Below are 57,084 nucleotides of genomic sequence, written 5' to 3'. Positions count from 1 at the left end.
TCAAAACCTGCCTGAATGGCGCGCCGGACACCTTCACCAAACTTCAGCACCATGCCTGCCACCTCTTCCGTGGTTAGCGCAATGGGTGTCACCGCGCCCTCTCGCGGCGCCGCTAAAGCACTGGGTGCCACGGGCGTGCGACCACCGATAAATGTCGGGTCGACCATGCGGCCACCGTGGTAAATTTGCAAAATCGCTTTGGAACCTTCGCCATGGATTGCCGCCGCGATCTTTGCCAGACCCGCGATTTTTTCATCGTTATCGATGCCAATCGCCCCCGGAAAAGCCAGTCCCAGATCATCAATAAAGCAGCATTCCACGACAACAGTACCGATACTGCCCGCACGCGCCCGGTAATACTCAACAAGTTCACCGGTGACGGTTCCATCAAAATAACCGGTACAGGTGGTCATCGGCGCCATCAGCAGGCGGTTTTTCAGTTCAATACCATTAGGTAATGTAAATGGGCTGAAGATAAGCGATTCATTGCTCATAATTGTCAACTCCGGGATTTTTAAAATAGAAAATTAAATTCGGCTGCCGACGCTATTTTTAGTTCTGATTATTTATCGGGATCGTGCCGCCAATATAATCCTATTTTTAATTACTAAAGCAGTTACATTAGTTATAAAACTATTGAAGCAATATAAACAGTAAAAAACACATAAGATAATTCTCTTTAAAATAAAAAAATTACATTTAACGCAGGAAATATAACGTTTCTTTTACCTTTGCCGCCTGCCACAGAAAGCCTTACGCAGTGCGGGATGCTGCCAGAATGCATTTACCTGAAATCGTTAGTGGATTTTAGCAAGAACAATCTTAAGTTTTTTTAATTCAATCAGGTAAAAAACAAACCTTACAGATAAGTAAGATATTTATTATATTAAATCCGAAATAAACAAAGGTGATTTCTTGATCCTGATCAAATATCCCACCATCAAAAGGCGCAAAATATAAATATCCAGTTAATTTAATTCGCCGAAATTCACTTATTCCACTTTACGAAAAAAAAGTAAAGTAAGTCACTTCGTTCACTAATAAAAGTTATAAAGCCTGAATAATTTAAGTTACCGCAAACGGTCAAATAAATGACAGGACGGACGCACTCACCTGGTTTGAACGGTAAGCGTGACAGGCCAAAGCGAAAAAAGTGACCGGCGGTGCAATCGCTGAACCGAATCTTAATCTACCAGGCCTGTACTATGACTGATAAATCACTCTCTGTGCCGCTGAAAAAGGCGGGCAATACAAAGGATGGCAGCAAAAACCGCATGGTGATGCTGGCACTTCCCATTGTTGTCACACTGTTACTCATGCTCTTACCCGTCCCGGAGGGACTTGAGCCTCACGCATGGCATTTCTTCGCCGTCTTTGTTGGCGTTATCATTGGCCTGATTTTCGAACCCCTGCCGGGCGCGGTTATTGGCCTGACCGGCGTGGTGGCCATCGCGCTGTGCAGCCAGTGGCTGTTATTCAGTCCTGAACAGCTGGCGGAGCCAAAATTTAAGCTGGCGAGCCAGTCGTTTAAATGGGCGGTGAGCGGCTTCGGGAACGCAACCGTATGGTTAATTTTCGGCGCCTTTATGTTCGCAGCGGGTTACGACAAAACCCAGTTTGGTCGACGTCTGGCGCTGATTCTGGTCAAGCATCTTGGCCATCGCAGTCTGACGCTGGGCTATGCCATAACCCTGGCCGATCTGTTGCTGGCGCCTTTTACCCCATCCAACACGGCGCGAAGCGGGGGAACCATCTTCCCGATTATCTCCAACCTGCCGCCGCTTTATGGCTCCAAACCCAACGATCCCAGCGCCCGCAAAATCGGCTCTTATTTGATGTGGGTTGCCATCACTGCAACCTGTATCACCAGCTCAATGTTTCTTTCAGCGCTGGCGCCCAACCTGCTCGCTCTGGCCCTGGTTAAAAGTATCACGGGAATAACTATCTCCTGGGGCAGCTGGTTTATCGCTTTTCTGCCGCTGGGCGTGCTGTTGATTCTGACCATGCCGCTGCTGGCCTACTGGTTATATCCACCAGAGGTAAAAATCAATGATGAAGTGCCGCGGTGGGCCAGCCGTGAGCTGGAAAAACTCGGCAGCATGTCACGTAATGAAATCCTGCTGCTGGTGTTTGTCTGTTGTGCGCTGACGATGTGGATTTTTGCCACAGGCTTTATCGAACCTGCGCTGGCTGCACTGTTGGTTATTGTGCTGATGCTGTGGACCGGCGTACTGGAATGGAATGACATCACCAGCAATAAAGCAGCGTGGAATACCTTCGCCTGGTTTGCCACCCTGGTGGCATTGGCAGATGGCCTCTCCACCACCGGTTTTATCGCCTGGCTGGGTAAGGAAGGCGGTGTGATGATGGCAGGTATTTCTCCCGGCATGGCCACCATTGTGCTGCTGCTGGCGTTTTATCTGCTGCACTACCTGTTCGCCAGCACCACGGCGCACACTACCGCGCTCCTGCCTGCTATGCTAACCATCGCGTCAACCATTCCCGGTATGAATATGGAAGTATTCTGCCTGCTGATGGTGACCTCGCTGGGTATTATGGGGATCATTACACCATACGGGACCGGCCCAAGCCCTATATACTATGGCAGCGGCTATCTGCCGACCAAAGACTACTGGCGGCTGGGAACCATCTTCGGGGGCATTTTCCTTCTCGCCCTGCTGGTGATTGGTTATCCCTGGATGGCAATGATGTTCTGATTAACCACCGCCGGAGAGAGCCCTCCGGCGGTGACATTTTAGGAGTAAGCGAGCGATGTCGAATAAACCTTTTTATTACCAGAATCCTTTTCCTCTGACGCACGACGATACCGATTACTACCTACTGACCCGCGATCATGTTTCGATGGCTGAGTTTGATGGTCAGCCGGTGCTGAAAGTGGAGCCAGAAGCGCTGACGCTGTTGGCGAAACAGGCCTTTCACGACGCGTCATTTATGTTGCGCCCGGATCATCAGCAGCAGGTGGCTGATATTCTTGATGATCCGCAGGCCAGTGAAAACGATAAATATGTCGCACTGCAATTTCTGCGCAACTCCGAAATCGCCGCCAAAGGCATTCTGCCAACCTGTCAGGATACCGGCACCGCGATCATCATGGGTAAGAAAGGTCAGCGCGTCTGGACCGGTGGCGGTGATGAGGCGGCCCTGTCGCAGGGCGTTTATAACACCTATATCGAGGATAACCTGCGCTATTCACAAAACGCCGCGCTGGATATGTACAAAGAGGTGAACACCGGTACCAATTTGCCTGCACAGATTGACCTTTATAGCGTCGACGGTGAAGAGTACAAGTTTCTCTGCGTCGCCAAGGGAGGCGGTTCAGCCAATAAAACCTACCTCTATCAGGAAACCAAAGCACTGCTGTCTCCTGGCAAGCTGAAGGCTTATCTGGTTGATAAGATGCGTACCCTCGGCACCGCAGCCTGTCCCCCTTACCACGTTGCCTTTGTTATCGGCGGTACTTCAGCAGAGGCCACGCTGAAAACCGTCAAGCTTGCCTCCACGCACTACTATGACAGTCTGCCTACGGAGGGTAATGAACACGGCCAGGCATTTCGTGATGTTCAGCTGGAGCAGGAATTGCTACAGGAGGCGCAAAAGCTGGGGCTGGGCGCACAGTTTGGTGGCAAATATTTCGCCCACGACATTCGGGTAGTTCGTCTGCCACGTCATGGAGCGTCCTGCCCGGTCGGCATGGGAGTGTCCTGCTCTGCCGATCGTAATATCAAGGCTAAGATTAACCGTGACGGCATCTGGATTGAAAAACTGGAAGACAACCCAGGCAAATTTATTCCTGAAAGCCTTCGTCAGGCCGGTGAAGGCGAAGCGGTGAAGATTGACCTGAATCGCCCAATGAAAGAGATCCTTGCCCAGCTTTCCGACTTCCCGGTATCCACCCGCCTGTCACTGAGCGGCACCATTATCGTGGCGCGTGATATTGCGCACGCCAAACTGAAAGAGCGCATTGATAACGGTGAAGGTCTGCCACAGTACGTGAAGGATCACCCGGTTTACTACGCAGGCCCGGCGAAAACCCCGGAAGGCTATGCTTCCGGCTCTCTCGGTCCGACTACCGCGGGACGAATGGATTCTTATGTCGATCTGTTGCAGTCACACGGTGGCAGCATGATTATGCTGGCGAAAGGCAATCGCAGTCAGCAGGTGACCGATGCCTGCCATAAACACGGCGGTTTCTATCTCGGCAGTATCGGCGGACCGGCAGCGGTGCTGGCGCAGCAGAGTATCAGAAGCCTCGAATGCGTTGAGTACGCGGAACTGGGAATGGAAGCCATCTGGAAAATTGACGTGGAAAACTTCCCGGCGTTTATTCTGGTGGATGACAAAGGGAATGATTTTTTCCAGCAGATTAAAAGCGGGCAATGCAGCAGCTGTGTCAGTTAAGCTGTTCGGGTGAAATCAACGGGCGCTCAGTGCGCCCGTTTTTATTGCTCACCGAAAACCCTGTCCTGTACGCATGCCAGTCACCGGTTCAAGCCCGGACGTATTATTTCCGTATTTAAATCCTTGCGGACCGGGCGATCGCTCTTTTTTTTTGTCACCGTTTTGGCAGCATCAAAGCTGTTTGCCAAAAGGCGGTTTCACGCAAATGAGGGGGCAAATCAGGGATTAATCAGTTCAACACCCAGTCCGTCAAAATCCTGAGTGTGACGGGTGACCACGATCATGTCATGCCAGAAAGCGGTTGAGGCTATCAGAGCATCCGTTGCAGAACGTTTGTCCGCTATAGGCAATCTGGCACAATGCAGGGCAATATCGGCATCAACAGGCAGGCAGCGATGCGCGAATTCAGGCTGCACCTGGCACTCAAACCATTTTCGCAATACCGATGCCTGTGCTAAATCCCTGCGGGCCAGGCTTAAGATCCCTCTCTCAATCTCCATCAGGGTGATGGCAGAGATAAACAGATCGCCCGCATCGACCGTCGCTGCCCAGCGGGCAACGTTATCATCAATTTTCGGCGTCCCAGGCCTTGCGCAGTTCCGAAACCACACGGGTATCCAGTAAATAACGCATCAGAAATCCATTTCCCTGCTGATAATGTTTTCGCGTTCAGGTTCAAACGCAATGTCAGCCGACTCCGGCATAGCAAGCACATCAAGAATATTTCTGCGTGAACCGGTTATCCGCTTGAACTGTTCATAAGTCAGAAGAACATGCGCCGGTTTCCCACGATCCGTAATATAAACCGGTCCGGTTTCCGCTGCCTTTTTGGCTTTGGACCGTTCCTGGTTGAATAAACGGCTGCTTATGGTAGTGATTTTCATCAGTACCTTCTGACACAGTAGCAACGTAGCTACAAATTACCTCAAACCAAATCTGAAAAACCAGCACCTGATGAATAATCAGCCCTACCTCTTATTTACGTCCATCAAATACCATTCTTATTGCCAGTCCGGTCAGGACGGTTCCCATCAGCCAGCGCTGCATCGTTTGCCAACCGGAACGTGCAGCTAACCACCCGGCAATGGTCCCGGCAGCAAAAACGATCGACGCATTGACCAACACACTGATAGCAATTTGCGTCACGCCCAGCGTTAACGATTGCGCCAGTAAGCCGCCCTGGCCCGGCCTGATAAACTGTGGCAGCAGGGTAAGGTAAATCAGTGCTGCTTTCGGATTGAGAAGATTAGTCAGCAGTCCCATAGTGAACAACTTGCGGGCGCTGTGAGCAGGAAAATCGCGAAGCTGAAAAGGTGATTTTCCCCCGAAGACAGCTTGCCAGGCCATATACAACAGATAAAGTGCACCCGCTATGCGCAGCGCTTCGTAAGCAACAGGCACGGCCATAATCAGCGCGGTGATGCCCATTGCCGCACAGCACATATAGAAAATAAATCCCAGCGCCACCCCCGCCAGCGACAGGTAACCCGCCTTCCGACCCTGACATATTGAGCGTGAGATTAGGTAGATCATGTTGGGCCCAGGCGTAAGGACCAGGCCTAACGAGATTGCAGCAAAGGGCAACAGCTGGGAGAGTGTGACCATCAGCAAGCTCCGCAGATTACAGGAAGAAGCTACCGCAGCAGCTTCCTGGTTTATGTAAAAGCCGCCCGCCGTGGCTTTTTCAACCGCCTTTAACGGCGGGCGGTATCGTTACCAAAAGCCACCCATTTATAGGTGGTCAACGCTTCCAGTCCCATTGGGCCACGGGCATGCAGTTTTTGCGTACTGACCGCAACTTCCGCCCCAAGACCAAACTGAGCACCATCAGTAAAGCGGGTACTGGCGTTAACGTAAACCGCTGAAGAATCCACCTCGTTCACAAAGCGATCGGCGTTGTGGATACTGCGGGTCAGGATAGCATCAGAATGCTGTGTACCATATTCACGGATATGCGCGATGCCTTCATCAAGCGAGTCCACCAGCCGGACGTTCAGATCCAGCGACAGCCATTCATCGCGATACTGTTCATCCGTTACCGCACTCACCTCTGCCGGGCCATCCTGTAACAGTGGCATCGCACGGGGATCGGCATGTAGCCTGATCCCTTCCTGTTGCATCCGCTGGCTTAATGCGGGCAGAAAACGTTCAGCAATCGCCGCGTGGACCAGCAGCGTTTCCAGTGAGTTGCAGGCGCTGGGGCGTTGTTTTTTCGCATTGACAATCACCTTCAGCGCTGCTTCAGGGTCGATATCCGCATCCACAAAGGTATGGCAGACCCCTATACCGCCGGTGATCACCGGAATAGTGGACTGCTCGCGGCACAACTTGTGCAGGCCGACGCCCCCCCGCGGGATCAGCATATCCACATAACGATCCAGTTTCAGTAGCTGGCTGACCAGTTCACGATCCGGGCTTTCAATGGCCTGAACCGCCGCCGCCGGCAGTCCATGCTGCTTTAACGCCTCCTGAATAACGCGAACGGTGGCACCATTAGTGCGGTAAGTCTCTTTCCCACCACGAAGGATCGCCGCATTACCGGTTTTCAGGCACAGTGAGGCAACATCCACCGTCACGTTTGGACGCGCTTCATAAATAACCCCCACCACCCCCAGCGGGACGCGACGGCGTTCAATACGCAGGCCGTTATCCAGCTGGCCACCATCCATTACCACCCCAACCGGATCGGCCAGCTGGCACACCTTGCGCACATCATCCGCAATCCCTTGCAAACGGGCCGAATTAAGCATCAGGCGATCCAGCAGCGCTTCGCTCATGCCATTTTTACGGGCGTCGGCCAGATCGTGTTCATTGGCGGACAGGATCTCCGCACTCTGTGTTTCCAGCCGGTCCGCGATGGTCAGCAGAACCTGATTTTTCTGCACGCCAGACAGCACAGCCAACTGATAAGACGCGGCCTTCGCCGCTTTACCCATTTCTTCAAGCATTATGTCCGGCTCCTTAGCTGACAATCATATCATCGCGATGTACGGCAACCGGGCCATATTCATAACCCAGAATCTCGTTGATCTGCTGGGAGTGGTGCCCGGCAATCAGTCGCATGGCATCGCTGTTGTAGCGGCAGACGCCGTGTGCCACATCGCGGCCTTGCAGGCTAAGGATGCGGATCACTTCGCCGCGTGAAAAATTTCCGCTAATCCCACGAATACCTTTAGGCAACAGCGAACTGCCACGCGCCAGAATGGCAGAGAGTGCGCCATCATCCACGGTGATTTCGCCCGCCGGCGGCGCACCAAATATCCAGCGCTTGCGGTTTTCAAGCGGCGTCTGCATGGCATGGAAGCAGGTTCCCACTGGCGTGCTCGCAATCACATCACCGATCACCCCGGCGCGACTTCCGGCCGCAATAATGGTATCAATGCCAGCGCGACAGGCAACATCGGCCGCCTGCAACTTGGTGGTCATACCGCCGGTTCCCAGACCGGATACGCTGTCACCCGCCAGGGCGCGCAGAGCATCGTCAATGCCGTGTACGTCCTGAATCAGCTCCGCCTGCGGGTTGTTACGTGGATCGGCGGTAAACAAACCCGCCTGATCGGTTAGCAACAACAGTTTGTCTGCACCCGCCAGAATCGCCGCCAGCGCGGACAGATTGTCATTATCGCCCACTTTAATTTCCGCCGTCGCCACCGCGTCGTTTTCATTGATGACGGGCACAATATGGTTGTCCAGCAGCGCCCGCAGCGTATCCCGCGCATTAAGGAAACGCTCACGATCTTCCAGATCGGCACGGGTTAACAGCATCTGACCGATATGGATGCCATAAATAGAAAACAGCTGTTCCCACAGCTGGATTAAGCGGCTTTGCCCCACCGCAGCCAGCAGCTGCTTAGAGGCAATGGTCGGTGGCAGTTCCGGGTAGCCCAGGTGCTCACGCCCGGCGGCCATTGCGCCAGAGGTCACGATCACAATCCGGTGGCCCGCTGCATGTTGCTGTGCGCACTGGCGCACCAGCTCAACGATATGTGCCCGGTTCAGCCGACGCGATCCGCCGGTTAATACGCTGGTCCCCAGTTTGACTACCAGGGTCTGGCTGCTGCTCATTGTTTCCTGCCGTAACGAAAAAAAGATAAGGAAGTCTTTGTATCAGGTGTGCTTGCGGAAGCCAACAGGCGGCAGCGGAAAAGGCGTAAAATCCACTGACAGTGCTGCAAATAAAAAGTTCATCATCGCCTAACCCGGTTGTAATAAATCTGCAATATTTGCGCGGTACAACATTCCTGACTTAAGAATATTCTTAAGAACACAATAAAAATTTACTCACTTGGGATTGATAGCAAAATGAAGAAAAGCGCACTGGCCATTATTACCGCCGCACTGGCCCTCTCCAACACCGTACATGCCGCGGAAATTTATAATAAAGACGGTAACAAACTGGATTTTTACGGCAAAGTCAAAGGCGTTCATTATTTCAGCGACAATGGCAGTATGAATGGCGACACCTCTTATATGCGTATGGGTTTTAAAGGCCAGACGCAAATTAACGATCTGATGACCGGCTATGGTCAGTGGGAATATCAGTTCAGTACGAATCATTCGGAAGCTGACGGCGATGCCACCCTCGGCAGCAAAACCCGTCTGGGCTTTGCCGGTCTGAAATTCGGTGACTATGGTTCCTTAGATTACGGTCGTAACTATGGCGTGCTGTACGATGTGGAAGCCTGGACCGATATGCTCCCTGAGTTCGGTGGTAATGGCACGGCGCGTACAGATAACTATATGACCCAGCGTGCCACCGGCGTTGCCACTTACCGTAACAGCAACTTCTTTGGCCTGGTGGACGGCCTGAAGTTTGCCCTGCAATACCAGGGTAAAAACGACGCTGACACCGCCAACCAGCGTACTACCACCAGCAGACAGAATGGCGATGGCTACGGTGCATCGGTGGCTTATGCCTTGGGTAATTCCGGCGTGAGCATTAGCGGCGCTTACACCAGTTCCGATCGTACTGACGCCCAGCAGGCCGCAGCATTCGGTAAAGGCGATAAAGCGGACTCATGGGGTACAGGCGTGAAGTATGATGCCAACAGCGTCTACCTGGCGGCGATCTATACCGAAACACGTAACATGACCCCGATCAGCGGCACGGCTGTCATCAACAATCAGTCCGTCAACGTTGCTGGCGCGGCCAACAAAGCACAGAATCTGGAACTGGTTGCCCAGTATCAGTTTGACTTCGGCCTGCGTCCATCACTGGGCTACGTTCAGACCAAAGGCAAAGACATTGAAGGCATTGGCGATGTCGATCTGGTGAAATATATCGATGTGGGTGCCACGTACTATTTCAACAAAAACATGAACACCTACGTTGATTACAAAATCAACCAGCTGGGCGATAACAACAAGCTCGCTCTCAACAACGACGATGTTGTTGCGGTCGGTATCACCTATCAGTTCTGATTTGTTATACCGCTACCCCTCGTGAAGGGTCTGTAATCAAGGCTGGCAATGGCCAGCCTTGATTGAATTCAATCACACTCAGGCGCTCAGCCGAATCGGCTCATCGGCAAAATTTGCTGCGGGCTTCAGCCCCACTTCGCTCTCTTCCAGCAGGGCTTTCAATCGCCCGTGAAAATTACGCAGCGTCTCTTCCAGCCGCGCATTGTTTTCTTTCCCTTTGACTGCCGAAGGCTTCCAGTTTCCTGCTTTATCAAATAGCCCAAAGTGATATTCATAGGTGAAATGGTCGTCCTGGGCTTCCAGCTCCATCCACCAGCCCCAAAATTCACGCAGCTCAGGAGCCGGCTTTACATTGACGCAAACAGCAAGACAGTCAAAGAAAAAGCGGTCTTCCCCGCATTTAGCTTCGCGAATATATGGCCCCAAAGATCCAAAACGCTTCATAAACCGGCTTTTGGGATGCCCACCAGGTAACGCCATCTTATAACCTCCAGAATTGAGCTTTGGTTTTTCCCTGATTGCAGAGACACAGCTCGCCATCTGAGTCTAATGGGTATAGCAAACTCTTGCGTTTTCGCCAGTCAGCAGCCCAGCCGTTTTGCCAGCCAGACGACAATATCATGTAATGCCCTGTCAAAGCTGCTCAATGCAGGAGATCGTTCTATCATCATCAGCTGGCTCTGGGCTGAGGAGCGTGCAATCAGACGCGACTCCTCCTCCGGGCTGAAAGGATCATCCCGCCAGTAAGCAGAGAGCATCGGCGTAGGACAGCGCCTGCCCAGCAATCCCTGGGTTTTAAGCGAATAACAGTTCAGTTCCATACGCAATGCGCAGTCCGCCGCGCTTGCCATCCCCAATCGGCTGGCCAGCACATCCATATACATTTCCGGCACTTTGTCCTGCCACTGGCGATCGGACAACAGACTGTGAACGACAGGCCCCAGGCAGGCGACCGCCCGCAGACGGTTCGACTCCAGATACGCCAGCCGCACCGCCACATTTGCGCCAAAACGCAAACCAAATGCCGCCACACGGGTGTGATCCACCCACGGGACGCCCGACAGTTGCTGCAACACCTGCTGATGCAAAAAGCTGGTGTCCTGAGTCAGTTTCCATTTTGCAGAAAAGCCAATTGAAGGCATGTCAACGGTCAGTAAAGCGATACCGCGTGGTGCAAGATAGCGGTGAAACAGACGATAGTGGTCGGTCTGCAATCCATCAAGGCTGCCACATAACAGGACGGTGGGATACGGTGCGCGGCTTCTGGCGGGCATATGCAAAAAACCCGACACCGGACTGGCGCCGGCGATAGCAAATTCCAGTTCTTTAAGCTCACCCGGTAATCTGGCAGCAGCCTGTTCGTAGGCACGACTCGCCATCAACTGCGCCTGTTCAGCCAGTTCGTCACCTTTCAGATAGGGATAACCGGCAATGCTGAACAGATTTACCGCCTGCAACAGACTGTGTCCGGCCGCCTGATCGTCCTGCTCACCCGCGGCCCGTTCCTGCCACAGCGACGCCTGCTTTGACCACTCATAGACCCAGTTGCCTCCCCGATAGCCCACCACGGTATCCAGCAGCTGGTCGTCAGTATGTTCCGCCTGGCTACTGGCTATCCGGGCCAGTACTTCCCCCATTTCCAGCGGTGACACGCCACGCCAGGCCCACAGCAGGCGATTGATCATACGGTACCAGCCGGTGTGGCTTTCCCCTTCCAGCGCGGAGTAAATGGTCAGCGGTTGATGATGGTGAAGACGGCGAACCAAAGATGATGTTTCAGGATGCTTGAAGCGGGGTTTAAACAGCTCCTCGCTCAGGTTTTTCTCTGTCATAACGTGGCTATTCTCCGACCGTGATGAGTCCGATAGTCTAGCCTGGCAGGTTATGCTGTACTAAGCGCAAAAACGGCAACGCCCGGCATAACCGGGCGTTGCAATGATACAGGTCAATCACTCCTGCACAATGGGTGGAATGTAGACCACGCCCATATCCCACGGCTGCTCAATCCAGGTGTTTTGTGGAATATCAACCACATAGTCATCCACCAGCGGACGGCCTGCCGGTTTGGCAAAAATGGTCACAAAACGCGCTTTCGGGTACATATCCCGGATAGCCTGAGCCGTCCCTCCGGTATCCACCAGATCGTCGATCACAATAAAACCTTCCCCGTCACCCTCTGCACGCTTCAGTACTGTCATTTCACGCTGATTATCGTGGTCATAGCTGGAAATGCACACGGTATCAACATAGCGAATGCACAGCTCACGGGCCAGTAAAGAAGCAGGCACCAGGCCTCCACGGCTGACCGCGATAATTCCCCGCCACTGCTCAACGGGAAGCAGGCGCTGGGCCAGTTTGCGGGCATGGATTTGCAACATATCCCAGGTGACGACGTATTTTTCGCTCATAAAAAGAAATTCCGACCAGGCTTGCTGGCTTAAAAGTGTACAGAGAGAAGGGTTGCGCAGGATTATAAAGACCTGTGTCACCAAAAACCAGCATCGGGCTGGCTTTTCCCCGCCACAGACAAGCATCACGCCGGAAACGATGATATTCTTTCCCACATCACGCAGGTCTGTTGCGTAAGCTAACCTGACTGTCAATGTTCATCCTGCACCATCGCTGCTCATCTGCGGGTGCCGGCACAGGAGATTTATCGTGTCTGAATTGTCCCAACTGTCACCACAGCCGCTGTGGGACATTTTTGCCAAAATATGCGCCATTCCCCACCCCTCTTATCATGAAGAACAGCTGGCACAGTACATTTTGTCATGGGCAGCGGAGCAGGGCTTTGCCACCGACCGCGATGAGGTGGGCAATATTCTGATCCGTAAAGCTGCCACGCCGGGTCTGGAAAATCTCAAGCCAGTCGCGCTGCAGGCACACCTGGATATGGTGCCGCAAAAAAACAACGATACGGTACATGACTTTACTAAAGATCCGATTCAGCCGTGGATTGATGGTGAATGGGTGAAGGCGCGCGGTACCACGCTTGGGGCAGACAACGGCATTGGTCTGGCTTCTGCACTGGCCGTGCTGGCCGATAAATCCGTGGAACATGGTCCGCTGGAAGTGCTGCTGACCATGACCGAAGAAACCGGCATGACAGGCGCTTTTGGTTTGCAATCTAACTGGTTGCAGGCAGAAATTCTGATCAACACCGACTCCGAAGAGGAAGGTGAAATTTATATGGGCTGTGCCGGTGGCATCGATTTCACCAGCAAGCTGCCACTTCAGCGGGAAACCATTCCGGCAGATTTTGTCCGGCTTACACTGAGCCTGAAAGGATTAAAGGGCGGGCATTCTGGTGCAGACATTCATTCAGGTCTGGGCAATGCCAACAAATTGCTGGCCCGTTTCCTGTTTACTCATGCCGGACAGCTTGATTTGCGTCTGACTGATTTTACCGGTGGTACACTGCGTAATGCCATCCCTCGCGAAGCCGTTGCCACACTGGCCGTTGCGGCGGCAAACGTTGATAAACTCAAGCATCTGGCGCTGGAATATCTGGCCACGCTGCAAAATGAACTGGGTCTGAAAGAGAAAAATATCCATATCACGGTGGAAAACGCGACCTCAGCTGAGCAGGCGCTGACCGCCAGCAGCCGGAATACCTTTATCGCACTGCTGAACAGTACGCCAAACGGGGTGATCCGCAATTCTGATGTCATGAAAGGCGTGGTGGAAACCTCACTGAACGTCGGCGTGGTGTCAATGACCCAGGACGAGGCAAAAATCAACTGTCTGGTGCGCTCGCTGATTGACAGCGGTAAAGATGATGTCGTCGGAATGCTTACGGCGCTGGGCGATCTCGCGGGCGCAAAAACCGAAGCCAAAGGCAACTATCCCGGCTGGCAGCCAGATGCGTCTTCCCCCGTGATGGCAGTGGTGGCAGAAACCTATAAAACGCTGTTTAACAAAACGCCGAACATTCAGGTAATTCATGCAGGGCTTGAATGTGGTTTGTTCAAAAAACCCTACCCGGAAATGGACATGGTATCCATTGGCCCAACCATTACCGGCCCGCACTCACCGGATGAACAGGTGCATATTGGCAGCGTTGGTCTGTACTGGCAGCTGCTGACCGCGCTGCTCAAAAACATCCCGGCGAAATAACTTCGGTAACGGAGAAGAAATCTCCTTTTATGTCTATCCGTTTTGATGATTTTGATAAAAAGACGGTCTGGATAAAGACCACTGGCGACTGCGTGGCGAGCCATTCGGCAATCGCTGCGGGGAATTGACCTGTGGAACGGCATGCGGCTGACGGACACACTGACCAGGTTTCGTATGCAATGGGGTATGCACCGGGAAGGCTGGGCCAGCCACTGTTTTGACGCGGTTAAAGTCTGGTTCTGGAAAGTGCCATGAAGGTTTTTCTGTCTGCCCTGCTGCGGCCTGATCGTGCTCTTTGCAACCTTCCCACTGCTGTCCAGACCGTTTGTCGGGTCGGTGGTCAGCGACAGATGAATCAAAACATTCTGTTGTTCCTGATTAACACGCCGCTTTTCGTCATCGCCGGGGCGCTACTTATGCGCCGCCGCATTCGAAAAAATACCCTGCCTGGTGTTGATTAATCCGACGTCAGACGCGTTAAAGCCCCAGCGGTAGCTGACGATCCAGCTGCGGATCTGGCAACATCACATGTAGCCCCACCAACCGAACGCCACGCCCTCCACGACGTTCGTCCCAGATGTGTTTCGCCACCGCGATAAAATCCGCCTTATTCAGAACTGGCCACAGATGTTCCTGGGTGGTCTGCTGAAAATCATCAAACTTGAGTTTTACTCCCTGACGGGCAATCAGCCTGTCGGGTCTGATTTTGATTAGACGGCGTTCCAGCTCTTCATAAAGAAAATCAATGATGGTCATGCACTGTTCCCAGTGATGAATATCTTCAGAGAGTGTGCGCTCCACGCCCAGCGACTTACGCAATCTGTCCGTGACCACCTCACGTTGGTCAATACCGTGGCATCGCTCCCAGAGCACGCGGCCAAACTTACCAAACCGCTTCAGCAGGGTTGCCTGGTCACTGTTTTGCACATCACCACAGGTCACCAGCCCCAACGCCTCCAGTTTTTTCCCCGTCACTTTACCCACGCCAGGGATTTTGACCAAAGGCAGCGTCAGCAGAATGCCGGGCATCTCTGCCGGGGTGATCACACACTGTCCGTCAGGCTTGTTAAGATCGGAAGCGATTTTGGCAAGGAATTTAACCGGCGCAATACCGGCGGAAGCGGTCAGATGCAGTTCAGCAAAGATAGTCTGGCGGATATCGCGCGCAATCAGCGTGGCAGAACCCTGGCAATGCGGGCTGTCAGTCACATCCAGATAGGCCTCATCCAGTGACAGCGGCTCAATCAGGGCAGTGTAGCGGGAGAAGATCTCACGAATATGATTACTGGCTTCTTTGTAGGCATCAAAACGTCCGGCGATCACTTTCAGATGCGGGCACAGTTTCAGCGCCATCGCGGTGGACATCGCGCTGTGGACACCAAATTTTCGGGCCGGATAGTTGGCCGTACTGATCACGCCACGTTTCAGATGGCTGCCGCCAATAGCAATCGGGATGTCACGCAAACTGGGATCGTCGCGCATTTCTACTGCGGCATAAAAGCAGTCCATATCAACGTGAATGATCTTACGCACAGGCCCTCCGGTTAACTGTATAAGCATACAGTTAACCGGCAAAATAGCAATGCCCGCGTTATGCGGCAAACCGCAGTGGCTGGGTGCTGAGCGCATTTTTCTTTGTTTTTTCCGTGCGACTCTCTTGCTAAAAAAACAGACAGTGCTAATGTGGCGCTGCTTTGACGGAATATTCCGAATATTGCACCATACAGCGTCTGCGGACGCCGTTTCAACCCAGACGATCAAGGGCACCACGATGGGCAAAATCGCACTGCTGTTTGCGATGTTTTTTCTGCCAGCCACTGTATTTGCCAGTGTCCCTGCCACACAGGTCACGCCACTGGCCCCGGTAAGCAAAGAGTTAAAAAAACAGTTACTCGGTACCCCCGTGTACATTCAGATCTTTAAAGAAGAACGTGTGCTTGAACTGTATGGCAAAATTGGCAATGAATATCGCCTGGTCGACAGTTACCGCATCTGTAATTTCTCCGGTGGCCTTGGTCCCAAACGCCGCCAGGGTGACTTTAAAAGCCCGGAAGGGTTTTACAGCGTGGGCCTCTCTCAGCTGAAGCCGGACAGCCGTTTTTATCGTGCCATTAACGTCGGATTCCCTAACGAATACGATCGCCAGCAGGGCTACGAAGGGAAATACCTGATGATCCACGGCAGCTGCGTCTCCATTGGCTGCTATGCCATGACCGACAGCAACATTGATGATATTTATCATTACGTGGAAGCGGCGCTGCGCAACGGTCAGCCTCGGGTCGAAGTAAGCATCTATCCGTTCCGAATGACCGACAGCAATCTGCAACGCCATCGCTATTCGGTCTATTACAGTTTCTGGCAGCAGCTGCAACCGGGTTATGCAGAGTTTGTGCAGAACCGCCAGCCGCCGGCGATGGCTGTCAGTGCAGGCCGTTACGTGCTGAACAGCCCGCTACTCAACCATAAAACCACTAACGGTAATGGCTCAGCGCTGGCGCTCTCCGAGACAAAATAATGCCCACTCACCTGGTTCAATCCTGTGCCAGGTTTCATTGCCGGTCAGCGGATGGGTGGCCACCACCGTCACCACGTCGTCTGGCGTGGTCTGTTTCTGAAAATCAATCTCCACATCCTGATCCAACAGCGTTGCCTTGCCAAACGGTGCCCGCCGGGTGATCCAGTACAAATTGGTTGAACAGAACGCCATCAGATAACGCCCGTCTGACAGCAACATATTAAACACACCCTTTTGCCGCAGTTCGATCGCCAGTTCCGCGATATAACGAAACACCGCAGGCCAGTTACCCGGCGTACGTGGATATCGTGACGTCAGCTTGTGCAGTAGCCAACAAAACGCATACTCACTGTCGGTTTCACCCACCGGACGGAACGAACCGGTAGCCAATGTGCGATAGCCTTTCAACTGTCCGTTATGGGCATAGGTCCAGTTGCGCCCCCATAATTCACGGGTAAAAGGGTGAGTATTCTCAAGCGAAACCTGTCCCCGGTTAGCCTGGCGAATATGTGCCACCACTGAACAGGATTTAATAGGATATTCCTGCACCAGGCGGGCAATGGGGGAATTAAAACTGGGCTGCGGATCTTTGAATGTACGGCACCCTTTCCCCTCGTAAAAAGTAATACCCCAGCCATCTTTGTGAGGACCGGTTCCGCCACCCCGCTGGACCAGCCCGGTAAAGCTGAAACAGATGTCCGTGGGGACATTCGCGCTCATCCCGAGCAGTTCGCACATAAATTTACCTCATTCAGTGGGCGGCGATGCCTGACCGGCAGGATTACGCTGCCATCTCTTTTTCAATAAGCAGGATAAGGATATGGATTACTTTAATATGAATTTCCTGAATGCGATCGGCATAGCCAAAGTGCGGCACACGAATTTCCACATCGGCCATGCCGTCCATTTTGCCACCATCTTTTCCGGTTAATGTAATCACTTTCATCCCCTGCGTGCGAGCGGCTTCAATGGCTTTGATCACGTTAGCGGAATTACCGGAGGTCGAAATACCCAGTAGCACATCGCCCGATTTACCCACCGCTTCGAGGTAGCGCGAGAAAACGTGATCGTAACCAAAGTCATTGCTAACGCAGGAGAGGTGGCTGACATCAGAGATGGCAATGCCGGGATAGCCGGGGCGGTTGTCACGATAGCGGCCCGTCAGCTCTTCGGCAAAATGCATGGCATCACAGTGTGAACCACCATTGCCACACGAGAGCACTTTCCCGCCCGCTTTAAAAGCATCGGCCAGCAGTACGGCGGCACGCTGTATCGCATGGATATTGGCATCGTTGCTGAGAAATTTATTCAGCGTATCCGCAGCTTCGTTAAGCTCGGCACGAATGATGTCCTGGTACATAGGTAGTCCTTTTAGGTGAGGTCGACATCAGTTTATCAAGTTGCACTCAAGGCGAAAAGCACGCTGCCCGGCAGCCATCGATCAAAGCCTCTTCAGTGAGCGGATTGTGATCCTTGTTGTAATTATCATGTAAACACATTGCTAACGAAATGCATCTCATCTAAACCTGTAGAAACAGGTCAGACCTCTTACTACTTCCCGGAGATGTTTATGATGGTTATCAGTTGCGTGGCGACAATCGTGCTGATTGGCGCACTGTTTTATCACCGCGTAAGCCTGCTGCTGAGTACCCTGATCGTGCTGGCCTTGAGCGCGGCTATGGCCATCGCCCATCTCTGGACACCGTGGCTGTTAATCCCGCTGGCTATCATTCTGCTGCCGTTTAATCTGCTGCCACTGCGCCGGGCAATTTTTTCAAAACCGACCCTGCACACCTTTAAAAAAGTGATGCCGCCAATGTCGCGCACGGAAAAAGAAGCCATTGATGCCGGTACCACCTGGTGGGAAGGCGATCTGTTTTGTGGCAGACCGGACTGGCAAAAACTGCACGACTTCCCACAGCCGCGCCTGAGCGAAGAGGAGCAGGCTTTTCTCGACGGACCGGTGAACGAGGCCTGTCGGATGGCGAATGATTTTCAGATCACCCACGAAATGGCCGATCTTCCCCCAGAACTTTGGGCGCATCTGAAAGAACACCGCTTCTTCGCCATGATCATTAAAAAAGAGTACGGTGGGCTGGCGTTTTCTGCTTACGCCCAGGCCCGTATCCTGCAAAAACTGGCGGGCGTCTCAAGTATTCTGGCGATTACCGTCGGGGTACCTAACTCACTTGGTCCCGGTGAACTGTTGCAACATTACGGCACCGATCGGCAGAAAGACCACTACCTGCCTCGGCTGGCTCGTGGCCAGGATATTCCCTGCTTTGCCCTGACCAGCCCGGAAGCTGGCTCCGATGCCAGTGCCATCCCCGACACCGGCGTGGTGTGCATGGATCAATGGCAGGGGCAAAGGGTGCTGGGTATGCGCCTGACCTGGAACAAACGCTATATTACGCTGGCACCCATCGCCACGGTGCTGGGCCTGGCGTTTAAACTGTCCGATCCTGAGCATCTGTTAGGTGACACCGACGATTTAGGTATTACCTGTGCGCTGATCCCTACCCGGACGCCAGGCGTGGAGATTGGTAAACGCCACTTTCCGCTCAACGTGCCTTTTCAGAACGGTCCAACCCGGGGCAAAGACATTTTTGTCCCGATTGACTACATTATCGGCGGGCCAAAAATGGCCGGCCAGGGCTGGCGGATGCTGGTTGAATGCCTGTCTGTCGGCCGCGGGATTACCCTGCCGTCAAACTCCACCGGCAGTCTGAAAAGTATTGCGCTGGCAACAGGGGCTTATGCGCATATTCGCCGCCAGTTCCGGTTGCCTATCGGAAAAATGGAAGGGATTGAAGAACCACTGGCGCGCATTGCCGGTAATGCTTACGTGATGGATGCGGCAGCCTCGCTGATTACTTTTGGCATTGTGCAGGGCGAAAAACCGGCGGTGCTTTCTGCCATCGTCAAGTACCACTGTACGCATCGTGGTCAGCGGGCGATTGTTGATGCCATGGATATTGCCGGGGGCAAAGGCATTATGCTCGGCAGCAGCAACTTTCTGGCACGGGCTTATCAGGGGGCTCCTATCGCCATTACCGTTGAAGGGGCCAACATCCTCACCCGCAACATGATTATCTTTGGACAGGGAGCCATTCGCTGTCATCCGTGGATACTGACCGAGATGGAAAGCGCCCGCAACAATGACACCATCGCCTTTGATCGGGCGCTGTTCAGTCATATCGGCCACGTCGGCAGTAATTATATGCGAAGCCTGTGGCTTGGCCTGACCGGCGGACGGACCAGCAGTACCCCAACCCGTGATGCCACCCGTCGTTACTATCAGCACCTCAACCGTCTGAGTGCCAATCTTGCGTTGCTGTCGGATATAGCCATGTCGGTGCTGGGCGGTAGTCTGAAACGCCGCGAGCGGATCTCAGCGAGGCTGGGCGATGTCCTGAGTCAGCTCTATCTGGCGTCCGCGACGCTGAAGCGCTACCACGACGAGGGTCGTCATCAGGCCGACCTGCCGCTGCTCCACTGGGGTGTGCAGGATGCCCTGAACCTCGCAGAAGCCGCCATTGATGATCTGCTACGCAATTTTCCCAACCGGCCAGTGGCTGGCCTGTTGCGGACGGTGATTTTTCCTCTTGGCCGTTGCTGTCATGCCCCGTCCGACAGGCTCGATCACCAGCTGGCGCAGATAGTACAGACGCCCTCCGCCACCCGTACACGGCTGGGTCGCGGCCAGTATCTTGCTGCAGGCGAGAATAATCCATCAGGGCAACTGGAAGAGGCACTACAGGAGGTGATGGCGGCTGAAGCCATCCACGACCGCCTTTGTCAGCAACTTAAGAAGAACCTGTCATTCACCCGTCTGGACGAACTGGCGAAACGCGCGTTACAGGAGAAGTGGTTAAATGAACAGGACGCGGCCATTCTCAGCCGGGCTGAAGCCAGCCGCCTGCGTTCAATTAACGTCGATGAATTTGCCGCCGATGCACTGGCGGCAGGGAGCGAAAAACAGGAGATCCAGCGAAAAATTGCCGCAGCATAAGCCAACGGCGGGCCATCTTCAGGCCCGCTTTCACTGTAAGGCGGGTTTTCCCGCACCCGCAAAAAACATACTCACCGCACAGCGTGTCATTTCACAAATACGGGTTGTTCCCACCGGCTGCAAATGCCGCTGATAGACTCGTGAATCACATTCTACTGTCAGCAACGCCATAAACTGCATCGCCCGCAGGTTGGCATCACCGGGACGCAGCTCCCCCGCATCCATTGCTGAGAGCATCACCGCGGAGAGTTTTTCTATACTTTCCCGCGGACCGGAGTCATGAAAAAGTGTACCAATATCGGTATGTCCGGCCTCACCCACCACCATGCGGTACACGGCCAGCGCACTGGTGTCATTGACCAGCATCTGCAACATCCGCTCGCCGAAACGCTGCAACTTTTCTTTCAAAGGCAGTTCACGGTGAGAGATATCATTGAGTTCACTCGCTGCATCGGTAAGATGCTGAGTGGCATAAGTTCGGACCACGGCAGAAAAGAGTTCTTCCTTGGAAGGGAAATAGTTATAGAGCGTGGCCTTCGAGCCACCAAGGCGTCTGGCCAGTTCGTTCATGGAAGCGCGTTCGTAACCCATTTCCTGGAAAAGCGCGGCGGCCGCTTCGATAATGGCCTCCCGTCGTGCCTGTGTTTTTACTTTCATTGATTCGCATCTTTTCAAAAATAAACCCGAGTGTACATTTTCTTGACAGAGAAATCATCCGTATGCATAAATAAACCGTACAGTACAGTTTTACACTAACCTTGTCGCTGTCACCAGACTGAATTTTGGCTGGCAGCAATACGCTGTCTTATTTACTTGCGAAGATGATCACTATGTCTAAAATGCCTGCTTTTTATCGTTCTCTGATGCTGATGACCGCCGTCACCCTGGCGGGTTGTGCTGGCACCCAACCCGTGCCTTACAGCAATCTTCAGGCGTCCAGCCGTATGCAACCCAACACGGGCGATGATGCCTACCGCGTTCCTTATCGCTACACCACTAACCCAAACTGGCAGCAGTATCACCAGGCTATCCTGGAGCCAGTCGCGGTTTATAGCGGTGCCGATAATCAGTTTGGCAAAATGGATGCAGGTGACCAGCAGGAGCTTGCCACTTACATGCAACAACAGTTTGGTGACCGCCTGAAACAACGCTTCAGCATGGTTAACACCCCTGCTCCCGGCACGCTTCGTATCAAACTCACCCTGACAGGTGCAGACACCACCACCCCGGTGGCCGGAACCTTCACCAAATTCGATCTCGCCGGTGGGCCTTACAACATCGTGCAGTCCATTCGTGGCAGGGAAGGTATGATGAATGGCTGGGTCAGCTATGCCACTGAAATCTACGACGCACAAACCAACCAGCTGCTCGCTGCCTGGGTGGAAAAACAGTATCCCAACGCCATGAACGTCAGTGCCAGTATTGGCTCGCTGAGCGCGGCGAAAGTGGGTGTGGAAAAAGGCGCGGATGATCTGATCGACCGCTTAAAATAATGCCATGGCGAAAAATGGCGGCCTGAGCGCCGCCATTTTTCTGCTTTCTCTGCGGGACAACGCCCGATGAATACCGTTACTGATTCAGCCCATTGCTCCTGCTGTAACTCAGTTCATCGCTGCCCGACAGAGGCCAGCGGCAGCCAGCCAGCATGTTGCCACAGTGCTGCCGCGCGGGTTCGGCCAGAATCGTATCACTCGCGGCAACTGGCGCTGATACTGTCGGCAGCTTTTGCACTGCCCATTGCCAGTTTTCTGCCGCTGATCACCGTGGGATTTCAGGGCAATGCACGCCAGGTGACGCTGGAAAATATGGTTGTCTCGCTGGTGCAAAGCCATCAGTGGCTACTGGCGATCATCGTCGCGCTGATTTTTATCTTATTTCCGATGGCGCAACTCTTTCTGTTCGGCTGGCTGAGTACCTTCGCCAGCCTTTCCCGCCGTGCGCCGGGACAACAAGCCATTCTGCGACTGTTGCAATGGCTTAATCCCTGGTGCATGAGCGATATCTGCCTGCTTGGATTACTGGTCGCCGGCTACAAGATGGCGGAATTTATCCAGTTAAACACTGGCCCAGGGTTCTGGGCGCTAATATGGGTCGCACTGATGAGTCGCAGCATGACACAACAGGATCTGGCAGCGTCATGGCACAGCAGTGTCCCGCCTTCCACGTCCAAAACGCCGCCAGAGGGATCGGGCAAAAAAATGATGGGATGCCATCGCTGTGGGCTTCTCTGTCAGCCGGATCTGAAAGCAAAATTTGCCTCCCGCTGTCCGCGTTGTCATACCCTGCTCGCGCGCAATCCTGCCAATACGCTCTCATGCAGTACCGCGTTGCTACTGGCCGCCCTCTTCTGCTATCTCCCGGCCAATCTGCTGCCGGTTATGCAGACCACCTTTTTGGGCGGCAGCAGTGAAAAAACCATTTTCAGCGGTGTGGCAGCGTTCTGGAACAGCGGCGCGTCCGCGATTGCCACGATTATTTTTATCGCCAGTGTGATGATCCCCGTACTGAAATTTCTGGTTATGGGGGTACTGATCATCACCTGCTACCTGCAAAGCCAGTGGGCAGTAAGCCGGCGGGCGCAACTTTACCGGCTTACGGAAGCCATCGGCTACCTTTCGCTGCTGGATGTCATTGTGGTGGTGATAATGTCATGCGCCTTGCAGTTCGCCCCCTCAATTACCGTCGAACCGCGCAGCGGCATTATCTTTTTTGCCCTGTCGGTGATCCTGACCATGCTTTCTGCCCTCAGTTTTGATCCAGGCCTGATTGGGAGCCGTCGCCATCATGAGTAAACCCTTTGCGGATGAAAATCAGCTCCCCCACCAGCAGCCACGGGGAAAAGTGGCCGCATTGATCTGGCTGATCCCCCTGGCGTCGTTACTGGCGGGTCTGGCGTTATTTACCGCTAACCTGCGAACGTCAGGAACAGAAATTACATTAACTTTTCAGAATGCGGCAGGACTGGAAGCAGGTAAAACCCCGCTGAAATACCGTGATATCACCGTCGGAATGCTGAAGTCGCTTTCTCTGGACAATAAGGGAGAGAACGTGATTGCCGTTATTGCGCTGAACAAAGATGCTGACTATCTCGCCCGTTCCGGCAGCCGCTTTTGGGTGGTGCGCCCACGGGTGGGATTTGGCGGCGTCAGCGGTCTGGAAACCATGCTGTCCGGTGCCTGGATTGCCGCCGATCGAGGCAACGATGGCCAGGAGATGCACCAGTTCACCGGGCTTGAGACCCCTCCAGCACAGATCAACGGTGTGCCTGGCCACCGGTTTACCGTCATCACTGACGATCTTGGTTCACTTGATATTGGTTCGCCGGTCTATTTTCGCCGCGTTCAGGTAGGACGGATTGTCTCATGGCGGTTGCAGGATGATGGCAAAGCGGTGGCGATCAATTTGTTTATTGATGCGCCCTATGACCGCCTGGTCACCCGCCGTTCACGTTTCTGGAACGCCAGCGGGATGGATCTCTCGGTGGGGGCAAACGGGCTGCATCTGAAAACCCAGACGGTCGCCTCAGTTATTGCCGGTGGGATTGCTTTCCGCACCCCCGATGACGTCAACGCGCCGGAGAACAATGCCGATGGCAGCTATGAACTGGCAAAAGATGAGGAACAGGCTCTGTCGCCTCCTGACGGACCCTCGGTGCCATTCCAGCTGCGCTTTGAACGCTCACTGAAAGGGCTGTCGCCCGGTGCGCCAGTGGAATTTTCCAGCATCACCATTGGCCGGGTGGTTTCCGTCAGCCTGGATTACAGCCCTGTTGGTTACCGTTTTCCTTCCGTGGTTAATATCGAGGTTTACCCAAACCGCTTAGGCAATGTGCTTAACAAGTTACCCCGACCTGGAAAAGATCTGTCACAGGCTATCGCCACATTTACCCGCGATATGGTGGAACACGGTCTGCGGGCGCAGGCCGCCACCGGCAATCTTCTGACCGGCCAGCTCTATATCTCACTGGATTTCCAGGCTGATGCCCATCCGGTACCCTTTGATATGACTGCTCATCCCCTGGTTATCCCCACCGTTAACGGTGGATTTGAACGTATCCAACAACAGGTAGCCAGCATCGTGGGCAAGGTCGACAACATGCCTCTGGAAGCGATGGGCAACCAGCTTAATGCCGCGCTTGCCGGCACCAACCTGCTGTTGCAACGGCTTAACACCCGCACCTTGCCGCAGGCTGACAAGCTGGTCGCCAGGCTGGACAGCACCACCGGTACCGTTCAGACGCTGCTGTCAGAGGATTCGCCATTGATGATCACCGCAGCGCAAAGTTTGCAGGAACTCAGCCGGATGCTGAGGGCGGTACGTGCGCTCGGTGAACAGCTTAACAATAACCCGGAAGCGCTGATCAAGGGGCGTCCAGCCCAGGCGGCACCAGAACTTCCCCCATCAGAAAGGTCTGGCCGATGAAATCCGCTCTTGCCTGCTATGTTCTCCTGCTAAGTAGCGCCCTGACAGCCTGTAGCTCGCCGCCGGTGCATTACCATACACTGAATGTTGCGCCGACGGCGACCGGCTCCGCCCGGTCCGCACCCTTTGTTATTTATCTTTTGCCAACGGGCGTACCGCCACAGCTGGACATGCCGCAACTGGTGGTGATGACCGGCAATGACCGGGTTAGCGTGCTGGATAACGATCGCTGGCTCAGCCCGGTGGGGGATGAATTTCAAACCGCGCTGTCTTCCGCCCTGACCACGCTACTCAACACTCAGGATGTGAGCGGTATCGGTTCTCACTCATCCCGTCCGGTGCTGTTTATCAGGGTTCAAATCCGGCGTTTTGACAGCTGGCCCGGTCAGTTTGTCAAATTACAGGCGGACTGGAGCCTTCGTAAAGACGGGGTGCAGCAGGTCTGCCGCACCACACTGGTGGAAGACGCAGCAGGCGGAATGGATGAAATGTTTTCCGCACAACAAAAAATTGTGCGTCGTCTGGCGGAGGTGATTGCCCGGCAGGCCAGGCAATCAGGGGTGCCGGTCAGCGAGCCGAATCTGTTTTGTGAGTGAATCGCCCGGCGCTCCGCTGGCCACAGACAATGTGGCCAGCGGATACCATCAGCCATTCTGCCGGATACGGGCTATCAGCGCATCAACGTCGGCAATATGATCGGCCGCCAGGATTAACGTCCGGCCCAGCATTACGGTCTGGCGGACGCAGCCGATGCGCATCGCATCATCAGTTATTGATTTAATATCAGCAACCTGAGACATTCCCACCGTACGACGGATCGCCTCAGTACCGCAGTAGCCAAGGCTGTCACGCCAGATTTTCCGCAAAAACCGGGATGCATAGCCCGGACAGGCCAGCGCGCGATCCTGTGTTTTTTCCGCAGCCAGCGACAGAAAGCTATCGGCAAAACTTTGCCACAGCGCCGCGACATCGCGAAGACGTTGCTCGCGGACGGCCGCCGCTTCACGCGGGGCGAGAAGGCCCGGCAGCGCGCAATAGTTGATCAGCAGATTACCCAGCGCACTGCCCACATCAAAACCAACAGGACCATAAAAACCGAATTCTGCGTCGATCACCTTCAGACTTCCCGGTGCGACAAACACCGATCCGCTGTGAACATCGCCATGAAGTAATGCTTCGGCGTTTGACAGAAAACGGTGTTTCAGACCGGCCACTTTCTGTCGCAGCTCATCGTCGGTACGCAGGGTGGCAATCAGCGGTTCCAGCGCGCGCGGATAGCCATTGCGCTGATGTTCTTCATAGGGTTCGTTAAAGAACAACGCTTCCGTAATGTCACAAAGCTCCGGGTTGGTAAAACGGATAACATCGGCTTTTTTCTGATGAGGATGCTGGTAAAAGTCTGAAGTATGAAACAGCGTTTGCGCAAGATATTTCCCCAGCTGCGCTGCGGCCTGCGGATAATCAACGCCTTTGACCTGCTCGCCGCGCCAGATGGCATAACTGGAAAGATCTTCCATTACCATTACCGCCAGCTGCGGATCATAATGCAGGATTTTCACCGTATGTTCCGGGCAGAATCCACCGTGAATTTGCAATACTTCCGCTTCAATACGGGCGCGATCCAGCGTCAGCGGCCATGATTCACCCACGCAGCGCACATAGGGCAGTGCCTGCTTAACAATCACCCGGCTATTGCCGTCACGGTCAAAGACCCTGAATACCAGGTTCAGATTACCATCACCAATTTCCTGCGAAGTGACCAGACTGTCCGGCTTGTCAATGCCGCCAAACTGGCGTGCATATTCCACGGCATCCTCTGCTGTGAAGGTACGATATTGCGACATCAATTCATCCCCATCAACGTTCTGGCCTGCATGGCAGGCAGTACTGGCTGCTATTCTGTCGGTATTTTATAGTGAATAAGCCATACAGACGTCTATACATCCGCAATGCATGTTGGCACAATACAGCCGGATAACGCAACCGGGATTTAACCTTTATGCAGACACTCAGCACAACCAGCTTACAAATTCGTGACAATCAGCTTTCGATCCTTGATCAGCAGGCGCTTCCCCAGAAAAAAATCTGGTGCCCAACCCCGGATGTGGCGGAACTGGTAGGCCATATCAAAGCGTTGCGGGTGCGCGGCGCGCCGCTGATTGGTCTTTCCGCCAGCCTGCTGCTGGCGCTGCTGGCAGAAAAAGGAATGGCAAAACCGGCGCTGATGGAGGCGCTGGAGGTACTGCGTGCCGCACGCCCTACCGCCGTGAATCTGATGAATAACCTTGACCGGATGAAAAAGGCGCTGGCACAGGAGAACTTTGTCCCTGCGTTAACCGCGGAAGCCCTGAATCTGGTGTCAGAGGATAAAACGCTGTGTGACAACATCGCCACGGCAGGTGCGACGCTGATCAAACCGGGAAGCAGACTGCTGACGCACTGCAATACCGGAGGTCTGGCAACGGCGGGGGTAGGAACCGCGCTGGGTGTTATCTCCCGCGGCTGGCAGGAGGGCAATGTGGCTCAGGTTTGGGTTGATGAAACCCGACCGTTACTTCAGGGAGGGCGTCTGACCGCCTGGGAACTGGGGGAACTGGGTATTCCCTACCGGCTGATTTGCGACAGCATGGCAGCCAGTCTGATGGCGCAAAAACAGGTGGATGCCGTGTGGGTCGGCGCCGATCGCATTGCGGCAAACGGCGACGTCGCCAACAAAATCGGCACCTACAGCCTGGCGGTGCTGGCGCACTATCACCGTATTCCCTTCTATGTGGCCGCGCCGCATACCACCCTCGATCCGGCCTGCCCGGATGGTAGTGGCATTCCGATTGAGCAGCGGACCGCCAGCGAAGTCACCGGGGTGGCGGGAAGCTTTGGCGAGGTGCAGTGGGCACCGGAAACGGCGCAGGTGTTTAATCCGGCGTTTGACGTCACACCAGCAGCGCTAATCAGCGGCTGGGTGCTGGATACAGGCGTGGTGACGCCAGCGCAGGTGGACAATGGGATTTTCATGCCATCGTAAAAAGGGTAAACCGGGTTCAGGGAAAGACCGCCAACGATGTATATGGCAGGGAAGCCACTCATCCTGCGTCTGGCCTGTTTGAGCGCGTTCGCGTGTTACCGATCTGCCGGAACCAACAACGCCCCGCTTTGCCCTTTTGGCGGGCAGTTTGTTGAGCCCTCCGCTTTCTGAACGGAGGCAGCAGATATCGCGCCACCGCTCATTTCCGCAACAGGGGCACAACGCCACAGGGCCTGGATACTGCGACGCTATTGAGCAGCACCCCTTTCCTTTGAGGGAGCAACGCAGGGCGCTGTTCGACAGCGCTTTCAGGGTAAACGTGGATAGGCGTCTGCAATATTGTCACCGGTAAACCTGGCAACCCAGCCTTCCTGATTATCAAAAATACGGATCGCGGTGAAATGCGGTGATGATCCCATATCAAACCAGTGCGGCGTGCCTGCCGGAACAGAGATCAGATCGTTCTTTTCGCACAGGACCTGATATATATGCCCGTCCAGATGCAGGCAGAACAGCCCCGCACCTTCAACAAAAAAACGCACCTCATCTTCACCGTGGGTATGTTCAGAGAGGAACTTGCCGCGCAGCGCCTCCTTTTGTGGATTATCGGAGCGCATACTGATCACGTCCCAACTTTGATACCCCTTCTCCGCCACCAGCTTATCGATGGCATGTTGATAAGCTTTAATCACCGTTTCAGGCTGGGGATCCTCACCCAAATCACGATCGGCCTGCCAGCGCTCAAAACGCACCTGCTTTGCATTCAGCTGCTGACGGATCGCGTCGGCATCGGTACTGTGCCACACCGGCGTGGTGGCCTCACTGTCGGTAAAAATGGTCAGTGCACTCATAATGAAAACGGCTCCAGGTTAATCTTGTCAAAACGGTTGACCTGGCGATGACGGCTCTCAGCGTCCGCTTCGCCACGCAGTAACTGCACGGTATTCCACCCCGCCTCCTGTGCGGCATCCAACTCCTGACGGATATCCGATAAAAACAGCAAATCATCGGGTGCCAGCGCAATATCAGCGGCAATATTGCGGTAGGAGGCTGTGTCACGTTTCGCGCCAACGTGGGTGTCAAAATACCCGCTAAACAGAGATGTAACATCACCTGCATCACTGTAGCCAAATAACAATTTTTGCGCAGCAACCGACCCGGAGGAATATACATAAAGATCAATACCCTGCGATTTCCATAATCTTAATGCAGGCAGCACGTCTGCATAGAGATGTCCGGTAAAACAGCCGTTCAGATAGCCATCGCGCCAGATCATTCCCTGGAGTGCTTTCAGCGCCGTTGATTTCCTGTCCTCATCCATAAAACTGAACAGCACGGCTATTAGTTCTTCCGTTGTTGCCTGGGGCCGGGCAATCTCATCGCGCAAATCGTTAAGTGCCTTTACCACCCCTTCCTGCTGCTGGTGAGCCGTAAGAAACGCCGCCAGATTCTCTCTGGCATAAGGAAAAAGCACGTTGTGGACAAAGCGAATGTCGCTGGTTGTCCCTTCAATATCGGTGACAATCGCACGGATCATCTTGCCTCCAGTACCCGACGTTGTAGTTCACACTGGAACAGAAATTCCAGCCCCTCAAGATGGCGTTTCGCCTCGCTGACATCTCTGCCCCAGCAGGTCAGCCCGTGTCCACGCAGCAGAAAACCATAACGCAGTGGCGTTTGCGCCGCAAACTGTTCTATCCGCGCCGCCAGGGCAGTAATATCCTGATCGTTGTCGAACAGCGCAACCGACACCGTATCAAGATGCGAGCATTGTCCTGCCAGTGTTTTCTGCATTTCATAACCTTGCAGTTCCAGTGCGGCCCTTTTCTCAACCCGGGAGAGCACCGTGGCATTTACCGTATGCGTATGCAGCACCGCGCCGGCATCGGGAAACAGCCGGTAGATAAGGGTGTGCAATCCGGTCTCTGCCGATGGCCGCCGCCCGGAAGGCACCCGGTTACTGGCAATCTCAACCTGGATAAAGTCATCGCGGGTCAGCGCACCTTTATCTTTGCCTGATTCACTCAGGAGACAAAATTCATTGTCCTGCCTTAGCGACATATTACCGCCTGTTGCCGGTGCCCAGCCTCTGGCGCCAATCCAGTGGCAGGTCGCAACCAGCTGGTCCAACTGTGACATTACGCTCATAGTGTTCCTGTTTCAGCCGGTCCGAACCGGCACCTGGTGGTGTATTTAGACGTCTAAGCGTCTTGATTGCCAGATAGTAGCATCGAGGTTATAGTGGCAGCAACAGAGGGTTAATACATCCTTAAAGTTGCGTTACTCAAAGGTTAACATTCATGAGCCAGACGTCGATCACCCCTGAAAGCAAGCTCCCAGCGCTGGGCACCACCATCTTTACGCAAATGAGCGCGCTTGCGCATCAGCATAACGCCATCAATCTTTCGCAGGGTTTTCCTGATTTTGACGGACCGGACTATCTGAAATCCCGGCTGGCACACCACGTCAGCGCCGGGTTTAACCAGTATGCACCGATGACCGGCGTGCAGCCGTTGCGCGACGCTATCGCGGTGAAAACCGCTGAACTTTATGGTTATCTGCCGGACAGTAACCATGAAGTGACCGTCACCGCGGGGGCCACGGAAGCACTTTATGCCGCCATTACCGCGCTGGTTCGTCCGGGTGATGAAGTTGTCTGCTTTGACCCAAGTTACGACAGCTACGCGCCCGCGGTAACGCTTGCTGGCGGCGTAATGAAACGCATGACGCTTCAGCCTCCGGCCTTTGCGGTTGACTGGCAGATATTTAACGATTTGCTGTCGCCGCGAACCCGGCTGGTTATCCTGAATACGCCACACAATCCTTCCGCTACCGTCTGGCAGAAAAGCGACTTTGCCGCCCTGTGGCAAGCTATACAGGCCCGGGAAATCTACGTACTGAGTGATGAAGTTTACGAGCATATCTGCTTTGCGTCAGAGGGCCACGCCAGTGTGCTGGCGCATCCGGCGCTACGCGAGCGCGCCGTTGCCGTTTCGTCATTTGGCAAAACCTACCATATGACCGGCTGGAAAGTGGGCTACTGCGTGGCGCCTGCCGCGCTGACCGCAGAAGTACGCAAGGTGCATCAGTATCTGACTTTTTCCGTGAATACGCCGGCACAACTGGCTCTGGCCGATATGCTGACTGCCGAACCGCAACATTATCGCCAGCTACCGGATTTCTACCGTGCCCGCCGTGACCGTTTTGTGCAGGCGCTGGCGAAAAGCCGTTTTGAGCTGCTGCCATGCGAAGGCACCTATTTTCTGCTGGCGGATTACCGCGCCATTTCCGATTTGGATGACGTGGCTTTCTGCCAGTGGCTGACCAGAGACGTCGGCGTGGCGGCCATTCCGCTGTCGGTATTCTGCGCCGGACCGTTTCCCCATCGACTTATCCGCCTGTGCTTTGCCAAACAGGAAGCCACGCTGGATGCTGCGGCGGAGCGCCTGTGTCAACTTTAAAACTCAGTCTATTACAGCAACCCCTGGTGTGGATGGACGGCGAAGCCAATCTGCGCTTTTTCAATACAGTGATTGACCGTTTGCAGGGGCGCGATCTGATCGTGCTGCCGGAAATGTTCACCAGCGGTTTTGCGATGATGGCAGCCGGGGCGTCACTGCCGGAATCCCGTGTGATTGCGTGGCTGCACGACAAAGCCTGCGTCACTGACGCACTGGTGGGGGGCAGCGTAGCGATTCAGACCGGTCAGGGGGCGGTGAACCGTTTTCTGCTGGTGGAGCCGGGAGGCAGCGTGCATCGCTATGATAAACGGCATCTGTTTCGCATGGCTGATGAACATCATCACTATCAGGCGGGTGACAGCCGGGTGGTGGTGGCCTGGCGCGGCTGGCGGATCCTGCCACAGATTTGTTACGACCTGCGCTTTCCCGTCTTCTCACGCAATCAAAATGATTACGATCTGGCGCTTTATGTCGCCAACTGGCCCGCGCCACGCGCCGCTCACTGGCAGGCACTGCTGCTGGCCCGCGCGATTGAAAACCAGTCGTATATTGCCGGTTGTAACCGGGTAGGCAAGGATGATAACCATCATCTTTACAGCGGTGACAGCCGGATTATCAGCCCACAGGGAGAGATTCTGGCGATGGCCAAACCGCATCAGCCTGCGGTGCTGAACGCTGAGCTGTCACTGGACGCACTGCATCAGTATCGTGAACGCTTTCCGGCATGGCGCGATGCAGACAGTTTCACGCTGTGACGGGTGCCGGGGTAATTTATGCGCCGGCCAGACTGGCGTGCCCTTTTATACTCTCCGGGTGGAGAGATAATTTGCCGGTGCCGTCAGCACCAGGCTGGGAACATCAGCTGCCCCGATAGGTGGACCACGACCAGGGTGATACCAGAAACGGCAAATGATAATGGCTGTCCGCTTCCTGCAATATAAAGTCAATCTGGGCGCTGACATAGAGCGCGTCGCGCCCACCGGCGGCAAAATAGTCGCCAATGTCGGCAATCAAACGGTAATGCCCTGTTGCCAGCGACTCCGGGGTCAGATTTTTTACGCGACCATCCGCATCGGTGCAGCCGGAAGCCACCGTCAGCCACCCCTCACCGCTTTTCTGTTCCAGCGAAATTCGTACTCCAGCGGCGGGCCTGCCCAGTGCGGTATCCAGAATATGCGTGGTAATGGTGCTCATCGAAAGGTCTCCTTCAGACGCAGCAGCGTGATTTCGCGTAGCTGTGCAAGCGCCTCCTGCTGTTCCTGCTGTGCATCGTTGTCCAGACGGCGATGCAGTTCCGCCAGTATCTCTTCCCCACTGCGCCCTTTGGCCCGGATCAAAAAAACCCGGCCAAAGCGACGTTCGTAAGCGATGTTTCCCACGTGCAACGCCTGTTTCAGCCTGTCGTCATCAGCGTTAACGCCGGATTGCTCACCTGCTGACAGCTGTACCTCCTTGCCCCTGCCCTGCCCACGCTCACCAATACGTGGGTGGGCTGACAGCGCCTGGGACAGTACGGCACCCTCCCACTGCCGGGCCAGCGCATCACTCCGTTGCAGCAGACGCTCCACCGTGTGATAAGGCCGTTGCGCCACCAGCGCGGTGATCCAGTCTTCCAGCGCCACACAGTGGGCGATAAGCGTTCTGGCCTCTGCCGCTGAAGCCTGATTGAATTGTTGCAGTTTCATCTCACTCGCCTCCCGGGCTGTGTTGCCCGTCATCCCATGAGCCTGCCACATCGCACACGACCCGCGTATAAGCCTGGATCGCGCTGGCCACGTCTTTTTCCAGTACCGACTCTGCCGGATGGTGGCTGATACCACGATCGCAGCGAACAAACAGCATCCCCACCGGCCAGCGCTCCGCAACGGCAATGGCATCATGACCGGCACCGCTCGGCAGCGACAGACTACGGCCCTGAACCTGGCTCACCGCGTTGCTCAGTGCCACCTGCAATCGGTCATCACAGCGGGTTGCCGGGATCTGGTAATACGCTTCTGCACTGAAGACCAGACCGCGACGTCGCGCAATGGCTTCGCCCTGGGTTAACAGTGCTGACAGCAGTTCCGCCAGCGGTTTGTCTTCCGGCCCGCGAACATCGAGCGTCAGCGCCACCTCTCCGGGGATCACATTCACCGCGCCGGGTAAACACTGCACGGTTCCTACCGTTGCCACCAGCTGTGGGCCATGCTGCACCGCAGTCTGCTCAATAAACACCATCCATTCCGCCGCCGCCGCCATCGCATCCTTACGGAGGCTCATGGGGACTGTACCCGCATGGCCCGCCTCACCGCTGAAACGGCAATTCAGGCGGTGCGCGCCGTTAATGGCGGTAACTACCCCCAGCGGCAGATCTTCCTGCTCCAGACAGGGGCCCTGTTCAATATGCAGTTCAAGATAGGCGACGATTTCACCCACGTCACGTTCCGCCTGAGCAATGGCGGTCGCATCCAGCCCTGCGTCAGTCATCGCCTGTGCCACAGTGATGCCGTTGCCATCCTGGTGATCGATCCAGCTTGCCGGCCAGCTACCGGTAATGCCCCGGCTACCTAACAGCGTGATGCCGAAACGGGTGCCCTCTTCATCGCCAAAACCGACGATCTCCACCGCCAGCGGCAGCCGTTTGCCCTGGGCATTGAGTGACTGCACGGCTTCAATGGCAGTCAGTACCCCCAGCATCCCGTCGTAGCGACCCGCATTGCGTACCGTGTCAAGATGGGAGCCAAGTAGCAGCGCGGGGGCGTCGGGGGCGACGCCTTCATAGCGACCGCAAATGTTGCCAACGCTGTCCTGCCAGACATGCATCCCCGCCGCCGTCATCCACTCCCCAACCAGCGCGTTGGCACGCAGATGTTCAGGAGAGAGATAAACGCGGGTCAGGTATCCCGGCGTTTCGCTGATTTCAGCCAGCCGATCACAGCGGGCCATCACCCTGGCGGCCGCCTGCGCCGCCTCTGCCGCGCTCATCAGGCCAGTGCTCATTCGCCGTTCTCCAGCGCATAGCGATCCCAGGCAGCCTGCATCGCCGCGCCCTGGGTGGTTTTGAAACCGAGATAATTCAGTACCGACTCCAGCGCACTCAACGTCTGCATCACGCAGTCTTTGCGGGCGTTATAGCCCATGGTGCCAATACGCCAGACCTTGCCATGCAGTGGGCCAAACGAGGTGCCGATTTCAATGCCAAAATCGTCCAGCATCAGTTTACGCACCCGATCGCCATTGATGCCGTCCGGGATCATGACGCCCAGCACATTATTCATTTTGTGTTGCAGGTCGCCAAAGGTATCGAGGCCCATTCCCTGAATGCCTTTCAACATGGCATCACCATGCAGTTTGTGACGGGTAATACCGTTGTCCAGTCCCTCTTCCAGCACCAGACGCGCCGATTCACGCGCGCCAAAAAGCGCCGAGGTGGCTTCAGTATGGTGATTCAGGCGTTCCGGTCCCCAGTAATCCATGATCATGCCAAGATCGAAATAGTTGGACCAGATCATCTCGTCATCGCCATCATGATGATCCGCCGTGCGAATTCCCGCTTCGACGCGTTTGCGCTTGCGGATAACCGCCGCCATTTCAGCGCTGAGAGTAATGGGTGATGTGCCGGACGGCCCGCAAAGGCACTTTTGCATCCCGGCGGAGACCGCATCCAGCCCCCACGCATCGGTTTCCAGCGGATTTCCGGCCAGCGACGCGGTGGCATCGGTGTAGAACAGCACGCCGTACTTTTTACAGACAGCACCAAGTTCCGCCAGCGGCTGTAGCATGGTGGTGGAGGTGTCGCCCTGTACGGTCAGCAGCAGACGCGGACGGACGGTTTTGATCGCATCTTCAATCCGATCCGGGGTAAATACCTCGCCCCAGGGCACTTCGATGGTATGTACTTCGGCCCGGCAACGGCGGGCAATTTCACACAGCAAATGGCCAAAGCGGCCAAACACCGGTACCAACACTTTATCGCCGGGACGGATCGCAGATAGCAGGATCGCTTCAATGCCGGCGCGGGAGGTGCCATCAATCAGCAGCGTCCACTGGTTTTGGGTGCGGAAAACACCACGATAGAGCGCCATGACTTCATTCATATAATCAGTCATCGCCGGATCGTACTGACCAATCAGCTGAGTTGACATCGCACGCAGCACGCGCGGATCGGCATTAATCGGTCCCGGTCCCATCAGCAGGCGCTGCGGCGGGTTAATCTGTGGATATTTTGCTAAATCCATCGGTTCTGCCCTTTTATGACAATGTGATGCGCTTAGTCCAGGCCGCGCACTGATGAAATAAACTGTTTCAGTTCAGGAGTTTGCGGGCTGGCAAACACGGTTTTACTGTCGCCCTGTTCCCACACCCGCCCCTGATGCATAAACACCACGCGATCGCCCACTTCCCGGGCGAAATTCATTTCGTGGGTCACGAGGATCAGCGTCATGCCCTCTTTGGCCAGCTGCTCCAGTACTTTCAGCACTTCCCCAACCAGCTCCGGGTCGAGGGCAGAGGTGATTTCATCGCATAACAGCACCTTAGGCGACATAGCCAACGCTCTGGCAATGGCCACACGCTGTTGCTGACCGCCAGAAAGGCTGGACGGGTAGTAGTCAATCCGCTCTCCCAGACCGACCTTTTCCAGCATCTGTTTTGCCAGCGCACGGCACTCCGCCTCACTCTTTTTCAGCACCCGTCGCGGTGCCAGCATGACGTTTTCCAGCGCGGTCATATGCGGAAACAGGTTGAAGTTCTGGAATACCATGCCAACCGAGCGGCTGATTTCCCGTGCCTGTGAATCACGATCGGTGATAGTCATCCCGCCCAGTTTAATACTGCCATCCTGGTAACCTTCCAGCCCGTTTATGCAGCGCAGCAGAGTGCTTTTGCCCGATCCACTGCGGCCAATGATCGAGATCACTTCACCCATTTCAATATCCAGATCCACGCCCTTCAGGACATGGTTGTCACCGTAATATTTCTGCACCTGATTAATGGTGATGAGCGGCATTGAATTTCTTCTCCAGCGACTTGCTGTAGCGCGACAGCGGATAACACATCAGGAAGTAGCCCAGCGCCACCAGCCCGAAAACTTTAAAGGGTTGATAGGTAACATTATTGAGAATGGTGCCTGCCTTGGTCAGCTCGACGAAGCCAATGATTGACGCCAGCGCCGTTCCTTTTATCACCTGCACCGCAAATCCCACCGTCGGGGCGATGGCAATGCGCAACGCCTGCGGCAGCACCACGCGATACAGAGTCTGACCAAAATTCAGCCCCAGGCAACGGCAGGCTTCCCACTGACCTTTCGGCAAGGCCCTGACGCTGCCAAACCAGATATCCACCAGAAAAGCGCTGGTGTAAAACGTCAGCGCCAGCGAGGCCGCCGTCCACGGTGACACATCAATGCCAAACAGCGCCACGCCAAAAAAAGCCAGGAACAGCTGCATCAGCAGCGGCGTTCCCTGGAAAAGCTCGATGTAGGCCCGGATCAGTCGGTTAGGCCAGCGACGTCCCGTCAGACGCACCATTACCAGTGGCATCGCCACCAGGGTGCCGCCAAAAAAAGCGGCCAGCGACAGCAGCAATGTCCAGCGTGCCGCCAGCAGCAGATTGCGCAGAATGTCCCAGTCGGTAAAGGTGGTCATACTGAGGTTCCTCCTAACCATTTACGCCCGGCAGCCAGCAGCAATTGCCGCATGACCACCGACAATACGAGGTAGACAAAGGTTGTCACCAGATAAACCTCAAAACTTAAAAAGGTACGTGACTGGATCAGGTTGGCGGCAAAGGTCAGTTCTTCATAGGAAACCTGAGACACCACTGACGAGCCCAGCATGACAATGATGCACTGACTGACCAGCGCCGGATAAATGCGTTGCAGCGAGGGCGGCAGCACCACCCGCAAAAACGTCTGCATGCGGGTCAGACCGAGCACCCGCCCGGCCTCCCACTGTCCTTTCGGCGTAACCTGAATGCCGGCGCGAATGATTTCGGTACTGTACGCGCCAAGGTTAATCAGCATCGCTAACAGTGCCGCCTCCCCCGCCGTCAGTTTCAGGCCCAGGTTGGGCAAGCCAAAGACAATAAAAAACAGCTGAACCACGAAAGGCGTATTGCGGATTAGCTCAACGTAGCAGCCCCACAAGCGGCTCACCAGCGACGGTCTGCCACTGCTCAGTGCCGCGCCGAGAATGCCCAGCGACACGCCGCCCAGGGTCGCCAGTACGGTCAGCTGAATGGTGACCCACAGTCCGGCGAGCAGCTCCGGCCAGTAAGGCCAGAGCGCAGGAAAGTTGAGTTGTCCCGTCATTGCCTGTCCTTACGCGCCAAGACTGGCCGGTAATGGTGCTTTCAGCCACTGCTCAGACAGGCCATTCAGCGTTTTATCTTTAATTGCCTGCTCGATCAGTGCGTCCACTTTTGCTTTCAGCGCCGGTTCATCTTTACGCAGGCCAATAAAGCAAGGGGAATCTTTCAACATAAACTTCGCCACAGGCGCTTTGTCGGCGTCCTGACGCGAAATAGCCGCCACCACCAGGTTGCCGGTGGCAACATACTGCACCTGACCTGAGAGCCAGGCAGACAGCGTGGTGTTGTTATCTTCATAACGTTTCACCTGTGCGTCTTTTGGCGCAATGCTGGTCAGTACCATATCTTCCACCGCACCGCGCGTCACACCGATGGATTTGCCGCTCAGTGCTGCCGCATCTTTCAGCGCGTGGTCTTTCGGCCCGAACACGCCAAGAAAGAACGGCGCATAGGCACGGCTGAAGGCAATCACTTTCTCGCGCTCCGGGTTTTTACCGAGGCTGGATATCACCAAATCCACTTTGTCAGTCTGCAAATAAGGTACGCGGTTGGCGCTGGTCACAGGTACCAGCTGCAACTTAAGTTTCATCTGCTTCGCCAGATACTTTGCCATATCAATGTCGTAGCCCTGCGGTTGTAAATCGGTGCCCACGGAGCCAAAAGGTGGAAAATCCTGCGGCACGGCAATGCGAATAACACCGCGTTTTTCAATATCCTGGAGCTGATCTGCCACCGCATTGGTGACCTGCGTTAACATCAGTGCTGCACCCATCACTGCCAGTAATACTTTCTTCATTCTCTCTTCCCCGGTTAAGCAATATGAAACAAAAGATTCTTAATGGATGCATTTGCAACTAATGTGCCAGCAGCAAACGGCGGCATTAAATTATTTCTGCCCGTAAGGAAGGACGGATAAGAAAGCACGCAAACTGGAGATAAAACAGACAGAAATCCAGCCGTTTAGCTATTTTCTGCACGGCCATCCCCGAACGGGAATGGCCGTGCAGAAAACGTCAGATGGCCGGGTATCGCCGTGCAAAAACGGCGTACCGAAAAGGCGAACGCCTTGAACCATAATAAGGCAACGCACCAAAATGAAGCCCCATCAGCGTTGTTCCAGCTCATCAAGATGCTGGTAAAGGTCGGCGATCTGATGAATACGTTGACGGCCTGCACTGAGCAGTTCGTGCAGCACCGCATTTGCCAGCAGGTTGATCAGGCTGTTGGCTGAGGCGTAACTGTCAAAAGCAGACACGCTGTCCAGTGGTGCACAAAGCTGCCAGCGGGCCAGCGCAATCAGTGCCTGAGCCTGCGGTTCGCAGACCAAAAGCGTCGGCACAGCGTGGCTCTGGAGCTGCTGCAACAGGGGTTTGATAATACGCGGACGGCGGCGATAGGCCATCACCACCACCATATCGTCAGGGGTAATATCCACCAGCTCTTCCGCCAGCGTCTGCCCCGGCTGTGGCAACAGCACTATCCCGCCACGAGCCTGCAGCAGCTGTTGGCGAAAATGCAGTGCAAGCGGCCATGAATTACGCATCCCGATGATAAACAAACGTTTACACCCCGACAGGTGTTGTACCACTTCACCAAACTGCGTGGCATCAATGCTGTTCACCCACTGCGTGAGATTGGCCATTTCCTGTTTGTAATGCCGCGCCAGCAGGGTGTTGCCCTGCACCGCATCCCGGTTATCCGTCAGCGGCATACCGCTCTGACGTAGGGTACGCAATTCGTCGCGCATCGCTTTATATTTTTCATAGCCAAGCCGCTTAAACAGGCGGCTGACGGTGGCCTTTGACACGTTACTGAGCCGGGCCAGTTCCGCACTGTTGTAGCTGATCAGATCGTTGAAATGATCAAAAACAAAATCTGCCACACGTTGTTCCTGCGGCGAGAGGTGCGGATAATGGCTTTTCAGACGTTCATCAAGCTGCTTCATTGCATAGCGCCTTTGTAACTTTTGTTTCAGGGAACATAGCCTATACAAATTACATGCCTGCTTAAAAATTATTTCACCGGCGAGGTTTTCCTGCCTTATCGTCTGACAGGCAACAAACTGGAACATCTCTTGCTTATGTAATCCCTCTGAAATCCTGAAAAAAATGAGACTGTAATGATCCAGAGTAATATCGCCCCATTTGGCATGGCCGTGGCCCCCCACCATCTGGCCAGCGAAAGTGCCGTCGCCGTTCTGCGCGAAGGCGGGAATGCGATTGAAGCGATGGTCGCTGCTGCCGCCACCGTAGCGGTGGTTTATCCTCATATGAACGGACTGGGCGGCGATGGTTTCTGGCTGATTGTCCCGCCGCAGGGGGAGCCAGTCGCCATAGATGCCAGCGGTGCCGCCGGTTCGCTGGCCGATATCGATTTTTATCAGGGGGCAGCCACCATTCCCCACCGTGGCCCGCAGGCGGCGTTGACCGTTGCAGGCACCGTCAGCGGCTGGGCGGAAGCGCTTAAGGTGTCTGCCGAACTGGGGGGCAATCTCCTGCCGGTTTCCCGCCTGCTGGCAGACGCCATTCGTTATGCCGCTGATGGCGTTCCGGTTACCCATTCACAGGCAGAAGCAACCCGCAGTAAATACGCTGAACTGGTCAATCAGCCCGGTTTTACCGACATCTTTTTGCCGGATGGCAAGCTGCCACTCGCTGGCAGCCGTTTTACACAACCTCAGCTGGCCAATACGCTCAGTCTCCTGACGGAAGAAGGACTGGAGAGTTTCTACCGTGGAACCCTGGCAAACAAACTGGCAAAAGAGATGTCTGCACTCGGTATGCCAGTCACCCTTGCCGACCTGCAACAGCATCAGGCCAAACGCCGCACGCCGCTACGCATTCAACATCAGTACGGCGAGATTTTTAATCTGACGCCACCGACGCAGGGCCTGGTTTCACTGGCGATTTTGGGGATCACCGACAACCTGCCAATGGCAGAAGCCAACGAGGCACAAACCATTCATCGTATCGTCGAAGCCACCAAGCTGGCTTTCGGCCTGCGCGATCGCTATATCACCGATCCGCGGTATATGCAGGAGCCGGTACAGTCGCTGCTCAACGCAGCGAGGATGGCGGAGCTGGCTGCTAAAATTGATGACCAACATGCAGCCCCCTGGGGCAGCGGCAAAGGCCCCGGCGACACGGTGTGGATGGGCGTGATGGACAGCAGCGGGCTGGCGGTTTCATTTATTCAGAGCATTTATCACGAGTTTGGCAGTGGCGTGGTGATCCCGGATACCGGCATCACCTGGCAGAATCGCGGGGCGGCATTCAGTCTCGATCCACATCATCTGCTGGCACTGGTCCCCGGCAAACAGCCATTCCATACCCTTAATCCGGCCGCTGCACGGCTGCACGATGGCAGAACGCTGGTGTACGGTTCAATGGGCGGCGATGGCCAACCCCAAACCCAGGCGGCTATTTTTACCCGCCATGTGGTGCAGGGAATGCCACTGCAACAAAGTATCAGCGCGCCCCGCTGGCTACTGGGGCGGACCTGGGGACAGTCTTCCGACACGCTGAAGCTGGAAGCGCGGTTTGCCCCGGAAATATTTCAACAACTGCGGGCGCTGGGCCATGAGGTTGAGGCTCTGCCTGCGTTCAGCGAGGCCGTTGGCCATGCCGGTGCCATTATCCGGCATACCAATGGCATGCTGGAAGGAGCCTGCGATCCCCGCAGCAACGGCAGCGCTGCCGGTTTTTAACAGGAGAAGAAGATGGAGCAAATTTCACCCGACTGGACAAGCTACCTGGCACAGATGGAGCAGGTGCTTGGCGTCCCGCTTGACGAGCAGCGCCGTGCAGAACTGTTCATTCAGTTCAGCCGTATTGCCGCGATGGCAGATCCGCTGATGGCCTTCCCTCTTGATGATCGTCTGGAAGTGGCGGGGGTCTACAAAGCATGAGCCTTTCCTCATTATCCATTGCCGGACTGAAGCACGCGCTGGTCACTGGCGAGCTGAGTGCACGGGAGATAGCACAACAAACGCTGAACGATATTGAGCAATATAACCCGGCGATTAACGCCTGGACCCACATCACCCGCGAACGCATGTTCCGGGAAGCGGATGCTGTCGACCATCTGCGTAAAACGGGCCAGCCGTTGCCGTCGCTGGCGGCCATTCCCTGGGCGGTGAAGAATCTGTTTGATGTCGCGGGACACGCCACCCTGGCCGGAGCCAGCCTGTTTAGCGATCGCAAGCCCGCTCAGGAGGACAGCCGCGCCGTCCGGCAACTGGGCATGGCAGGTGGACTGCTCAGCGGGATGCTGAACATGGATGCCTATGCTTATGGCTTTACCACCGAAAACACCTGTTACGGTGCAACCCGTAATCCGCGCGATCTGACCAGGGTTGCCGGAGGATCGTCCGGCGGTTCAGCGGCGGCGGTGGCCGCCGGACTGGTGCATTTTTCTCTTGGCACCGATACCAACGGTTCAATACGCGTGCCCGCCTCACTGTGCGGCATTTTTGGTCTTAAACCCACTTTTGGCCGTCTCTCGCGTAGCGGCAGCCATCCGTTTGTTGCCAGCCTCGATCATATTGGGCCATTTGCCCGCTCGGTGGACGATCTGGCGAGGGTGTATGATGCGCTCCAGGGGCAGGACCCACTGGACCGTTTTCAGGCAGAAAAAAACCTGCAACCCGCACAGCCGACACTGGAAAAAGGGCTGGACGGTGTGCGCTGCGCCGTCCTGGCTGGCTACTTTCAGGACTGGTGTTCACAGGAGGCCCGCACCGCCGTGGCGACGGCTGCCAGCGCGCTGAACGTGCAGGATGAAGTGGCACTGGCCGAGGCTGAACTGGCACGAAGCGCCGCTTTTATTATTACTGCCGCCGAAGGGGGCAATCATTACCTGCCTGCCCTGCGACATAGCCCGGAACGCTTTGAACCGTTTTCACGCGAGCGCCTGCTCGCCGGCGCAATGATGCCCTCCGCCTGGTATGTACAGGCGCAACGTTTTCGCCACCATTTCCGTCAGCAGGTGCTGCCGCTGTTTGAACAGTTCGACGTGCTGATTGCACCGGCCACGCCCACCACGGCCACGGAAATCGGCCAGCAAACCATGCATATCAACGGTACAGATTTGCCCATCCGCGCCAGCATGGGCATGTTGACCCAGCCGATCTCTTTTCTTGGCCTGCCGGTGACTACGGTACCACTCCAGACCGCCAGCGGCCTGCCAATTGGCCTGCAACTCATCGCAGCCCCCTTCAGAGAAGACGCCTGCCTGCGGGTCGCCTGGGCGCTGGAACAGATGGGTATCGCCCGTGCGCTACCTGCTAACCTGGGAATATGATGATGAAAACTGAACATATAGATCGACCGGCGATCCTGGCTGAAGTTACCAGCGCATTTTATCGCTACGAAGAGGCGTTAATCAGTAATAACACCGCCGTACTGGATGAATTATTCTGGCACGATGAACGCACCGTGCGGCTGGGTCCAGGAGAGAATCTTTACGGTATTGACCAGATCCGCACCTTTCGCGCCAGCCGGTCAGCACAGGGGTTGGATCGCCAACTTCATAATACGGTGATCACCACCTTTGGCGATGATTACGCGGTATGCAGTACGGAGTTCACCCGCGAGGGGAGTGACAACGTGGGTCGCCAGCAGCAAACGTGGGTGAAACTTCCCTGCGGCTGGCGGATCGTTGCGGCACAGGTCAGCCTGATGAGCTGAACGACGGGGACAGTACAAAAACGCTGTCCGTCGTATCGTTCTTGATGTTGCCAAAGCAGACCGGTTGCACCCACCCCGGTCGTGAATGCAGCGTAATAACCGCTCTCCCCTTTTATTCTGCACATTGCAGGTGCACTGGCGACCACAATCATTTCCCGGCTAAGCTCACCGGGCGATCTTCTTTGGCTATCTTTCATCTGATGGCGATAGCACAATATTGACGGGGCCAGCGCGCGCCGTAACCTGATTCACCGGCCTGGTGGCCTCCTCCCGGCCGGATGGCAGGGAGTAACGAATCAATGGGAGCCATACTGTTTTATTTCGTCAAGAGGACGGTTAAAAAAGGCCGTCCTGTCCATTACTTTATTTTCAATATCACTCATATCGGGTATCTGATAGCCGGTGCAGGGATAGACACCATACCATCGGTCTTTAGCCATCAGCTGCATCCAGTGATAATCCATTGTCGATTTATGGTAAGGCACACCGTTTCGCTGCTGAACAACAGATTCATGAACGTTTTGCATCAGCCTGGCGTAATAATGTTTATTAACCAGGTAACTGTTAGCAAGATAAGCAAATTCAACTTTGTACAATTCATCCCTGACATTTTTAATAATGAAATAACTGGCTGAAAGAAATCCGACATCCCACGACATTTCCCGTAAATGCACCATGAAATTATTCAGTCGCCTGCAGGATGAGTCGTCCTCATTAAACCTCATATCATCTTCCAGGATCAGCACGTTCCGCCAGTGATGACGTTCCGCCATTGCCAACACCCCGGCATGGGATAAGGCGCAACCAATACCGCCGCATATATCTTCGATAGCCTCAAAACGGACAATTTTATCCTGTGGAATACCGACTCGCTGCAATTCCTTTTGCATCGCTTCATTTCTGTCAGTTCTTTTTTTCAGGTTAATATAGACAACCTTGTCAATAAATTGCCAGTCTATAGCAAACATGGTTTCAATGCTCCTTATGCGGTCATCCGCATCGCCGGGTGAAGAAAAAATCCGCCTTCGCAGAAGGCAGAGTTAATTACATCCCACAGGCACATACTGACAATTTTAATAAGAAGTCTGTGACTGTTATGCAAGATTAACATTCAGAGAAAATAAAGCAGAGCCAGAACTTATTGACAGACATACGCCAGGAGACGCAATTTTCAGTTCACAATAAAATTCAGCCAACGTCAGTTGATGCCTTTATCCTGCCTGACAAGAAGACTGCCATCAGCCTGGATGGTTGAACTGAAGGGGATTTTTCCTTTGCATGGTTCAGAAATAGCTGAATAGGCAGCAGTTAATTTCCCAGTGACGGATTCAGCGGTCGATACGCTGCCAACACCCGGTCCGAAAAGTGCTGATGTGGCCGGAAGAAGTGAGCAATTTTCTATGCTGAGAAAATGCTCAATGAATCCGATGCTTTTACCCGACAGCAGTCCCCACGCGGTAGGGGTTTTCCACGATCCTATGCGGCGGGCATCATTACTGACAGTATTGACAGCATAGCCTTCCCAAATATTTCCTGATGAGGTAGAACTGACCAGAGTGGCGATAAATTTGTATTCAACATCATATTCAAAAGGCATAAAGGCATAACAGCTTGATCCATTTTTATGATCGGCCTCATCCGTGCATTTTGGGTCCTGCTTCTCGACATTGGCACCAAATACAGAAAAAATCACTTTAGCCTGATTGTCCCCCCAGGGTTGAATGCCCATGTAATAGGCAGCATTCTGATCGCCTGGATGTTTAAAAAAGACGTACTGCGAGTAATAAAATCCCTGCTCCTTCTTACCCGACATGACTTTAATGGGATAAGATAATACTTTGTATCCTTGTGTATTATCTGGCATTGAGCCCATGAAATTGGTGATTTGACCAGCCCAGGGATTTTGCGGCGTGCTACTCATGGTATTGCCATCAGAGACAATAAAAAAAAGTGAAAATACCCCTGTTATAAAATTAATTTTACGCATAATAAACATCCTTATTAACGAAAAAACATTCCATAATTATCTTCTCACTACATTTTTAAGCGTTACATAAAAACCAACCCTCTTCAATATTAAATTTCATGATGGCATCGTTACTTAAAAAGCTATTTATTTCAGCAAACAAATAGCCTTCAGGCTATGCTTAAACGCCAGAGACCGGATGCGTTTTCACCCAATGATCGGCAATCTGTTGCCGGGTGCATATCCATACCGCATCGTGTTGCTGGATATAGTCGAGGAAACGCTGCAATGCGCGAAAGCGCCCCGGACGTCCCAGTAACCGACAGTGCATGCCTACTGACAGCATTTTTGGCGCGGTTTCTCCCTCTTCATACAACACGTCGAAACTGTCTTTCAGATAGGTAAAGAACTGTTCAGCCGTATTGAATCCCTGCGGCGTGGCAAAACGCATATCGTTGGTTTCCAGCGTATACGGAATGATCAGATGTGGCTTCACGCTGCCATCCTGACAGGTCACCTGTGTCCAGAACGGCAGATCGTCACCGTAGTAATCGCTGTCGTAAGTAAAACCGCCCTGCTCGACCACCAGCCTGCGGGTATTGGGGCTGTCCCGCCCGGTGTACCATCCGGTCGGCGCGCGACCAAACAGATCGGCCAGGGTATCCACCGCCAGCTGCATATGCTGACGTTCCGTTCTGGCATCCATTCCCTGATAGTGGATCCAGCGCCAGCCGTGGCTTACCACGTCATAGTTTGCCTCCCTGATTGCGGCAACGATCTCAGGGTGACGGGCCAGCGCCATCGCGACACCAAATACGGTCAGCGGCAACCCACGCTTTTGGAATTCATGATGAATACGCCAGAATCCCGCACGGGAACCATACTCATACAGTGAATCCATCGACATATGACGTTCAGGATAGCTCGCCGCGCCAATGATATCGGATAAAAACTGCTCGGAGCCGGCATCGCCATGCAGCACATTATTTTCAGCGCCCTCTTCATAGTTCAGTACGAACTGGACGGCAATTTTTGCCTTTCCCGGCCAGGCAGCATGGGGAGGATTACCCGCATAGCCTACCAGGTCACGGGGGTAATTTTTATTAAAACTGTACTCTTTTTTGTCAACGGCACTGTTCATCGTCAGAGTCCTGTTATTGGCTTGATTACGTTTGTCCAGCTCAGGCGTGCAAACTGGCCCGACAGTTCTTTTTCAACAGGATAGTCCAAATCACCGTGCTTACTGGTCGAAAGCCCCAGTGCCACCAGCGATTCGACCATTTTCACCGCTGCACCCACGCCATCTATCACCGGGATAGCCAGCTCCTGCGTCAGTTCACGGGCGAGGGTTGCCATACCGCCACAGCCAAGAACAATCGCGCCGCTGCCGTCATGGCGTTTCGCCTGTATACAGCGTTCCCGCACTTTTTCCTGAGCCAGCCCGCTGCCATCTTCCAGCGCCAGCACCGGCAGGTCGATGGCATGGAGCGCGGCACAGTGGTGTTCAAAACCATACTGCTGCAACAGATGTCGCGCAATGATCACCGTTCGCGGCAGCGTGGTGACCACTGAAAAGCGTGTCGCCACCATTGTGGCCAGGTGCATCGCCGCTTCAGCAATACCAACCACCGGCCCACTGGCCTGCTCGCGGGCCGCCAGCAGGCCCGGATCGCCAAAGCAGGCAATAATATGACCGCAAACGCCCTGTTCACGTCCGGCTTTCACCTGCTCCAGCACGCCGATAGCAGCCACCGCTTCATCAAAATGCCCTTCAATGGAGGGAACACCCTGCGACGGGCATACGGCAAGGATCTCTGTTGTCGGTGCCGCCACAGCACGGGCGGCTTGCGCAATGGTTTCTGTCATCGCCAGGCTGGTGTTGGGATTAATGACCTGGATAACCTGTTTTGCCATCATCAGCGATCCTCCAGTTGCACTGCAAAACCAGCAAATATTCTGGCAAAGTCCGGCAGCGCTTCACCACTGCGTTCAAAGTGCAGACTTTCTACAATATGCGTGAAATGTTGCCGCATTGCGTCAGCCAGCAACCGGGGGTCTTTTTTTCGGACCAGCTTAATCAGCCGATCGTGATCGTCGCAGCGGCAGCCCTGCTGCCACGGCGCACCATAGGCGGCAATCACCAGCGATGAACGCTGCGTCAGCCGCATGACCATTTCAGTCAGCACTCTATTACCGGCGATGGCCTGTAACTGCACATGAAAAGCAGCCGAATGGCGAATAGCCGCCGGACCATCGTGCTGCGCATGTGCCTGTTGCTCCTGGCGGTTAAGTTTCTCCAGCGCCACCAGATGTGTGGACTGACAGCGTGCCAGCACCGCAGGCAGGTTGGCACATTCAATCAGGGAGCGCGTATGGAAAATATCCCGTGCTTCCTCCACCGATGGCATGGCGACCTGTGCACCGCGTTTGGGCGTTAATACGATCATCTGCACCGCCGCAAGGCGTTGCAACACCTTACGGATCCCGGTACGACTGACGCCAAAAATCTCCGCAAGCGCCTCTTCAGGCAGTTTGCTGCCGGGTGGCAACTGCTGCTCGACAATCGCCGTTATCAGCGCCTGATAGATCGATTCATCCCTGTCGGACAGTTCAGCGGCCGTTATCGGGACGGTTTCACTTTTCATTTTTACTCCGGTAAACATCAGATCTGTGAAAATCGTACACACTTTTATTTATTTTTGTATACATGAAAAAACATTCTGGCCTGGATCCTGCACTGCATCACTCAGCCACTTTATCTTCAGTTGAATTTACAGGAGCAGGTTTCATGCCAGAGATTCAGTCAGTTTCCCCGGCGGCGTCGGTAACTGCCAACGCCAGCTATAGTCCACGGTTGTGCAATGAAGATCTCGCCCCAACCCACCACCAGACCTGGAATTGGTACAACATCTTTTCGTTCTGGATGTCGGATGTACACAGTATGGGGGGTTACGTAGTGGCTGCCAGTTTCTTCACCCTTGGCCTTGCCAGTTGGCAGGTACTGATTTGCCTGCTGGTCGGTATTTGTATCGTGCAACTCTGTGCCAATATGGTTGCCAAACCAAGTCAGCTGGCCGGTGTACCTTATGCCGTGATTTCGCGCCAGGCATTCGGTGTATTCGGTGCTAATATTCCGGCGGTGATCCGGGGGCTGATTGCCTTTGCCTGGTATGGAATTCAGACCTGGCTGGCCTCCAATGCGCTGATGCTGGTGTCGCTAAAGTTCTGGCCTTCACTGGCCACGATGACGCAGACCTCCTGGCTTGGCCTTTCGCCGCTTGGCTGGATCTGTTTTGCTATGATGTGGTTCGCCCAGGCGCTGGTGTTCTGGCACGGCATGAGCGCCATTAAACGCTTTATCGACGTGGCTGGTCCGGCGGTCTACGTGGTGATGTTGACACTGGCGGCATGGATTGTATACAGGACCGGCTTCCATGGCATCTCGCTGACGCTGACCGGTAAACCACTGAGTGGTGGCCAGCAGGTATGGGAGATGATTACCGCCACGGCACTGGTGGTATCTTATTTTTCCGGCCCACTGCTGAACTTCGGCGACTTCTCTCGCTATGGCAAGAGTATGGATGAAATCCGCCGCGGTAATCGCTGGGGCCTGCCGTTTAACTTCCTGCTGTTTTCCCTCGTTACCGTTGTGATCGTTTCCGGCACCCGATCACTGTTTGGCCAGATGATCACCGATCCCATTGAAACCGTCAGCCGGGTAGGCAACGATCTTGCTGTTGCCGTTGGCCTGTTGACCATGATCACCGCCACTATCGGCATTAACATCGTGGCCAACTTTGTCTCACCGGCTTTCGATTTCTCTAACTGTTCACCGCAAAAAATCAGCTTCCGTACCGGCGGAATGATTGCCGCGGTCGGTTCGGTACTGCTGACACCGTGGAATTTGTTCCAGTCACCAGAGCTTATCCACTATACGCTTGATGTACTGGGTGCCTTTATTGGTCCGCTGTTTGGTATCCTGCTGTGTGACTTTTACCTGATCAGGCATGGTCAAATCTCAGTGGATGATCTGTTCGATGACACAGCAAAAGGCAAATACTGGTACCGTAGCGGTTTTAATCCAAAAGCCATCGCCGCCCTGGTGCCCTCAGTGCTGACCGGGCTGGCAATAAGCTTTATTCCCTCACTGCATGAGGCAGCTAATTTCAGCTGGTTTATTGGTGCGGGGCTGTCGGCGGCATGCTATCGCTGGATCGCGCGAGAAGATCGCGTTACCGCTACACAAAGCTATAGCGGCGAAATTGTCGTGCAGAAGCATTGAACAATAAATTTGTCAGCACCACATCTGCTTTTATCATGCAACAGCAAGCAGGCATCACCCACCCTGAATGGTCGCCACCGCTCTCGCAAAAAAGAGCCGCTGGCGCTGAGTCAGCACGTGGTGCTCGGTACGGTAACAGAGGTTGAACGCTGGTGTATTCCGCAAGAGCAGACGACGAAAGTGCAACCGGCCAGGAGGCATGATGATGAAGAGAATGTGCGGTGCATAAGCGTCGGATTACCTGACGCTGAAACGTTGAAAGCCTGATTCAGTGATGAATCAGGCTTTCAGAATAGTGGCGGAACGGACGGGGCTCGAACCCGCGACCCCCTGCGTGACAGGCAGGTATTCTAACCAACTGAACTACCGCTCCGCATTTTGTTCCTGTCGGAACGGGGCGAATATTACGGTGGGGACCTCACTCCGTCAATGCTTTTTATATGGCATTGAGCGCGAATGGATGTTTTTTCACCTTCGTTGCTTAATTTAAAGCAGTTAAGCACGCCACAGGCAGCTGCCACCCTTCTTCATTACCAGATCCAGACGCGATTCATGAGCCGCTACTTCATCTGTGGTTGCCGCTATCACCCGCAAACCGGAGGCCGGACGCGCAATCCGCTGAATGCTGTCGCCACCGCTTTGCTGCTGGCGTTCCCCTTCCATTGAAAAGGTCAGCGATGTCTGGCCACCCGTCATGGCAAGGTAAACTTCCGCCAAAATTTCGGCATCCAGAAGTGCGCCGTGTAGCGTTCGTTTGCTGTTATCGATTTCATAACGTGAGCAGAGCGCATCAAGGCTATTACGCTTGCCTGGGAACATCTTACGCGCCATCGCCAGACTGTCAGTGACCTGACAGAAGGTTTCTGTCTTCGGGATATCACGCCTCAGTTTGGCAAACTCATAATCCATAAAGCCGATATCAAACGAGGCGTTATGGATCACCAGTTCAGCACCGCTGATATAGGCAATAAAATCGTCAACAACCTCTGCGAAGGTTGGTTTATCGGCCAGGAACTCATCAGCAATGCCATGAACGCCAAAGGCTTCAGGATCGACCAACCGGTCTGGCTTCAGGTAAATATGAAAATTGTTACCGGTCAAACGACGGTTAACCACCTCAACGGCACCAATTTCGATGATGCAGTGCCCTTCATAGTGCACCCCGATCATATTCATGCCGGTGGTTTCCGTATCGAGTACGATCTGCCGTGTGGTATTTACTGTGCTCATAGGCCCCGTTTATGTCAGACTTGGCGTTTTTCAGCAGGGAGTCTATCAGAGATGCCTAAGCAGGTAGAAATTTTCACCGATGGTTCTTGCCTGGGCAATCCCGGTCCGGGGGGGTACGGCGCAATACTACGCTACGGCAAACATGAAAAAACCTTCAGCGTCGGTTATTACCTAACAACCAATAACCGCATGGAGATGATGGCGGCCATCGTTGCGCTCGAAGCACTGACTGAACAATGTGACGTGGTGCTGAGCACTGACAGCCAGTATGTCCGCCAGGGGATAACCAGCTGGATACATGGTTGGAAAAAACGTGGCTGGAAAACCGCCGACAAAAAACCCGTGAAGAATGTCGATCTGTGGAAGCGCCTGGATACCGCACTCAGTCATCATCAGATAAAGTGGGAATGGGTTAAAGGTCATGCCGGGCATGCAGAAAATGAACGTTGCGACGAACTGGCTCGCACTGCCGCCGGTAGCCCAACGTTGGAAGATACGGGCTATCAGTCCGAATCCTGATGACGATAGCGCACCCGATACTGACGGGTCGCGCCCACTGCCGAAGCAAGCCTTCTTTTTGCTGCGGCTTTTTTAGCCGGATTGACAGTTAACGGAAAGGTGCGTTTGCGTGCCACAATAATACTCAGGCAGCCCAACGCCGGGAAATGTGTGCTGATGACCTTACCTCCCTGACGGTTCCAGGGCAATACCTGAAAACGGGTCTGCTCTGTCACTTCATAATTGAGCAGGCTCAACCAGTCCATTAAACGCATCTGGGTAAACATATGGCTGTTCCACGGCACCCGCCGGTGGAGACCGGGTATCAGCTTGCCCATTCCCAACATGCTAAACGGATTAAAACCGCTGACAATAATCCACCCATCATCAATCAGTACCCGATCCACTTCACGAAGAACACGATGCGGGTCGCTGCTCCAGGCCAGGCAGTGTGCCAACAGGCAGGCGTCAACAGATTTAGACTCAAACGGCAGGCTCATCGGGTCAGCTTTGACATGAAGGTCGGGGCCACGCAGCCCTACATTGACCTGATGAGAGATAGCACAGCAGGTCGTGTCAATCTCAGCACTCAGAGACCCCACCTTGAGCAGATGAAAACCATAAATTTTATTCAGGCACGGCGCTAAATGCCGGGTTAGTGCATCACGATAAAATGCCCCCCAGGGGATCCTGGCCCAGCTCAGAGGCACATGATGAATTTGGCGTGTTTTAGCGGGCTTCATGCTTTACCATCTTCCTTAGATTGCGACCAGTTAAAGAGGCGATGATGAATCTTACCAGTATTCCGGCCCTTCAGGATAACTACATCTGGACATTGAATAACGAGCGGGGCGACTGCCTGATTGTCGATCCAGGCGAAGCCGCCCCGGTATTTGCAACACTTGCGAAAAATCATTGGCAGCCAGTCGCCATTTTGCTTACCCATCATCATCATGATCATACCGATGGCATACAGGATTTGGTCAAAAAACACCCAAACCTGGTCGTCTATGGTCCCGCTGAAACACAATATAAAGGGGCAACGGAGATTGTCAAAGAGGGGGATAAAGTGGCTGTTTTGGGGCTGGAATTCAGCGTCCTTCACACTCCGGGCCACACTTTAGGACATATCTCATATTTCAGTTTTCCTTACCTTTTTTGTGGTGACACTATGTTTTCTGCTGGTTGCGGCAGGCTGTTTGAAGGCACCCCTCAGGAAATGTACCAATCTTTTCAAAAGATTAACTCTCTTCCTGATGAAACGTTAATATGTTGCGCGCATGAGTATACGTTATCTAATTTGAAGTTTGCTGAGACTGTTTTACCCCATAACACAGAGATAGAGCGCTATCATCGAAAAATTAAGGAGTTACGCGCAAAAAATGGTATTTCCTTGCCAACAACATTGGCATTTGAGCGAAAAATCAATGTATTCCTTATGACACATGATATTGATTTACAAGAAAATATCACATGCGAAACATCCACTTCACATGAATTGCAAGTTTTTGCAATGCTACGCCAGCAGAAAGACCATTTTTGATTTTCGGGTTGAGTTGCGCAATACGACCACGTATAGTTGCACGTCTTTTAAGCGAACTGTGACAAACACATGAAGGCTACCGCGATAATAATCGCCTCAGTCTTGCTGTCAGGTTGTCAGGCGTCAGGGCATGACGCTAACTCTCCTGAACAGCATGCACAGAGTTTGTCTTCGGCAAGTCAAAGTGAAATGGGCAAAAACGCAGATCGTTTTTTGTCGCCGCGCTGGCAGGATGATGGAACCAGCCTTACGCAGCAACAGCATCTGTGGGATTTCATTAGTAACGAGCTGAAGATGAAGATTCCGGATAATCCCCGGATACGCGAACAAAAACAAAAATACTTAAGAAATAAGAGCTATCTCCACGATGTAACATTACGGGCAGAGCCGTATATGTACTGGATAGTCGAGCAGATTAAGCAACGTAAGATGCCGATGGAACTAGTACTACTACCCATAGTGGAGAGCGCTTTTGACCCCCATGCAACCTCTGCTGCCAATGCCGCCGGTATCTGGCAGATTGTACCGCAAACGGGGCGAAACTATGGCCTGAAACAGAGCCAGTGGTACGACGGGCGTCGCGATGTGGTCGCATCGACGAACGTCGCCCTGGATATGATGGAACGTCTCAACGGCATGTTTGGTGGCGACTGGTTGCTAACCATCGCCGCATACAACAGCGGTGAAGGACGCGTACTGAAAGCGATTAAAGCGAATAAAGCCAGAGGGAAGCCAACCGATTTTTGGCATCTGTCACTGCCACGCGAAACGACAGTTTATGTACCCAAAATGTTAGCTTTGGGAGATATCCTGAAAAACAATCAGCGTTATGGTGTACGCCTGCCTGAACCTGATGAAGCCCGCGCTCTGGCAAGGGTTGATATCGGGCAGCAAATGGAATTGACCCAGGCAGCAGAGATGTCCGGTATATCCCTGAATAAGCTGAAAAGTTTCAATGCGGGCTATAAACGTGGCAAAACTGCACCTGCCGGTGGTCCTCAGTACATTATGGTGCCGAAGTCCAACGTTGCGAAGTTGCGTAGTTCCCTGGCGACAGGCGATATAGCGGCGGTTCAACCTACAGAGTTGGCGAACAATTCTGCCACTGTAAACAGCTATAAGGTGCGAAGTGGCGATACATTGTCAGGAATTGCTAAACGCCTGAACATCCCGGTAAGCGAGTTGCAGCGTACAAATAACCTTCGCAGCAACAATATCAAGCCAGGACAGACACTGAATCTGGGCAGCGGCAGTAGCGCCACGAAGCTGGTGGATAATGGCAACAGCATCACCTATAAAGTTCGTAAAGGTGATTCTCTGGCCAGCATCGCAAAACGCCACGGTGTCAATATGAAGGATTTGATGCGCTGGAACAGCAGCGGCGATGTAGCGAACCTTCGCCCCGGAGACAGGCTGACACTGTTTGTGAGTAATAACCGCTCACCAGACACCTGATCTCATTGCAGCTACAGGTTAAAGCCAGTCCTGACAGACTGGCTTTTTCTTTGCATCTGTTGAAGACCGCTGTACCTGGATGCGGCATACCTGTGCTCACCAAGATACGGAATATCATCGCAACAGTTCCGTTTAAACCGGACATTTTGCAGCAAAATACCATACCACATCATATAAAACCGGCATCGCATCATGCCGGTAACATCATCACGATTAAATCCGTTACGCGCTGATACCCGGACGGTTTTAAAAGCCGCGCAAAATTGTGCGGGATTGCCAAGCCCTGACCCGCTGCAATAACAAAACCATCAGCTAATACGGGCAGAATAAACGTTACCAGCACGCTGACAGTAGGTGTCGAAGACACATTTTGGAACAGGCCCATCCGTTTGGTAAAGGGTTGTGCTGCCGACGGTGAGGTTAATGACAACCCTGGCGTTGAGCAAAGATTGCGGGTAAAGACGATATCTACTGTTCAGTGCAGGACTGATGTACCGTTGACCGGGTAATGCGCTGCGGGTGATGGGCGGCAGGACGTTCAATCGCTGTATATGACACCGGTTCCGGCCATCGTGGCGTTAATGCAAGAAGAGCTTCAGTTGACTGGCTTTGAGATACGCCATATCAGCTGTCACCTGATGCTGAGCCTGTCATCCCGAAAAGGGGAGTGCTACAGCGCATCCTGCACGTTCAGCAACAGTGTAAATACCGGAGGATATTCCATGATTCAGTATAATGACCTTGTATCTGTCAGAACTTCAGTTGGACGACCGGTTCCAGTCGACAGAACATACAGCTGGCCGATGTGATGGAGCAGCAGCAGGCATTCGCTACAAAGATTCAGGCTTAGCTGGATTGAATTCAACCAGTAGCGGATTATGATCGGAAGCGCGGGTAACCAGAACGGAAGACTGAGTAACACTCATGTCACGGTAAAAAACAAAATCCAGAGGACGTCCAAAAGCCTTGCGCCGCTGGTCATCGCTGAAAAGGACTTCTTCCAGTCCCATATCACGGGCAAATGCATACAGGGCGTTGATACGCTGACGACTCCAGGCGTTAAAATCTCCCGCCATGATAACCGGCCCCCGATGATGAAGGATCTGTTCGCCAATCGGCCCCAACTGCTTGCTGTAGACATCAATACCCAGGCTAAAGTTGACCGCATGGATATTAACCACCATCAGCATAAGGCCATCAGGAAGAGGATACGCCGTAACCAGCGCTGATTTGGCCAGCCTCAGTAACGGTTCACGTTCACGAAGAGGACAACAATAGACCGGATGTGCTGCGGCCAGTGTCATCACACCAGAGGGATGCTGAGGGAGGACAAAAGCGGGTACCTGATCGGCCGCAAGATAATGAGTGGTTGCGAAACGCACCAGTTCAGGCGTGGTTTGAGCCTCCTGCAATAATACCAACTGGGCATCTTTACCGAAATTTTGCAGAACTGAGAGCCAGTCAGCACGCTGCTGTTTAAAAATATTCCATACCAACACCCGTAGGGAAGACTTCATTGTCAACGGCGTCCCCGGAGGTAAGGCGTTGCCAACGTGCAGCATGGCGCCAGGCGGAAAAATACGTTCTGCTGGCTGTCCTGCTACATATCGCATGGCATAGGTCTTTTTTCGCACTGTACCGCCTGGCCTTAAGTGATGCTGAAGTCACGCTATCATTCAGTTATAGGGGCTTTGCCATTGAGTTTCAATCCGGGCTGACCCAATAAGCAAGAAAAATCAGGTAAACATCTGCAAACAACAGAATGTTTACTGGTAACGACAAACCTGTAAAACAAAATTAGCTCAGGAGGAGACAAAAAGCCTTAATGGAAAAACACCTGCACTTAATGCTATCCAGAAAGGTGTAGCGGACCAGGCACCGGGAGCACTCTCTTCATATCTTATCAGACAAAAGTTTCCTATCATCCGTTTCATGTTTTGCCTGATACCTGCGGTATTTACGGCTCATCCCTGTATGCATGCCCACGGCGTGGGCACAGTATCGCTGCGTTTACCCGCGTTTATGGTGACGCAAGCTGAAAAACGGGCAGAGGAGTCTTATTGCTGTGCTGTCATTCAAATACCACATCACTTCTGATACTGACAATTTCGGCGTTCTTTTTATCAGAAGATCTACAGGGTGACCGGACATTTAATGCCATAATTTGGTTCTTCATTTGCTCGCAGGACCTCATATCTGTCGATACGATTTTTTGCCAATGCTGCATTTAAGCATTCTGAGAAGGTATTCAGACGGTAGCACGGCATAATACCGGCAGTGTCACAGAAGGAGGGAAGCGCTTTAAATCCGCTCATCTTCACTTCCTTTATCAGTCAGAGTACCGAAGACGGGGAATTTTCACATGGTACAAACTGCTTAACCGAGCGGTATTACGTCGACAGAACATGATTTTCATCAACAAGTAAAAAAGCCCTGAGTAGTTTACTCAGGGCTTTTATCTTTAAGTGGCGGAACGGACGGGGCTCGAACCCGCGACCCCCTGCGTGACAGGCAGGTATTCTAACCAACTGAACTACCGCTCCACCGATTCTGTACTGAACCCAGAAGTAACCTCTGATTCAGGTATTACTTTCGCCATTCATGTCATCTGAGTGGCGTTGAAGTTGCAGAATATAGTTCCTGCATCTTGCTGTATGATGCCTGGCAGTTCCCTACTCTCGCATGGGGAGACCCCACACTACCATCGGCGCTACGGCGTTTCACTTCTGAGTTCGGCATGGGGTCAG

56 protein-coding genes, 2 tRNA genes, 1 rRNA gene and 1 pseudogene (1 of these 60 only partly in view) are annotated in these 57,084 nt (G+C 53.9%); 23 read left to right on the top strand and 37 right to left on the bottom strand.

Going from position 1 to position 57,084, the window contains the following annotated elements:
* On the bottom strand, positions 1–494 hold the start of the coding sequence (locus EB241_RS18710; protein WP_124234600.1) for a flavocytochrome c. Its footprint begins 2,284 nt before the window's first position; only the first 494 of its 2,778 coding nucleotides appear in the window; its start codon is at positions 492–494; its stop codon lies off the left edge, out of view.
* Positions 495–1,205: 711 nt separating this feature from the next.
* Here EB241_RS18710 and EB241_RS18705 point away from each other — a divergent pair.
* The gene (locus EB241_RS18705) at positions 1,206–2,717 is read left to right on the top strand and encodes an anion permease (protein WP_124234599.1); all 1,512 of its coding nucleotides are present in this window, start codon (positions 1,206–1,208) and stop codon (positions 2,715–2,717) included.
* Positions 2,718–2,772: 55 nt separating this feature from the next.
* Positions 2,773–4,419: a class I fumarate hydratase FumA gene (gene fumA / locus EB241_RS18700; RefSeq protein WP_124234598.1), complete on the top strand. Its 1,647-nt coding sequence runs from the start codon at positions 2,773–2,775 to the stop codon at positions 4,417–4,419.
* A 218-nt stretch (positions 4,420–4,637) separates the two neighbouring features.
* Here the strand turns inward: fumA and EB241_RS18695 are convergent, their stop codons facing one another.
* From EB241_RS18695 to proB, 5 genes are all read right to left on the bottom strand, one after another.
* Positions 4,638–5,030: a type II toxin-antitoxin system VapC family toxin gene (locus EB241_RS18695; RefSeq protein WP_233592649.1), complete on the bottom strand. Its 393-nt coding sequence runs from the start codon at positions 5,028–5,030 to the stop codon at positions 4,638–4,640.
* A gap of 21 nt (positions 5,031–5,051) precedes the next feature.
* Positions 5,052–5,303 carry a type II toxin-antitoxin system Phd/YefM family antitoxin gene (locus EB241_RS18690; RefSeq protein WP_124234597.1) on the bottom strand — a complete coding sequence of 84 codons (252 nt, stop codon included), beginning with the start codon at positions 5,301–5,303 and terminating at the stop codon, positions 5,052–5,054.
* Positions 5,304–5,394: 91 nt separating this feature from the next.
* The gene (locus EB241_RS18685) at positions 5,395–6,024 is read right to left on the bottom strand and encodes a LysE family translocator (protein WP_124234596.1); all 630 of its coding nucleotides are present in this window, start codon (positions 6,022–6,024) and stop codon (positions 5,395–5,397) included.
* Positions 6,025–6,113: 89 nt separating this feature from the next.
* Positions 6,114–7,367, bottom strand: coding sequence for a glutamate-5-semialdehyde dehydrogenase (gene proA / locus EB241_RS18680; protein ID WP_124234595.1), 1,254 nt, complete (start codon positions 7,365–7,367; stop codon positions 6,114–6,116).
* 13 nt (positions 7,368–7,380) lie between these two features.
* Positions 7,381–8,484: a glutamate 5-kinase gene (gene proB, locus EB241_RS18675; protein ID WP_124234594.1), complete on the bottom strand. Its 1,104-nt coding sequence runs from the start codon at positions 8,482–8,484 to the stop codon at positions 7,381–7,383.
* 237 nt (positions 8,485–8,721) lie between these two features.
* Between proB and ompC the strand changes: the two genes are divergently transcribed.
* Positions 8,722–9,840 carry a porin OmpC gene (gene ompC, locus EB241_RS18670; protein ID WP_124234593.1) on the top strand — a complete coding sequence of 373 codons (1,119 nt, stop codon included), beginning with the start codon at positions 8,722–8,724 and terminating at the stop codon, positions 9,838–9,840.
* 78 nt (positions 9,841–9,918) lie between these two features.
* Here the strand turns inward: ompC and crl are convergent, their stop codons facing one another.
* The 3 genes from crl to gpt form a co-directional block, all read right to left on the bottom strand.
* Positions 9,919–10,320: a sigma factor-binding protein Crl gene (gene crl, locus EB241_RS18665; RefSeq protein ID WP_124234636.1), complete on the bottom strand. Its 402-nt coding sequence runs from the start codon at positions 10,318–10,320 to the stop codon at positions 9,919–9,921.
* A gap of 101 nt (positions 10,321–10,421) precedes the next feature.
* The gene (gene frsA / locus EB241_RS18660) at positions 10,422–11,672 is read right to left on the bottom strand and encodes an esterase FrsA (protein WP_124234592.1); all 1,251 of its coding nucleotides are present in this window, start codon (positions 11,670–11,672) and stop codon (positions 10,422–10,424) included.
* 117 nt (positions 11,673–11,789) lie between these two features.
* Complete coding sequence (gene gpt / locus EB241_RS18655) at positions 11,790–12,248, bottom strand: xanthine phosphoribosyltransferase (protein ID WP_124234591.1); 459 nt, start codon at positions 12,246–12,248, stop codon at positions 11,790–11,792.
* 250 nt (positions 12,249–12,498) lie between these two features.
* Between gpt and pepD the strand changes: the two genes are divergently transcribed.
* Positions 12,499–13,956 carry a beta-Ala-His dipeptidase gene (pepD, locus tag EB241_RS18650; RefSeq protein ID WP_124234590.1) on the top strand — a complete coding sequence of 486 codons (1,458 nt, stop codon included), beginning with the start codon at positions 12,499–12,501 and terminating at the stop codon, positions 13,954–13,956.
* A 251-nt stretch (positions 13,957–14,207) separates the two neighbouring features.
* Positions 14,208–14,417 carry a hypothetical protein gene (locus EB241_RS18645; RefSeq protein ID WP_124234589.1) on the top strand — a complete coding sequence of 70 codons (210 nt, stop codon included), beginning with the start codon at positions 14,208–14,210 and terminating at the stop codon, positions 14,415–14,417.
* A 16-nt stretch (positions 14,418–14,433) separates the two neighbouring features.
* Here EB241_RS18645 and dinB read toward each other — a convergent pair whose 3' ends face one another.
* Positions 14,434–15,489 (bottom strand): DNA polymerase IV, encoded by a 1,056-nt coding sequence (gene dinB / locus EB241_RS18640; RefSeq protein ID WP_124234588.1) that lies wholly within the window; start codon positions 15,487–15,489, stop codon positions 14,434–14,436.
* A gap of 238 nt (positions 15,490–15,727) precedes the next feature.
* Between dinB and dpaA the strand changes: the two genes are divergently transcribed.
* Entirely contained in the window at positions 15,728–16,471 is a 744-nt protein-coding gene (gene dpaA, locus EB241_RS18635) for a peptidoglycan meso-diaminopimelic acid protein amidase (protein WP_124234587.1), read from the top strand.
* On the opposite strand, the gene EB241_RS18630 is transcribed toward dpaA, so the two are convergent.
* Together EB241_RS18630 and lpcA are read right to left on the bottom strand one after the other, a co-directional pair.
* On the bottom strand, positions 16,442–17,209 hold the full coding sequence (locus EB241_RS18630; protein ID WP_124234586.1) for a class II glutamine amidotransferase: 768 nt from the start codon (positions 17,207–17,209) through the stop codon (positions 16,442–16,444). The genes dpaA and EB241_RS18630 overlap by 30 nt on opposite strands.
* A gap of 43 nt (positions 17,210–17,252) precedes the next feature.
* Positions 17,253–17,831, bottom strand: a complete 579-nt coding sequence (gene lpcA, locus EB241_RS18625) for a D-sedoheptulose 7-phosphate isomerase (RefSeq protein WP_124234585.1) — start codon at positions 17,829–17,831, stop codon at positions 17,253–17,255.
* Between the two features lie 210 nt (positions 17,832–18,041).
* Here lpcA and fadE point away from each other — a divergent pair, with 210 nt between their 5' ends.
* Positions 18,042–20,483 (top strand): acyl-CoA dehydrogenase FadE, encoded by a 2,442-nt coding sequence (gene fadE, locus EB241_RS18620; RefSeq protein WP_124234584.1) that lies wholly within the window; start codon positions 18,042–18,044, stop codon positions 20,481–20,483.
* 30 nt (positions 20,484–20,513) lie between these two features.
* Here fadE and EB241_RS18615 read toward each other — a convergent pair whose 3' ends face one another.
* Positions 20,514–21,140, bottom strand: a complete 627-nt coding sequence (locus EB241_RS18615; protein WP_124234583.1) for a TetR/AcrR family transcriptional regulator — start codon at positions 21,138–21,140, stop codon at positions 20,514–20,516.
* Positions 21,141–21,304: 164 nt separating this feature from the next.
* On the opposite strand from EB241_RS18615, the gene EB241_RS18610 reads away from it, so the two are divergent.
* From EB241_RS18610 to EB241_RS18595, 4 genes are all read left to right on the top strand, one after another.
* Positions 21,305–21,976: a DUF3313 domain-containing protein gene (locus EB241_RS18610; protein ID WP_124234635.1), complete on the top strand. Its 672-nt coding sequence runs from the start codon at positions 21,305–21,307 to the stop codon at positions 21,974–21,976.
* Positions 21,977–22,042: 66 nt separating this feature from the next.
* A complete protein-coding gene (locus EB241_RS18605) occupies positions 22,043–23,275 on the top strand; it encodes a paraquat-inducible protein A (RefSeq protein ID WP_124234582.1) in 1,233 nt (410 codons plus the stop codon).
* Positions 23,268–24,905 carry a PqiB family protein gene (locus tag EB241_RS18600; protein ID WP_124234581.1) on the top strand — a complete coding sequence of 546 codons (1,638 nt, stop codon included), beginning with the start codon at positions 23,268–23,270 and terminating at the stop codon, positions 24,903–24,905. Before EB241_RS18605 ends, EB241_RS18600 begins: the two co-directional genes overlap by 8 nt.
* Positions 24,902–25,501: a PqiC family protein gene (locus EB241_RS18595; RefSeq protein ID WP_124234580.1), complete on the top strand. Its 600-nt coding sequence runs from the start codon at positions 24,902–24,904 to the stop codon at positions 25,499–25,501. The genes EB241_RS18600 and EB241_RS18595 overlap by 4 nt, the downstream gene beginning before the upstream one ends.
* Positions 25,502–25,549: 48 nt before the next feature.
* Here EB241_RS18595 and mtnK read toward each other — a convergent pair whose 3' ends face one another.
* Positions 25,550–26,749, bottom strand: a complete 1,200-nt coding sequence (mtnK, locus tag EB241_RS18590) for an S-methyl-5-thioribose kinase (RefSeq protein WP_124234579.1) — start codon at positions 26,747–26,749, stop codon at positions 25,550–25,552.
* Between the two features lie 155 nt (positions 26,750–26,904).
* On the opposite strand from mtnK, the gene mtnA reads away from it, so the two are divergent.
* Entirely contained in the window at positions 26,905–27,927 is a 1,023-nt protein-coding gene (gene mtnA / locus EB241_RS18585; RefSeq protein ID WP_124234578.1) for an S-methyl-5-thioribose-1-phosphate isomerase, read from the top strand.
* Positions 27,928–28,235: 308 nt separating this feature from the next.
* On the opposite strand, the gene EB241_RS18580 is transcribed toward mtnA, so the two are convergent.
* The 3 genes from EB241_RS18580 to EB241_RS18570 are packed head-to-tail and all read right to left on the bottom strand — an operon-like array spanning position 28,236 to position 30,075.
* Complete coding sequence (locus tag EB241_RS18580) at positions 28,236–28,778, bottom strand: 1,2-dihydroxy-3-keto-5-methylthiopentene dioxygenase (protein ID WP_124234577.1); 543 nt, start codon at positions 28,776–28,778, stop codon at positions 28,236–28,238.
* A complete protein-coding gene (gene mtnC / locus EB241_RS18575; RefSeq protein WP_124234576.1) occupies positions 28,775–29,464 on the bottom strand; it encodes an acireductone synthase in 690 nt (229 codons plus the stop codon). The genes EB241_RS18580 and mtnC overlap by 4 nt, the downstream gene beginning before the upstream one ends.
* Entirely contained in the window at positions 29,461–30,075 is a 615-nt protein-coding gene (locus EB241_RS18570; RefSeq protein ID WP_124234575.1) for a methylthioribulose 1-phosphate dehydratase, read from the bottom strand. The genes mtnC and EB241_RS18570 overlap by 4 nt, the downstream gene beginning before the upstream one ends.
* Positions 30,076–30,227: 152 nt before the next feature.
* Here EB241_RS18570 and EB241_RS18565 point away from each other — a divergent pair, with 152 nt between their 5' ends.
* Together EB241_RS18565 and EB241_RS18560 are read left to right on the top strand one after the other, a co-directional pair.
* Positions 30,228–31,388 (top strand): pyridoxal phosphate-dependent aminotransferase, encoded by a 1,161-nt coding sequence (locus EB241_RS18565; RefSeq protein ID WP_124234574.1) that lies wholly within the window; start codon positions 30,228–30,230, stop codon positions 31,386–31,388.
* The gene (locus EB241_RS18560) at positions 31,376–32,143 is read left to right on the top strand and encodes an amidohydrolase (protein WP_124234573.1); all 768 of its coding nucleotides are present in this window, start codon (positions 31,376–31,378) and stop codon (positions 32,141–32,143) included. The genes EB241_RS18565 and EB241_RS18560 overlap by 13 nt, the downstream gene beginning before the upstream one ends.
* A gap of 103 nt (positions 32,144–32,246) precedes the next feature.
* On the opposite strand, the gene uraH is transcribed toward EB241_RS18560, so the two are convergent.
* The 9 genes from uraH to hpxU all read right to left on the bottom strand — a co-directional run bounded on the left by uraH (position 32,247) and on the right by hpxU (position 39,621).
* Positions 32,247–32,582, bottom strand: coding sequence for a hydroxyisourate hydrolase (gene uraH / locus EB241_RS18555; RefSeq protein ID WP_124234572.1), 336 nt, complete (start codon positions 32,580–32,582; stop codon positions 32,247–32,249).
* Entirely contained in the window at positions 32,579–33,073 is a 495-nt protein-coding gene (gene uraD / locus EB241_RS18550) for a 2-oxo-4-hydroxy-4-carboxy-5-ureidoimidazoline decarboxylase (protein ID WP_124234571.1), read from the bottom strand. The genes uraH and uraD overlap by 4 nt, the downstream gene beginning before the upstream one ends.
* A 1-nt stretch (position 33,074) precedes the next feature.
* Positions 33,075–34,367, bottom strand: a complete 1,293-nt coding sequence (gene hpxK, locus EB241_RS18545; RefSeq protein ID WP_124234570.1) for an allantoate amidohydrolase — start codon at positions 34,365–34,367, stop codon at positions 33,075–33,077.
* Positions 34,364–35,605: a pyridoxal-phosphate-dependent aminotransferase family protein gene (locus tag EB241_RS18540; RefSeq protein WP_124234569.1), complete on the bottom strand. Its 1,242-nt coding sequence runs from the start codon at positions 35,603–35,605 to the stop codon at positions 34,364–34,366. Before EB241_RS18540 ends, hpxK begins: the two co-directional genes overlap by 4 nt.
* Positions 35,606–35,637: 32 nt before the next feature.
* On the bottom strand, positions 35,638–36,375 hold the full coding sequence (locus tag EB241_RS18535; protein WP_124234568.1) for an amino acid ABC transporter ATP-binding protein: 738 nt from the start codon (positions 36,373–36,375) through the stop codon (positions 35,638–35,640).
* Complete coding sequence (locus EB241_RS18530) at positions 36,356–37,012, bottom strand: amino acid ABC transporter permease (protein WP_124234567.1); 657 nt, start codon at positions 37,010–37,012, stop codon at positions 36,356–36,358. The genes EB241_RS18535 and EB241_RS18530 overlap by 20 nt, the downstream gene beginning before the upstream one ends.
* Positions 37,009–37,677: an amino acid ABC transporter permease gene (locus EB241_RS18525; RefSeq protein WP_124234566.1), complete on the bottom strand. Its 669-nt coding sequence runs from the start codon at positions 37,675–37,677 to the stop codon at positions 37,009–37,011. Before EB241_RS18525 ends, EB241_RS18530 begins: the two co-directional genes overlap by 4 nt.
* 9 nt (positions 37,678–37,686) lie before the next feature.
* Positions 37,687–38,472 (bottom strand): transporter substrate-binding domain-containing protein, encoded by a 786-nt coding sequence (locus EB241_RS18520; RefSeq protein ID WP_124234565.1) that lies wholly within the window; start codon positions 38,470–38,472, stop codon positions 37,687–37,689.
* A gap of 309 nt (positions 38,473–38,781) precedes the next feature.
* Positions 38,782–39,621, bottom strand: coding sequence for a MurR/RpiR family transcriptional regulator HpxU (hpxU, locus tag EB241_RS18515; RefSeq protein WP_124234564.1), 840 nt, complete (start codon positions 39,619–39,621; stop codon positions 38,782–38,784).
* 174 nt (positions 39,622–39,795) lie between these two features.
* Between hpxU and EB241_RS18510 the strand changes: the two genes are divergently transcribed.
* From EB241_RS18510 to hpxZ, 4 genes are read left to right on the top strand one after another with little or no spacing between them, the layout of a single operon-like run.
* Entirely contained in the window at positions 39,796–41,382 is a 1,587-nt protein-coding gene (locus EB241_RS18510) for a gamma-glutamyltransferase family protein (protein ID WP_124234563.1), read from the top strand.
* A gap of 12 nt (positions 41,383–41,394) precedes the next feature.
* Entirely contained in the window at positions 41,395–41,583 is a 189-nt protein-coding gene (gene hpxX / locus EB241_RS18505) for an oxalurate catabolism protein HpxX (protein WP_124234562.1), read from the top strand.
* A complete protein-coding gene (locus tag EB241_RS18500; protein WP_124234561.1) occupies positions 41,580–42,977 on the top strand; it encodes an AtzE family amidohydrolase in 1,398 nt (465 codons plus the stop codon). Before hpxX ends, EB241_RS18500 begins: the two co-directional genes overlap by 4 nt.
* Before the next feature lie 2 nt (positions 42,978–42,979).
* Positions 42,980–43,363: an oxalurate catabolism protein HpxZ gene (gene hpxZ / locus EB241_RS18495; protein WP_124234634.1), complete on the top strand. Its 384-nt coding sequence runs from the start codon at positions 42,980–42,982 to the stop codon at positions 43,361–43,363.
* 296 nt (positions 43,364–43,659) lie between these two features.
* On the opposite strand, the gene EB241_RS18490 is transcribed toward hpxZ, so the two are convergent.
* From EB241_RS18490 to EB241_RS18470, 5 genes are all read right to left on the bottom strand, one after another.
* On the bottom strand, positions 43,660–44,331 hold the full coding sequence (locus EB241_RS18490; protein WP_124234560.1) for a glycosyltransferase family 25 protein: 672 nt from the start codon (positions 44,329–44,331) through the stop codon (positions 43,660–43,662).
* A 230-nt stretch (positions 44,332–44,561) separates the two neighbouring features.
* Positions 44,562–45,350, bottom strand: a complete 789-nt coding sequence (locus EB241_RS18485; protein WP_124234559.1) for a DUF3472 domain-containing protein — start codon at positions 45,348–45,350, stop codon at positions 44,562–44,564.
* Between the two features lie 160 nt (positions 45,351–45,510).
* Positions 45,511–46,470, bottom strand: coding sequence for an allantoinase PuuE (gene puuE, locus EB241_RS18480; RefSeq protein WP_124234558.1), 960 nt, complete (start codon positions 46,468–46,470; stop codon positions 45,511–45,513).
* A gap of 2 nt (positions 46,471–46,472) precedes the next feature.
* Positions 46,473–47,243 (bottom strand): allantoin racemase, encoded by a 771-nt coding sequence (gene hpxA, locus EB241_RS18475; protein ID WP_124234633.1) that lies wholly within the window; start codon positions 47,241–47,243, stop codon positions 46,473–46,475.
* 2 nt (positions 47,244–47,245) lie between these two features.
* Entirely contained in the window at positions 47,246–47,974 is a 729-nt protein-coding gene (locus tag EB241_RS18470) for a GntR family transcriptional regulator (RefSeq protein ID WP_124234557.1), read from the bottom strand.
* Between the two features lie 143 nt (positions 47,975–48,117).
* On the opposite strand from EB241_RS18470, the gene EB241_RS18465 reads away from it, so the two are divergent.
* Positions 48,118–49,611, top strand: coding sequence for an NCS1 family nucleobase:cation symporter-1 (locus EB241_RS18465; protein WP_124234556.1), 1,494 nt, complete (start codon positions 48,118–48,120; stop codon positions 49,609–49,611).
* Between the two features lie 9 nt (positions 49,612–49,620).
* Complete coding sequence (locus tag EB241_RS18460; protein ID WP_124234555.1) at positions 49,621–49,878, top strand: hypothetical protein; 258 nt, start codon at positions 49,621–49,623, stop codon at positions 49,876–49,878.
* Positions 49,879–49,907: 29 nt separating this feature from the next.
* On the opposite strand, the gene EB241_RS18455 is transcribed toward EB241_RS18460, so the two are convergent.
* Together EB241_RS18455 and dnaQ are read right to left on the bottom strand one after the other, a co-directional pair.
* Positions 49,908–49,984, bottom strand: a tRNA-Asp gene (locus EB241_RS18455).
* 122 nt (positions 49,985–50,106) lie between these two features.
* The gene (gene dnaQ / locus EB241_RS18450; RefSeq protein WP_124234554.1) at positions 50,107–50,841 is read right to left on the bottom strand and encodes a DNA polymerase III subunit epsilon; all 735 of its coding nucleotides are present in this window, start codon (positions 50,839–50,841) and stop codon (positions 50,107–50,109) included.
* Between dnaQ and rnhA the strand changes: the two are divergent.
* Positions 50,792–51,360, top strand: a pseudogene (gene rnhA, locus EB241_RS18445) (ribonuclease HI). The gene dnaQ and the pseudogene rnhA sit on opposite strands and share 50 nt — an antisense overlap.
* On the opposite strand, the gene EB241_RS18440 reads toward rnhA, so the two are convergent.
* Positions 51,345–52,082 (bottom strand): class I SAM-dependent methyltransferase, encoded by a 738-nt coding sequence (locus EB241_RS18440; RefSeq protein ID WP_124234552.1) that lies wholly within the window; start codon positions 52,080–52,082, stop codon positions 51,345–51,347. The pseudogene rnhA and the gene EB241_RS18440 sit on opposite strands and share 16 nt — an antisense overlap.
* Before the next feature lie 44 nt (positions 52,083–52,126).
* Here EB241_RS18440 and gloB point away from each other — a divergent pair, with 44 nt between their 5' ends.
* Together gloB and mltD are read left to right on the top strand one after the other, a co-directional pair.
* Entirely contained in the window at positions 52,127–52,882 is a 756-nt protein-coding gene (gloB, locus tag EB241_RS18435; RefSeq protein WP_124234632.1) for a hydroxyacylglutathione hydrolase, read from the top strand.
* A gap of 69 nt (positions 52,883–52,951) precedes the next feature.
* A complete protein-coding gene (mltD, locus tag EB241_RS18430) occupies positions 52,952–54,337 on the top strand; it encodes a murein transglycosylase D (protein WP_124234551.1) in 1,386 nt (461 codons plus the stop codon).
* A gap of 830 nt (positions 54,338–55,167) precedes the next feature.
* On the opposite strand, the gene EB241_RS18425 is transcribed toward mltD, so the two are convergent.
* The 3 genes from EB241_RS18425 to rrf form a co-directional block, all read right to left on the bottom strand.
* Positions 55,168–55,971, bottom strand: a complete 804-nt coding sequence (locus EB241_RS18425) for an endonuclease/exonuclease/phosphatase family protein (protein ID WP_124234550.1) — start codon at positions 55,969–55,971, stop codon at positions 55,168–55,170.
* Positions 55,972–56,803: 832 nt separating this feature from the next.
* Positions 56,804–56,880 (bottom strand) — tRNA-Asp (locus EB241_RS18420).
* Positions 56,881–56,996: 116 nt separating this feature from the next.
* Positions 56,997–57,084 (bottom strand): 5S ribosomal RNA (gene rrf, locus EB241_RS18415); the annotation flags it as partial.

This window comes from Erwinia psidii, from assembly GCF_003846135.1.
Taxonomy (GTDB): Bacteria; Pseudomonadota; Gammaproteobacteria; order Enterobacterales; family Enterobacteriaceae; genus Erwinia; species Erwinia psidii.
Note: the sequence above shows the minus strand (reverse complement) of the source record. Positions and strands in the feature narration are given on the sequence as shown.

Bases quoted from the DNA above. Each gene is read 5' to 3' on its own strand.
- EB241_RS18705 (WP_124234599.1), top strand. From the start codon at position 1,206: ATGACTGATAAATCACTCTCTGTGCCGCTGAAAAAGGCGGGCAATACA.
- fumA (WP_124234598.1), top strand. From the start codon at position 2,773: ATGTCGAATAAACCTTTTTATTACCAGAATCCTTTTCCTCTGACGCAC.
- EB241_RS18690 (WP_124234597.1), bottom strand. From the start codon at position 5,303: ATGAAAATCACTACCATAAGCAGCCGTTTATTCAACCAGGAACGGTCC.
- EB241_RS18685 (WP_124234596.1), bottom strand. From the start codon at position 6,024: ATGGTCACACTCTCCCAGCTGTTGCCCTTTGCTGCAATCTCGTTAGGC.
- proA (WP_124234595.1), bottom strand. From the start codon at position 7,367: ATGCTTGAAGAAATGGGTAAAGCGGCGAAGGCCGCGTCTTATCAGTTG.
- proB (WP_124234594.1), bottom strand. From the start codon at position 8,484: ATGAGCAGCAGCCAGACCCTGGTAGTCAAACTGGGGACCAGCGTATTA.
- ompC (WP_124234593.1), top strand. From the start codon at position 8,722: ATGAAGAAAAGCGCACTGGCCATTATTACCGCCGCACTGGCCCTCTCC.
- crl (WP_124234636.1), bottom strand. From the start codon at position 10,320: ATGGCGTTACCTGGTGGGCATCCCAAAAGCCGGTTTATGAAGCGTTTT.
- frsA (WP_124234592.1), bottom strand. From the start codon at position 11,672: ATGACAGAGAAAAACCTGAGCGAGGAGCTGTTTAAACCCCGCTTCAAG.
- gpt (WP_124234591.1), bottom strand. From the start codon at position 12,248: ATGAGCGAAAAATACGTCGTCACCTGGGATATGTTGCAAATCCATGCC.
- EB241_RS18645 (WP_124234589.1), top strand. From the start codon at position 14,208: ATGAAGGTTTTTCTGTCTGCCCTGCTGCGGCCTGATCGTGCTCTTTGC.
- dpaA (WP_124234587.1), top strand. From the start codon at position 15,728: ATGGGCAAAATCGCACTGCTGTTTGCGATGTTTTTTCTGCCAGCCACT.
- EB241_RS18630 (WP_124234586.1), bottom strand. From the start codon at position 17,209: ATGTGCGAACTGCTCGGGATGAGCGCGAATGTCCCCACGGACATCTGT.
- lpcA (WP_124234585.1), bottom strand. From the start codon at position 17,831: ATGTACCAGGACATCATTCGTGCCGAGCTTAACGAAGCTGCGGATACG.
- fadE (WP_124234584.1), top strand. From the start codon at position 18,042: ATGATGGTTATCAGTTGCGTGGCGACAATCGTGCTGATTGGCGCACTG.
- EB241_RS18615 (WP_124234583.1), bottom strand. From the start codon at position 21,140: ATGAAAGTAAAAACACAGGCACGACGGGAGGCCATTATCGAAGCGGCC.
- EB241_RS18610 (WP_124234635.1), top strand. From the start codon at position 21,305: ATGATCACTATGTCTAAAATGCCTGCTTTTTATCGTTCTCTGATGCTG.
- EB241_RS18605 (WP_124234582.1), top strand. From the start codon at position 22,043: ATGAATACCGTTACTGATTCAGCCCATTGCTCCTGCTGTAACTCAGTT.
- EB241_RS18600 (WP_124234581.1), top strand. From the start codon at position 23,268: ATGAGTAAACCCTTTGCGGATGAAAATCAGCTCCCCCACCAGCAGCCA.
- EB241_RS18595 (WP_124234580.1), top strand. From the start codon at position 24,902: ATGAAATCCGCTCTTGCCTGCTATGTTCTCCTGCTAAGTAGCGCCCTG.
- mtnK (WP_124234579.1), bottom strand. From the start codon at position 26,749: ATGTCGCAATATCGTACCTTCACAGCAGAGGATGCCGTGGAATATGCA.
- mtnA (WP_124234578.1), top strand. From the start codon at position 26,905: ATGCAGACACTCAGCACAACCAGCTTACAAATTCGTGACAATCAGCTT.
- EB241_RS18580 (WP_124234577.1), bottom strand. From the start codon at position 28,778: ATGAGTGCACTGACCATTTTTACCGACAGTGAGGCCACCACGCCGGTG.
- mtnC (WP_124234576.1), bottom strand. From the start codon at position 29,464: ATGATCCGTGCGATTGTCACCGATATTGAAGGGACAACCAGCGACATT.
- EB241_RS18570 (WP_124234575.1), bottom strand. From the start codon at position 30,075: ATGAGCGTAATGTCACAGTTGGACCAGCTGGTTGCGACCTGCCACTGG.
- EB241_RS18565 (WP_124234574.1), top strand. From the start codon at position 30,228: ATGAGCCAGACGTCGATCACCCCTGAAAGCAAGCTCCCAGCGCTGGGC.
- uraH (WP_124234572.1), bottom strand. From the start codon at position 32,582: ATGAGCACCATTACCACGCATATTCTGGATACCGCACTGGGCAGGCCC.
- uraD (WP_124234571.1), bottom strand. From the start codon at position 33,073: ATGAAACTGCAACAATTCAATCAGGCTTCAGCGGCAGAGGCCAGAACG.
- hpxK (WP_124234570.1), bottom strand. From the start codon at position 34,367: ATGAGCACTGGCCTGATGAGCGCGGCAGAGGCGGCGCAGGCGGCCGCC.
- EB241_RS18540 (WP_124234569.1), bottom strand. From the start codon at position 35,605: ATGGATTTAGCAAAATATCCACAGATTAACCCGCCGCAGCGCCTGCTG.
- EB241_RS18535 (WP_124234568.1), bottom strand. From the start codon at position 36,375: ATGCCGCTCATCACCATTAATCAGGTGCAGAAATATTACGGTGACAAC.
- EB241_RS18530 (WP_124234567.1), bottom strand. From the start codon at position 37,012: ATGACCACCTTTACCGACTGGGACATTCTGCGCAATCTGCTGCTGGCG.
- EB241_RS18525 (WP_124234566.1), bottom strand. From the start codon at position 37,677: ATGACGGGACAACTCAACTTTCCTGCGCTCTGGCCTTACTGGCCGGAG.
- EB241_RS18520 (WP_124234565.1), bottom strand. From the start codon at position 38,472: ATGAAGAAAGTATTACTGGCAGTGATGGGTGCAGCACTGATGTTAACG.
- hpxU (WP_124234564.1), bottom strand. From the start codon at position 39,621: ATGAAGCAGCTTGATGAACGTCTGAAAAGCCATTATCCGCACCTCTCG.
- EB241_RS18510 (WP_124234563.1), top strand. From the start codon at position 39,796: ATGATCCAGAGTAATATCGCCCCATTTGGCATGGCCGTGGCCCCCCAC.
- hpxX (WP_124234562.1), top strand. From the start codon at position 41,395: ATGGAGCAAATTTCACCCGACTGGACAAGCTACCTGGCACAGATGGAG.
- EB241_RS18500 (WP_124234561.1), top strand. From the start codon at position 41,580: ATGAGCCTTTCCTCATTATCCATTGCCGGACTGAAGCACGCGCTGGTC.
- hpxZ (WP_124234634.1), top strand. From the start codon at position 42,980: ATGAAAACTGAACATATAGATCGACCGGCGATCCTGGCTGAAGTTACC.
- EB241_RS18490 (WP_124234560.1), bottom strand. From the start codon at position 44,331: ATGTTTGCTATAGACTGGCAATTTATTGACAAGGTTGTCTATATTAAC.
- EB241_RS18485 (WP_124234559.1), bottom strand. From the start codon at position 45,350: ATGCGTAAAATTAATTTTATAACAGGGGTATTTTCACTTTTTTTTATT.
- puuE (WP_124234558.1), bottom strand. From the start codon at position 46,470: ATGAACAGTGCCGTTGACAAAAAAGAGTACAGTTTTAATAAAAATTAC.
- hpxA (WP_124234633.1), bottom strand. From the start codon at position 47,243: ATGGCAAAACAGGTTATCCAGGTCATTAATCCCAACACCAGCCTGGCG.
- EB241_RS18470 (WP_124234557.1), bottom strand. From the start codon at position 47,974: ATGAAAAGTGAAACCGTCCCGATAACGGCCGCTGAACTGTCCGACAGG.
- EB241_RS18465 (WP_124234556.1), top strand. From the start codon at position 48,118: ATGCCAGAGATTCAGTCAGTTTCCCCGGCGGCGTCGGTAACTGCCAAC.
- dnaQ (WP_124234554.1), bottom strand. From the start codon at position 50,841: ATGAGCACAGTAAATACCACACGGCAGATCGTACTCGATACGGAAACC.
- EB241_RS18440 (WP_124234552.1), bottom strand. From the start codon at position 52,082: ATGAAGCCCGCTAAAACACGCCAAATTCATCATGTGCCTCTGAGCTGG.
- gloB (WP_124234632.1), top strand. From the start codon at position 52,127: ATGAATCTTACCAGTATTCCGGCCCTTCAGGATAACTACATCTGGACA.
- mltD (WP_124234551.1), top strand. From the start codon at position 52,952: ATGAAGGCTACCGCGATAATAATCGCCTCAGTCTTGCTGTCAGGTTGT.